The 57,671-nt window shown below is 63.6% G+C and carries 24 protein-coding genes (2 of these 24 only partly in view); 9 read left to right on the forward strand and 15 right to left on the reverse strand.

Going from position 1 to position 57,671, the window contains the following annotated elements; translation table 11 throughout:
• Together V1290_RS10075 and V1290_RS10080 are read right to left on the reverse strand one after the other, a co-directional pair.
• A protein-coding gene (locus V1290_RS10075; RefSeq protein WP_334364261.1) for a GNAT family N-acetyltransferase crosses the window boundary here: on the reverse strand, positions 1-936 show its 5' portion. 63 nt of this gene lie to the left of the window's left edge; 936 of the gene's 999 nt are visible here — the first part of the coding sequence; it begins with the start codon at positions 934-936; the stop codon falls past the left edge of the window.
• 293 nt (positions 937-1,229) lie between these two features.
• On the reverse strand, positions 1,230-2,933 hold the full coding sequence (locus tag V1290_RS10080) for a cyclic peptide export ABC transporter (protein WP_334364262.1): 1,704 nt from the start codon (positions 2,931-2,933) through the stop codon (positions 1,230-1,232).
• A gap of 327 nt (positions 2,934-3,260) precedes the next feature.
• On the opposite strand from V1290_RS10080, the gene V1290_RS10085 reads away from it, so the two are divergent.
• Both V1290_RS10085 and V1290_RS10090 read left to right on the forward strand, forming a co-directional pair.
• Positions 3,261-4,328, forward strand: a complete 1,068-nt coding sequence (locus V1290_RS10085; protein ID WP_334364263.1) for a siderophore-interacting protein — start codon at positions 3,261-3,263, stop codon at positions 4,326-4,328.
• Between the two features lie 70 nt (positions 4,329-4,398).
• On the forward strand, positions 4,399-5,223 hold the full coding sequence (locus V1290_RS10090) for an ATP-binding cassette domain-containing protein (protein ID WP_334364264.1): 825 nt from the start codon (positions 4,399-4,401) through the stop codon (positions 5,221-5,223).
• Between the two features lie 29 nt (positions 5,224-5,252).
• Here V1290_RS10090 and fhuB read toward each other — a convergent pair whose 3' ends face one another.
• From fhuB to V1290_RS10150, 12 genes are all read right to left on the reverse strand, one after another.
• Positions 5,253-7,259 carry a Fe(3+)-hydroxamate ABC transporter permease FhuB gene (gene fhuB / locus V1290_RS10095; RefSeq protein ID WP_334364265.1) on the reverse strand — a complete coding sequence of 669 codons (2,007 nt, stop codon included), beginning with the start codon at positions 7,257-7,259 and terminating at the stop codon, positions 5,253-5,255.
• Positions 7,246-8,181: an ABC transporter substrate-binding protein gene (locus V1290_RS10100; RefSeq protein ID WP_334364266.1), complete on the reverse strand. Its 936-nt coding sequence runs from the start codon at positions 8,179-8,181 to the stop codon at positions 7,246-7,248. The genes fhuB and V1290_RS10100 overlap by 14 nt, the downstream gene beginning before the upstream one ends.
• 76 nt (positions 8,182-8,257) lie before the next feature.
• On the reverse strand, positions 8,258-9,262 hold the full coding sequence (locus V1290_RS10105; RefSeq protein ID WP_334364267.1) for an alpha/beta hydrolase: 1,005 nt from the start codon (positions 9,260-9,262) through the stop codon (positions 8,258-8,260).
• An 8-nt stretch (positions 9,263-9,270) separates the two neighbouring features.
• Positions 9,271-25,716 carry a non-ribosomal peptide synthase/polyketide synthase gene (locus V1290_RS10110; RefSeq protein WP_334364268.1) on the reverse strand — a complete coding sequence of 5,482 codons (16,446 nt, stop codon included), beginning with the start codon at positions 25,714-25,716 and terminating at the stop codon, positions 9,271-9,273.
• Positions 25,709-32,290: an amino acid adenylation domain-containing protein gene (locus V1290_RS10115; protein WP_334364269.1), complete on the reverse strand. Its 6,582-nt coding sequence runs from the start codon at positions 32,288-32,290 to the stop codon at positions 25,709-25,711. The genes V1290_RS10110 and V1290_RS10115 overlap by 8 nt, the downstream gene beginning before the upstream one ends.
• 2 nt (positions 32,291-32,292) lie before the next feature.
• Positions 32,293-42,045, reverse strand: a complete 9,753-nt coding sequence (locus V1290_RS10120) for an amino acid adenylation domain-containing protein (protein WP_334364270.1) — start codon at positions 42,043-42,045, stop codon at positions 32,293-32,295.
• A gap of 54 nt (positions 42,046-42,099) precedes the next feature.
• Positions 42,100-43,068, reverse strand: coding sequence for a TauD/TfdA family dioxygenase (locus tag V1290_RS10125; protein ID WP_334364271.1), 969 nt, complete (start codon positions 43,066-43,068; stop codon positions 42,100-42,102).
• Positions 43,037-43,792, reverse strand: coding sequence for a thioesterase II family protein (locus V1290_RS10130; protein WP_334364272.1), 756 nt, complete (start codon positions 43,790-43,792; stop codon positions 43,037-43,039). The genes V1290_RS10125 and V1290_RS10130 overlap by 32 nt, the downstream gene beginning before the upstream one ends.
• A 22-nt stretch (positions 43,793-43,814) precedes the next feature.
• On the reverse strand, positions 43,815-44,042 hold the full coding sequence (locus tag V1290_RS10135) for an MbtH family protein (protein WP_334364273.1): 228 nt from the start codon (positions 44,040-44,042) through the stop codon (positions 43,815-43,817).
• Positions 44,043-44,425: 383 nt separating this feature from the next.
• Positions 44,426-46,744, reverse strand: coding sequence for a TonB-dependent receptor (locus tag V1290_RS10140; RefSeq protein WP_334364274.1), 2,319 nt, complete (start codon positions 46,742-46,744; stop codon positions 44,426-44,428).
• A gap of 273 nt (positions 46,745-47,017) precedes the next feature.
• Complete coding sequence (locus V1290_RS10145) at positions 47,018-48,163, reverse strand: amidohydrolase (protein WP_334364275.1); 1,146 nt, start codon at positions 48,161-48,163, stop codon at positions 47,018-47,020.
• A gap of 766 nt (positions 48,164-48,929) precedes the next feature.
• Positions 48,930-49,883, reverse strand: coding sequence for an IS110 family transposase (locus tag V1290_RS10150; protein ID WP_334364276.1), 954 nt, complete (start codon positions 49,881-49,883; stop codon positions 48,930-48,932).
• 495 nt (positions 49,884-50,378) lie between these two features.
• Between V1290_RS10150 and V1290_RS10155 the strand changes: the two genes are divergently transcribed.
• On the forward strand, positions 50,379-51,011 hold the full coding sequence (locus V1290_RS10155; protein WP_334364277.1) for a hypothetical protein: 633 nt from the start codon (positions 50,379-50,381) through the stop codon (positions 51,009-51,011).
• Positions 51,012-51,019: 8 nt separating this feature from the next.
• A complete protein-coding gene (locus V1290_RS10160; protein ID WP_334364278.1) occupies positions 51,020-51,250 on the forward strand; it encodes a nucleotidyl transferase AbiEii/AbiGii toxin family protein in 231 nt (76 codons plus the stop codon).
• A 272-nt stretch (positions 51,251-51,522) separates the two neighbouring features.
• On the opposite strand, the gene V1290_RS10165 is transcribed toward V1290_RS10160, so the two are convergent.
• Positions 51,523-52,419, reverse strand: coding sequence for a LysR family transcriptional regulator (locus V1290_RS10165; protein ID WP_334364279.1), 897 nt, complete (start codon positions 52,417-52,419; stop codon positions 51,523-51,525).
• Positions 52,420-52,513: 94 nt separating this feature from the next.
• Here V1290_RS10165 and V1290_RS10170 point away from each other — a divergent pair, with 94 nt between their 5' ends.
• From V1290_RS10170 to V1290_RS10190, 5 genes are all read left to right on the forward strand, one after another.
• Positions 52,514-53,230 (forward strand): HD domain-containing protein, encoded by a 717-nt coding sequence (locus tag V1290_RS10170; protein WP_334364280.1) that lies wholly within the window; start codon positions 52,514-52,516, stop codon positions 53,228-53,230.
• Positions 53,196-54,179, forward strand: coding sequence for a Bug family tripartite tricarboxylate transporter substrate binding protein (locus tag V1290_RS10175; RefSeq protein WP_334364281.1), 984 nt, complete (start codon positions 53,196-53,198; stop codon positions 54,177-54,179). The genes V1290_RS10170 and V1290_RS10175 overlap by 35 nt, the downstream gene beginning before the upstream one ends.
• A gap of 99 nt (positions 54,180-54,278) precedes the next feature.
• Positions 54,279-55,556, forward strand: coding sequence for a lipase family protein (locus V1290_RS10180; protein ID WP_334364282.1), 1,278 nt, complete (start codon positions 54,279-54,281; stop codon positions 55,554-55,556).
• Between the two features lie 22 nt (positions 55,557-55,578).
• Positions 55,579-56,568 carry a Bug family tripartite tricarboxylate transporter substrate binding protein gene (locus tag V1290_RS10185; RefSeq protein WP_334364283.1) on the forward strand — a complete coding sequence of 330 codons (990 nt, stop codon included), beginning with the start codon at positions 55,579-55,581 and terminating at the stop codon, positions 56,566-56,568.
• Between the two features lie 33 nt (positions 56,569-56,601).
• A protein-coding gene (locus tag V1290_RS10190; RefSeq protein WP_334364284.1) for a mandelate racemase/muconate lactonizing enzyme family protein crosses the window boundary here: on the forward strand, positions 56,602-57,671 show its 5' portion. Its footprint extends 76 nt past the window's final position; only the first 1,070 of its 1,146 coding nucleotides appear in the window; its start codon is at positions 56,602-56,604; its stop codon lies off the right edge, out of view.

The raw sequence follows: 57,671 nt of genomic DNA on the forward strand, positions 1-57,671 counted from the left end.
GCGCAACAGCATCACGAGCGTGGCCCGCTTGTGCGGAAAATCGAAGTTTTTGATCTTTGCGAATCCCGAGACTTCCAGATTGCGGAGTTGCTGCGCATGCGCCGCCGCCGGCTCGCCGACGATTCGCTGCGTTCGACAATCGTCCAAGAACATGTAGTGCATCAGCGATGGCAGCCAGGCGCTGATATAGCGACGCCCACGATAGGCGTCTTCGCCGACGACGACATGCCAGCCGCGATCGTAATCGTCGGCATCGTAGAACGGCGCGATACGATTCTCCTTGGCCCAGTAGAGCTCGAAATAGCCAAACGGCTCGTCGTCGAAGCAGCCGATGAGCGGCAGCATGTGCGGGTCCGCCAGGATGCCGGAGAGATAGCGCCGATGCTTTTCGAGATCGCCCGCTTCGTTCCAGAACGCGTCGACGCGGGGATCGTTCATCCACCGGTGCAGCAGATGCAGGTCACTGTCCGTGTTGGCGACGCGAAAGGAGATAACTTCGGCGAGCCAGGGTATGAAGCGGGCATAGACCTTCCCCACCGGCTTTGGCGAACGTCGCGGATGGCGCTTGCCGTCCGTCATGACGTGGAGTTGCGGCAATGGTGGCCGTTTGGCATTGACCAGCCAATTGTCCCGCCGCTGCATGATCAGTTCGGGAAGCAGCACGAGGTCTGCCCCCGCCATGAGAGCGAGACCGTGGTTCATCAGCTCGCGCGCAAGCTCCACGCTGGCTGAATCCAGCACAAGCCGGTCGAGACTCGGCCGCCATCCAAACGTGGCTTCAGCCGCCGCCGAAACCGCCGAGATCGCCAGTTGCGGATCGTCGGGAGCGGTCAAGATTTTCAGGTGATCGAGCCGTTCATCGAGACACAGGCGCATCACCGTCGTGATGCCTACGGCAACGCGGATATCTCCACCGCCGTCTTGTACGACGGTCATGGAAAAATCCGGCCCAATCGGGAATGCGCGAGGCCCAGTCGCGGAGCTCGAAGCTTTGTTCATCCGGCCCTCGCATCGCAAACGTGGTTGCTTGAAACAGCACGCGATCTTGACGCGCGCCTTGCGGTGTAAAGCACTCGCGTACAGGATGACAAGAAATGCAGGCACACGCAGTTTAGATTTCTTACAAATCTGACAAAACGGCGTCGCGAAAGACATCGCACGCGTTCCCCGGCGCACCTCTCGAAACAGCCTGAACTTCGACGCAAATCTTCCGGAAGAATAAAATAGCTCTAAAGAGAGGCGTCAGTTGGAACCGATGACGACTTGATGATGTCATGGGTCTTCGCATCGCCCGCGACAATCTTGCCGTGCCGCAGTCGCACCAGATGATCTGCCACGCCGAAATAACGGTCATCATGTGAGATCACGATGATCGTCTTGCCCATACGTTTCAGGTCCGGCAGCAGTTCCGTGTAAAAGATATGCCGGAAGGCAGGGTCCTGATCCGCGGCCCACTCGTCGAACACGAGTACCGGCCTCTCCTCGAGCCAGGCATTCATCAATGCCAGCCGCTTGCGTTGACCGGTCGACAGGTCCGTCGTCGTAAACACGCCGTTCTCGACCGAGACCTTGTGCGCGACCTCCAACCGCTCCAGATAGCGCTCCGCGACGTCAGGCACCATTCCCGCTCCCTGCAGAAGATCTTCGAACAGGTAATAGTCGGAAAAGATGGTCGTGAAGAGCTGCCGGTAATCATCCCGCGTTTCCGTCACGACGGGCATACCGTCGCGAAGCAGCGTACCGCTCTGTGGAGCGTAGAGACCCAGCAGCAATTTGATCAGCGTGGTTTTTCCGCTTCCGTTTTCACCGACAATGAAAACGATGTCCCCTTGCCGGACGTGCAGGTCAATCGGTCCGAGAACGAAGGGGTTGCTGCCGGGCACCGCGCGAAAGCCGTACGATACGCCACGGAGCTCGATCGATTCGATCCTGCCTGATCCATCCGGCGCGGCCGAGGGCGCGGCCAGCAAGCCCTGCTCGGGCGTCGCGAACTGCTCCGACAGCTCGGCGATCCGCTTCATCGCCACCTGCGCGCGGCCCAATGCCGGCAGGATGCCGATCACCTGATCGATGGGTCCCCGCATATAGAGCAGCACTAGGACAAAGCCGCTGGAGACCGCGGCCGGGCTGTCAGGCCAGAGGAACGGACGCAAGGTCAGCGCGACGCCGATCACGACGAAGAACAACATCGTACCCAACGCTCGCGCGGTCACAAAGAGGTTGATTGATTTGATCTGCACCGCGCTGATCCGATCGACGGTGCGCTGTAGCTGGTCGACATAGACGCGCTGACGGCGGGCGCGGTTCAGACGCAGCTCCTTCGCGCCCTCGGCGATCGCGCGGTAGTGCTTCTGCAATTGGTCTTCCGAATCGCGGGCGACGTTGAAGCCCTGAACGCCGCGCGTTCGCGCATAGGCATGCGCGAGCGAGCCGAGGATGATGACCAGCCCCGTGATCAGGAAAAGCGGCCACGATAGCACCGCCAGATAAACCATGCAGCCAAGCGTGATGACGACTGACACGAAGAAGGAGGAGAAAAAGAACGCGAAATCGCTGATGGTGTCGACGTCATGAGTGAGGACCGGAATCAATCGATGCGTCCGGTAGATTTCGAGCTGGTCGATCGGAGCGGCCAAAATTTTCGCGGCGAGCGACTTGCGCAGCTCGGCGATGATCCGCTGCCCAACATAGTTGGCGCTGATATCGGCACCGATCGAGCCGATCAGGATCAAGAGACACAGGCCCGCAAACGCGAACAGCAGCGTTGTGACGTCGTCTTGCGACGCGTAAAGTCCGCGATTGACGACCGCGAGCAGTCCCGCAACGCTGGCGCCACCGACAACGCCGAGAACGGTGCCGCCCAGCACGATCGGCCAGTAGGGCCGCAGGAGATGCAGAATCTGCGCCGTCAGGCCGCTTCGTGGATTCATCATGAGTGCCGCGCTGGAGTAGAGCTGAAGCGAACCTACACGGCCCGTCGTAATACGAATAGCCTTGCGGGAGTGATGCGAATACACGATGGCAGCATCGCTCTTCCAGAGCTTATTTTTCGGCCTCTTTCGATTGATTCTAATTTGTGATCGGCAACGCGTTTAATAAAATGCGAGTAGTAGAGCCTTTGCGTCGCAGCCGGCGAGCGAGTAGGACATCGATCAACCAGGGGACATGGATCTACTAGGGACGTGGATTCGATGTCGGGCTGCGATATCCGGAAATCGAAGCGTGCGCAGGCCAGCATCGGGCAGGCCCGACTGGAGAAAATGACTTTGGATTCGCTTGTTTCCGAAACCCGCATCCCGATTGCTGATGCCGCCGGCCTTGCTGCCCGAATGATCGATCATCTAGCCGAGCATGATATCGCCTTCGAGGACCAAGGCGGCCTGATGGTGGCGAAGCTGCCGTTTGGAACCAGTTCCCTCGCCGTCGAGGCCGAGGCGCTCAAGATTCGCGTCGAGGCCAATGACAAGGGTAATCTGGAGATGCTGCGCTCGGTCGTCGCTTCCCACGTCATCGAGTTTGCCGGCGATGAGCCGCCGACCATCGTCTGGTCCGGCCATGAATCCAACGGCGGCACGCTGGCCAATTTCCGCGAGGTGCGGCTGAAGGCAGCGATCGACCTGACGCCCCGCATGCGTCGGCTGACCTTCACCGGCAACGACATCGCCCGCTTCGTGAACGACGATGACCTGCACGTCCGCCTGTATTTTCCGCCGGAAGGCCTCGCCAAGCCTGAATGGCCGTGGCCCGCCCACGACGGGCGCATCCTGTGGCCGGAACCGGACCGCAGACCCGTCACCCGCTACTACACGATCCGCCGCATCGACCTGCATGCTTGCGAGATCGACATCGATTTCGTGGTCCACGATCATGCCGGACCGGGCTCGGCTTTCGCCCTCAATGCGCAAACCGGCGCCATTTGCGGCATGGCCGGTCCACTCGGACGTGGCATTCGGCCGGCGCGCTGGTTGCTGCTGGCGGGCGACGAGACCGCCCTTCCCGCCATTGCGCGAATTCTTGAGATGCTGCCAGCGACGGCAACCGGCGAAGTCTTCATCGAAGTCGCCGACTGGCTTGAGCAGGTTCCGTTGATCGCGCCAGCCGGCGTATCGATCCAATGGCTGCATCGCGGCGAGCGTCCGGCCGGGACCACGCAGCTATTGGTCGATGCCGTCAAGGCCGTGCGATGGCCGGATCATCGCGAGGTCTTTGCATGGATCGCGTGCGAAGCGCAGGCGTTGAAGGCGCTGCGAAACCATCTGCGTGACGAGCGGAAGCTCGCCCGCGAGCAGCATCTTGCGGTCGCGTATTGGAGCCTGCGGCAGCCATGACGTCCCCGCATCCGCAGGCCGACGGGACGACATTCACCTCGCACCGCATTACCCCCGCAGGCACTTTCTCATGCATGTAGTTCGGCCAACCGAAATCGCGCAAGCCGCGCCCGATGCGGCCGCGCCCTTGTTCGAACTGGACCAGGTGGAGTTCGCTGTGGCGGGGCGCGCGCTGCTCGAACCGCTCACCCTGTCGCTTCCCGCGCGCAGCGTCGTCGGCCTGATCGGGCACAACGGCTCCGGCAAATCGACTTTGCTGAAGTTGCTGGCGCGGCAGCAGCCGAGCTCATCCGGCACGATTCGGTTCGAAGGCCGCGCTTTACGCGAATGGAGCGATCGGGAGTACGCCCGCAAGGTCGCCTATCTGCCGCAGCAGACGCCGCCCGCCGCCGGCATGCTGGTGAAGGAGCTGGTCGCGCTCGGGCGCTATCCCTGGCATGGCGCGCTGGGCCGGTTCGGCGACACCGACCGCGACAAGGTTGCGGAAGCCATGGCGCTGACCCACATCGAGCCGTTTGCGGACCGGCTGGTCGATACATTGTCAGGCGGCGAGCGCCAGCGGGTCTGGATCGCCATGCTGGTTGCGCAGGATGCCGAATGCCTGCTGCTAGACGAGCCGACGTCGGCGCTCGACATTGCCCATCAGATCGAAGTGCTGTCGCTGGTGAAGCGGCTCGCGCGGGAGCGCAATCTCGGCGTGGTCGTCGTGCTCCATGACGTCAACATGGCAGCACGCTTCTGCAACGAGATCATCGCCCTACATTCGGGCAAGCTGATTTCGCGCGGCGCGCCGGACAAGATCATGACGCCTACCGAACTCGAAACCATCTACGGCATTCCGATGGCGGTGATGCCGTCTCCGGATCACAGCCATCTCATCAGCTTCGCACGGTGAGATCGCAAGTCATTCGGCGCTTCACCGTCTCATCCGCGCTGCGGGCGCAACAGCCAGAGCAGATAGGGCCCGGCGAGCATCATCGCGAAAATGCCGGCCGGCATCTGGAACGGAAATATCACCATTCGCCCGGCCCAGTCCGCAAACACCATCAGGATGGCTCCAATCAGCGCGGCCAGCGCCGTCTGATGAAGCGCGCGCTGCGCCCCCATCATCCGCGCCATATGCGGCGCGATGAAACCGACCAGGCTCAGCAACCCAACCATCAGCGTCGCGGTCGCCGTCAACAATGCGGTCAGCAGCATGATGATGATGCGGCTCCTCGCCATCGATATTCCAACCGAACGCGAGGCCGCCGAGCCGAGCGGCAGAATGTCGAGCCAGCGAGATAGCATCGGCACCATGATCAACAAAAGGGCCGCCGCGGCGGCAAGCACCGAGGCCTCGGCCGGACTGATCTGATAGAGCGAGCCGGTCAGCAACGACAGCAGCATGCCGATGCGCGGATCGCCGGTCGCCAGCGCCATGGCGACGATTGCGGCAAAAGCCGCGCTCATGGCGACACCGGCCAGCAGCACACGCTCCGGACTGAATTCGGACCGCCGGCTGAACAGTAGTACCAGCCCGAGCACGATGAAGGCTCCGATCCCGCCGCCCGCAATCTGCGCCACGCGGGTGTGGGAGGGAAGGAGATAGAGAAGAACGATCACGCCCATCGCGGCGCCGTAGCTGATCCCCATCACCTCCGGAGCCGCCATCGGATTTCCGGTCATGCGTTGCAGCAGCGTGCCCGCCACCGCCAGAGTGGCCCCCGCGGCCAACGCCGACACCACGCGCGGCCAGCGCCACGGCAGGAATTCCTGGATGCCGGCGAGACCACTCCAGCTCCAGCCCTCGGCGCCGACCCCAACCGCGAGCGCGACCCAGACCACGAGCAACAGCAAGGCCAGACCAAACAGGATCACCCGCCAGGGATGCTCAAGACGTGGCGGAACGGATGGTGTGAGGTTTCCCACTGGGGCTGCGGACCGTAGCCGCGGCAGCAGCACCAGCAACATGGGCGCGCCGATCAATGCCGTGGCTGCGCCGGCCGGCATCTCGCGATAGCCCGGCGGAATCAGCAGCACAAGCTCGTCTGCCAGCCACAGCAAGCCAGCGCCGCAGAGCGGCGCCCAAATCAGCCGATCGCGGAAACGCCGCGCACCGGCAAGCATGGCGAGAGCCGGCCCGGTCAAACCGACAAAGCCCAATACGCCGACCACGCTGACGACCGAAGCGCTGAGAGCGATCGCAATGCCAAGCGCGCAGACCCGCGCGCCCGTCAATCCGAGGCCGAGGTTGCGCGCGGTCTCGTCGTCGAAACCGAGCAAGGTCAGCGGGCGGACCATCGCCGCGATCAGCACGAACGAAATCAGAAACCGCGGCGCCAGGAACGCCGCATTGCTCCAGTCCTGCTGATTGAGATAGCCCGCGCCCCAGATGAACAGGCCGATCAGGTAGTCATGGTTGAGCAACACCAGGGCCTGGGTCGTCACGGCGCAGTAGTAGCCCACGATCAACCCGGCCAGCACCAGCACGACCGGCGATAGCGCACGTTTCCAGGTGAGGCCGAACACGCACAGGAACGCAGCGAACCCGCCGACCAGCGCAATCCACTCGCGGCCCAAAGCAAGCAGCGACGGCGCCCACAACGTCGTCACCGCCAGCGCAAGATAGGCGCCGTTCGAGACACCGAGCGTGGTCGGTTCGGCCAGCGGATTGCGCAGCACCTGCTGACAAACAGCGCCGGCAAGGCCCAATGCTGCGCCGGCCAATAGCGCCACCGCAATTCGCGGAAAGAAGGTATAATGCACGAGCATCTGCTGCGGATCGTTGATTTCAGGACGCCACAGCACCGGCAACCACGCGTTGACAGGCAGATATCCCGACAGATGCCGAACGGTCAGCGCAGCGGCCGCCGCAAACAATAAGCCGATCAGTATCGCAGGATGCATCTCGATCCCGGATCGGGCGGGCAGCGCGTCAACCTTGCTCATTGTTTTCCTGCGGCAAACGTTCGGCGAGAAGGCGTGCGAAGCGTTCAGCCGCCGGCACGCCGCCATAGAAGAATTGATTTCCCAGCACCGTCAGCCGCCCCGAGCGGAGGAACGGCAAGGTCCGCAGCACCGGGCTTGCGTTGAGCAAGGCTTCGATATCGGCAACCCGCGAACTCATCAGAACCAGCCGCGCATCCGGAACCGCCGCGAGCACTTCAAGGCCAACGCTGGTATGTCCCCACGGACCGCTCTGGCCGGTCCAGGCATTCTTCAACCCGAATTGACTGAGGACTTCCTGGTAAAGGCTGTTCGGCCCGAACACGAGTGCACGGTTACGCGCGATTTCGCTGACGAGGTACAGCGGCTTGTCGTTGCGGCCGCGAAGCTGATCGCGGTAGCCGGTCATGGCGGCATCGAAGCGCGCCAGATAGGCCTCGCATGCGGCCTGCACGCCGAGACGCTGCGCCAGCTCCATCGTCGAACTGCGCGCTGTTTCAAGCGGATGGCGGCCGGGCTTGAAAATCGTAAAGACCTCGACCGGGGCAATCAGCTTGAGCCGGGGTATTGCGGCCGTGATGCTGGGATCGATGATGATAATATCAGGCGCAAAACTCTGCAGCAGTTCGAGATTTGGCTCCGAACGCAGGCCGATCTCCTGAACGCTTGACGGGACAGCCGGCTCGACGACGAGCCGGCTGTAACGCTCGATTTCCGGAATAACCAGCGGAACGACGCCGAGCGCCAGTATCGTCTGCGCGCAGGCCCAGCCGAGCGCGGCGATGCGGGGGCCTCCTTGCGGTGCGGCGGCTTGAGCAAGCGTCATCGGCCAGCCGCCTGCAAGCACCCCGCCGCCGATGCCCGCGCCCGCTGCGAGAAGCGCGCGGCGAGACAGCTTGTAGTCGGAGAGTGAATTCTTGCTCATGGGGTGCGGCTCGGGAACGGCTTGCGGCGAGGCTGCGAGAGACGGGAGTTATGACATACCTTCATATGCCATAGCTTCATATGCTCTGTCTTTCCATGCCCGGCCGCTGCCTTTCGCCTGCGGCTCGAAAGGCGCTGGCCAGCGCCTGCCCGATCGCCGCCCACGCCTGCAGAGCATCGGCCACGACATTGCCCATGCGCAGGAACTCGTGGATCATGCCCGGATAGATCTGCAGATCGACGGGAACGCCGGCGGCGCGGAGCCTTGCCGCGTAGTCGCGCCCTTCGTCCACCAGTGGATCGTATTCGGCAAGCACGATGAGCGCCGGGGGCAGCCCTGAGAGATCTTCCGCGGCCAACGGCGCAAACCGCCAGTCGTCACGGTCTGAATCGTCGCGGAGATACTGCCCGAAGAACCAGTCGACGGTGCTTCGTTCCAGGAGATAGCCGGAGCCGTATCGTTCGTAGGAATTAGACGTTTGCCGGGAGCTCAGGCCGGGATAGGCGAGCACCTGGAGGACGGGCTGCGGCAGGTTTCGGTTCGCCCTTGCTTCGATGGCGAGCGCCGCGGCGAGCGTTCCGCCAGCGCTATCGCCGCCAACGGCGACGCGGCCGGCATCTAGTCCCGCAGCAGGTCCCTCGCGGCCGATCCAGGCCAGCGCATCGAGCGCATCCTCGAACGCGGTCGGAAACTTGTGCTCCGGCGCAAGCCGATAGCCGACCGACAGCACAGCCGCGCCGCTGTCTTCGGCGAGACCGCGGCACAATGGCTGATGTGAGTCCAGGCTTCCGACGACAAAACCGCCGCCGTGCATATAGAGCAGGACCGGTGTTGGATTGCGACGGCTCGGCTCCTGCTTCGCGTAGAGCCGCGCGTCGATCGTGGCTCCATCGCGCGTCGGCAGCGCGAGGTGGCGCTCATACGCAAGCGCCGGCGGATCGACGTCGAGCAACGGCGAGGATGCTTCGAAATCAGCCCGTGCCTGGACGGCCGTCAATTGCGGAAACGGAATGCGTGATCCGCTTTCGGTGCCGGCCTGCACCATCTCGAGCAGTGCGGCGATATCGGGATCAAGGCTCATGCGAATATTCACTCCGCAGGTTCCGGCACCGTGTCCTGCGACGCCGCCGATGCCGTCTCCGGCACGAGCAGGCCGCAGATCTCATCGAGCAAGCCGGCATCTTTGAGGATCGTGAAGTGGTTGTCTCTGACAACGCCGCGGTCAATGGCGTCAGGCAGTTGCGTCTCCAGCCGATCGCGCTGCGTCAGGCGGCCCGACGTCCACCAGCACAATGGCTTGACCGCAAGACGGCGCGGCGGCGCGGCATTCTGCGTCAGGGACTTGAGGTGCCGGCCGACTGCGAAGGCTGCTGACAGGTCGTCGACACCAAGCAGTGTGTCGTCCGTCGATGCTTCCTCCCCCAATATCTGTGCGACCAGACGCCGGACGCTCTCGGATGTCTCCGGCATGCCTGCGGCCTCCGCTTCCTCTACATGCGAGCTGATACGAACGGCCGCGGCGTGCGGAAGAACGGCCGACAGCAATCCCGCGAGATCATCGGTCCAGTGGGCTGCCGTTTCTTGCCGATCTGATCCGCCGTGCTGCCGCAGCACAAAGCTGTCAACCATCAGGAGACAATCGACGCGTTCACCGCACCGTTCGAGCTCGGCTGCAACAAGCGTGACGAGAAGGCCTCCGAGCGACCAGCCGATCAAACTATAGGGACCGTTTGGCTGAACCTGCCTGATCTCGCTCGCATAGTCCGCCGCCATCGCTTCGAGCGACCGATCGCTCCACGAACTGTCGACCAGCATCCTGGACTGCAGCCCGATCACCTGCCGGCGTCCTTCGAGGCGGCGCGCCAGCGGCCCATAATCGAAAACAGTGCCGAAGCCGCCGTGTACAGAGAATACCGGATGCGCGCCATCAACCGCGGCATTCAGCGGCAGCAGCGCTGTCGGCGGCGGCGCAGCGGCGGGCTCCGGGGAAGCGTTATCCGCGAGCAGCGCGCGGATCGTCGGCTTCTGCAGGAGATCGCGCAGCTTGATCTCGATGCCAAACGTCTTGTCCTGCCGCAGCCGGGCCACGACCTTCAGGCTGAGAATCGAATTGCCGCCGAGCTCGAAGAAATTATCTGTCACGCCGACCTGCGGCAGCTTGAGGATGTCGGCCCACAGCCGCGCCATCGCGGTTTCGGCCGGCCCTTGCGGAGCCACGAAGCTTCGCCCAGCCGAGTCGGGGGCCGGCAGCGCGCGCCGGTCAACCTTGCCGCTCGACAACACCGGCAGCCGCTCAAGCACCATGATCCGTGCCGGCACCATATAAACAGGCAAGGTCTGCTTCAGGAACGAGGTCAATCTCTCGACCAGAGCCTCGGCATCATCTCCCGCTGCGTTCTTTGCCGCCTTCGGCGCGACATAGGCAACGAGTTGGTTTCCGGCTGCGCCCGCTAGCGCCACTACGGCGGCCTGTTCTATCTCCTCGTGACGAAGCAGGGAAGTCTGGATCTCGCCAAGCTCGATCCGGAAGCCGTTGACCTTGACCTGATCGTCGCTGCGGCCGAGATATTCGACGGTACCGTCCTCGCGCCAGCGCGCGAGGTCACCGGTCCGGTATAGCCGCGCCCCCGGCACCGCGGAGAATGGATCGGGCACGAAACGCTCGGCGGTCATGCCGGCCTTGCCGTAATAGCCCCGCGCTAGTCCGAAGCCGCCCAGATAGAGCTCGCCGGCGACACCGGCGGGAATGATATTGAGCGAACTATCGAGGATATACCCGCGGCGGTCGCCGACCGGCACCCCTATCGGCGCATACGGCGTCTCGCATTCGGATGCGCCATCGACCTTCCAGACCAGTGGCGTAACGACGGTCTCGGTCGGGCCGTAGCCATTAATCAGAATCCGCGGCTTCAGAACGCGCCTGACCTTGTCGAAGCCAGCTTTCGGCATCGCCTCGCCACCGAATGAGTAGAGCTTGACCGGCGGCGGATTGCCCGCCTGCTCGACCGCCTCCGCGATCTGCTGCAGATAGGCCGGCGGCAATCCGATATGGCTGACACGATGCGCGTGCAGGTTCTCAACCGTCTGCTCCGGCGTCCACAATTCGGCGTCCCGCATCAAGAGACGCGCGCCATGCGACAAGACCGTCAGCCAGCGTTCGTGGGCACCATCGAAGGCAAGCGACAGGAAGTGCAACTCGCACGAGCTCTCGTCGATCTCGTAAAGCCGGCCCGTGACATGACAGTGCATCGCGAGCGGCCCATGGGCGACGGCGACGCCTTTTGGCGTTCCCGTCGAACCGGACGTGTAGATCAGATAAGCGAGATTCTCGGGATGCAGCTCCGGTTGCGGCGCATGCTCCGGGCCGGCATCGAAATCGAACGTCGCAAGGGAGACTCTCTCGACACCATCCACGCCTTCCCGGACATCGAGCTGTCCCGTTAGCAAGAACGAGATCCCGGCATCGCGCATGACAAAGGCGCGCCGCTCGGATGGAATCTCCGGATCGAGTGGAACGTAGGCCCCGCCCGCCTTCAGGACGGCCAGCAGCGCGACCATCGTAGCCTCGGTTCGCTCGACCACGACGCCAACGCGCTGCTCGGGCTTCAGCCCCCGGCCGATCAGGTGATGGGCAAGACGATTGGCCCTGGCGTCGAGCGCACCGAACGAGAGCGTTTTGCCGCCGACGGTAAGCGCCGTCCGTTCCGGATGACGCCGCGCATGGGCGCTGATCGACTCGTGAACCAGCGGCAATGATGCCGTCGACGTCGCGTGGCGATTGCAGTTTTCGGCGAGCGCGGCGTCGACCGCCGTGACCGGATCGATACTGCCAAGCAAGGCCGACGCGTCGCACGTCAGCACTTCAAGCAGACGCTCGAACTGCGCCTTGATCTGCCCCGCCTGTGCCGCGGTGAAATGGCTCGGCATATAGGTGTACTCGACCTGAAGCGTGTCCTCGACGAGCACCGACAGGTCCATCGGATAGTTCGTCACGTCGACATTCCTGAGGCCGCCGAACTGCAGCGAGCCGTCGCCCCGGTGCATGCTGCGCTCGATCGGATAGTTTTCGAACACGATGATGCTGTCGAACATGGCCTGACCGGCGCGGCCGGCCCAGCTCTGGATATCGTAGAGCGGCGTATGCTCGTAATCCCGGATCGCCGAATTGCGATCCTGAAGAGCGCGTAGCCATTCTCCTACCGTGCTGGCGGACGGCGGCGTTTCGATCACGGGCAGCGTGTTGATGAAGAGCCCGAGCATCTGCTGCGATCCGTCAAGACTGGCCGGCCGGCCGGCAACCGTAACGCCGAACGTCACGGTCTGCTGGCCGGTGTAGCGTTGCAGCAGCAACGCCCAGATGCCTTGAACGACGGTATTGAGCGTGATCCGCTCACGCCGCGCGAACGCTTTCAGCTCCGCGGTCGCCGTCTCTCCAAGCCGCGTGTAGCAGCGCTCGTGACCGGATGCATCATGGCGGCGCGAGCCGAAGGCATCGGCCAGTTGCGTCGGCTCTTCGAAGGATTTGAGTTGCTCACGCCAGAAAGCTTCGGCAGCCTTGGCGTCCTGCGCCAGCAGCCAGGCAATGTAGTCGCGGTAACGCGTCGGGTTCGCCGCAGGCGCGCCGCCATAATAGCATTCCAGGACTTCCCCGACGAACCTTGCCGAACTCCACCCATCCATCAGGATGTGATGATAGGTCCAGATCAGCCGATAGAGATCGTCCTCAAGGCGCAACAGCCGCACGCGCTGCAGCGGCGGCATCGATAAATCGAACTCGGCGGCGCGTTCGCCGGCAAGCGCCGCCGCAATCCGGTCCTCATTGATGGTTTGCCCGCGCCAGTCCTCCTGTTCGAACGGCGCGACGGCGTCGCGATAGACGGCTTGCAACGGAGATCCGGCAAGCTCGCGCCACAGGAATCCGGTCCGGAGCATCTGATGGCGTGTGGTCACCTCGCGGCATGCTGTGTCGAGACGCTCCGCATCAAGTCCGCGGATTTCAACGCTGACCTGGTTGACGTAGACGCCGCTGCCGGCATCGCGCAGGCTGTGGAACAGCATGCCCTGCTGCATCGGCGACAGCGGGTAGATGTCCTCGATGCGGCTCCGGTCGAGATCGAGCCGATCGAGCTGTTCGCTGGTCAAACCCGAAAGTGAGCCGCGCGCCGATGCCGGAGTGTCATTGTTCGGGCTGACGTCGCGGGACAACGCGGCCAATGCTTCGATCGTCTGGTGCCGAAAGACATCGCGCGGCTCGATCGATACGCCTTCGCGGCGCGCGCGGCTCACCATCTGCAGCGAGATGATCGAGTCCCCGCCGAGCTCGAAGAAGTTGTCGGTGACGCCGACATTGGGCTGGCGCAGCAGATCGGCCCAGATCGCGGCGAGCGCCACTTCGGCCGGCGTACGCGGTGCGACCCGCTCGGTTGATGTCGCGAGCTGGTCCGGCGCGGGCAGCGCCTTGCGGTCGATCTTGCCGTTCGGCGTCAGCGGCAGCCGGTCCAGCACCACGATCCGTGCCGGCACCATGTAGTCCGGCAGCAGCGACGACAGCGCGGCCTTGAGAGCTGTCCCGTCCAGCGATGTTTCACCGCTGACATAGCCAACGAGCTGGCGGGCAGCGCCGACCTCGCGCGCCACCACCACTGCCGAGCGCACGCCAGCCTGCGCCAACAGCCGCGCCTCGATCTCGCCGAGCTCGATCCGAAAGCCGCGGATCTTCACCTGGTGGTCGGCGCGGCCGATATATTCGATCACGCCGTCGGCGCGCCACCGCGCCACGTCGCCGGTGCGGTAGAGCCGCGCGCCTGATGCGCCGAACGGATCGGGGATGAAGCGCTCCGCCGTCAGCGCACCGCGTCGCCAGTAGCCGCGCGCCAGTCCTACACCGCCGATATAGAGTTCGCCCGCAACGCCAACCGGCGCCAGGTTGAGGTCGTTGTCGAGGATATGCAACGTGGTGTTGCCGATCGGGCCGCCCAGAAACGGACGATCGTCCCTGGCATCGAGGCGGTGGCGGGCCGACCACACCGTGGTCTCGGTCGGGCCATACAGGTTCCAGACCTCGCCGGCCTGCGCCATCAGCCGCCGCGCCAGATCCGGCGGCAAGGCCTCGCCGCCGCACAGCACGCGGCAGCTTGCGGGCAGTGATGGGCCGTCATGGTCAAGCAGCATCCGCCAGGTCGAGGGCGTCGCCTGGATCAGGGTGACGCCGTGCTTCACCACTATCGACTTGAGGCGCGACGGATCATGCGCGGCGGCGCGGTCCGCCAGCACCACGCATGCCCCGAGCGTCAGTGGCAGCCACAGTTCCAGCGCCGCGATGTCGAACGACAGCGAGGTCAGGCCGAGCACGCGATCCTGGGCCGTCACGCCCGGCTGCTCCGCCATGGTCGCCAGAAAGTTTGTCACCGCATCATGGCGGACCATCACGCCCTTGGGCAGGCCGGTCGAGCCGGAAGTGTAGATCACGTAGGCGAGGCTTTCGGGGTGAACGACGACATCAAGATTGCCGCCGTCACCGCCCCCGCCGCTGTCATTCGCATCGAGCAGCCACGCCTCGGCGCCAGTCTCCTTCAGCGCGGGCGCAAACTGCTCCAGCAGCATCCGCTGCGTCAGCACCAGCGCGGCGCCGCTGTCGCGCAGCATGTGCGCCAGCCGCTCCGCCGGGTAATCCGGATCGAGCGGCAGATAAGCCCCGCCCGCCTTCAATACCGCAAGCAGCGCGACCATCATCTCGACGCCGCGGTCGAGCGCTAGCCCCACCACCGCGTCGGTTCCGACGCCGCGATCACGCAGCCGCTGCGCCAGCCGATTGGCGCGCACGTTCAACGCGCGATAACTCAGCTCCTTATCGCCAAACACCAGCGCAACAGCGTCCGGAGATTGATCGACCTGCGCCTCGAACTGTTCGACAATTCCCCGGCGCGGCTCATCGCGGCGCGTGTCGTTCGCCCGGGAGAGCAGCGCATCATCGGCCGGATCGCTGGCCGCGATCATGCCGACGGGCCGGTCGGCATCGATACTCAGCGTCTCCATCAACCGCACAAAGGCGCGCTGCAGCCGCGCGATCTGCGCCTCATCAAAATGCCTGCGCTGATAGTTGAAGACCAGCCGCAACCGGTCATCGAGGCCGATGCTGGCGAACAGCGGATAATTGCTGGTCTCGACGATCCTGGTCTCGCCGACACGGATCTGTCCATCTTTCCCCATCAGCGCGTGGTCGACCGGGTAATTCTCAAACACCAGGATGCTGTCGAACAGCGGCCGCCCGGGACGTCCCGCCAGGCGCTGGATCTCGTAGAGCGGTGTCCAGCCGTATTCGCGCAAGGTCAGATTGCGATCCTGTAAGTGACGCAGCCATGCGCCGACTTTCTGCTGCGGACCGACATCGTCGATAACAGGCAAGGTGTTGATGAACAGGCCCACCATATCCTCTGCGCCGGCCAGTTCCGGCGGCCTGCCTGATACGGTGACGCCGAAGCAAACCGTTCCCTGCCCCGTATATTGCCGTAGCAATTGCGCCCAAGCCGCCTGCACCAGCGTGTTCAGCGTCACACGCTCGCGCGCAGCAAATTGCTGCAGACGTTCAGTCGCCGCAACATCCAGCTCCAGCGCGAGCATGCCGTGACCGGGGCCGGGCGACTCCGCGTCGGCATGTTCGGTCGAACCGCCTGCCAGAAAGCTCGGTTCTTCCAGCTTTGCCATGGCATTGCGCCAGAACACCGCCGATGCATCGCCGTCCCGGCTCTGCAGCCAACCGATGTAGTCGCGATAGCGACGCTGCAATGCAGGCAGCCGGCCGTCGCCATTGTGCTGCATCACCTCGGCGATCAGCCGCGCCGAGCTCCATCCGTCGAGAAGGATGTGATGGTGCGTCCAGATCAGCCAATGACGATTTTCTCCGAGCCGGATCAACCGCACCCGCTGCAGGGGCGGCTTCGACAGGTCGAACCCTTCGACCCGTTCACGCAGCGAAACTTCGCCCAGCGCAGCCTCCAACTGGGACGGCTCGGACGCCGCGGCTCGCGCGCGCCAGTCCTCCTCGACGAACGGCACCTCAGCCCGACGATAGACGATCTGTTGCGGCGAGCCTGCCAGGTCGCGCCAGACGAAGCCCGTTCTCAGCACCGCATGGCGATCGCTGACCGCCTGCCAGGCGCGATGGAGCTTTCCGGCATCGAGGCCGCGCACTTCCGCAGCGACCTGATTGACGTAAAGCCCACTCTCGCCGTCGTGCATGGCATGGAACAGCATGCCCTGCTGCATCGGCGACAACGGATAGATGTCCTCGATCTCTCGCCAATCCAACTCCAGCCTGTCGAGATCGGCCTGGCCAAGTCCTGACAGTGCCACGTCCGACGGCGTCACGCCGCAGGCGCCGCTGGTGCAGTGATCGACCAGTTCGCGCAGCGCCGCTTCGTACAGCCCAGCCAGTCGCTCGATCGTCTCGCGCCGATAGCGCTTGCGACCGAAGCCGAACGAAAGCCGCAACTGGCCTTCGCGCACGGTGCCGTTCACGCTGAGCCAGCGCCGCAACGGGCTCGATGCGTCACGCGAGGGGCCCGCGCTCTCCGATGCCATGGCGAACAATGCCGCGTCTTCAACGCCGCCGTCGATCTGGCCGAGATAGTTGAAGGCAAGCTTCGGCTCGGCAATGTCAGCCAGCGCCGCGCGCTGCTCTTCGGAGCCGAGATAGCGCAATACGCCATAACCGAGTCCCCGGCCGGGAATGCCGCGAAGTTCCTCCTTCACGGTCTTGATGAGTGACGAGGGGTCCTGTGACCCGCCAGCCAGCCGCACGGGAAACGCGGTGGTGAACCAGCCGACGGTGCGCGAGATATCGAGATCGCCGAACAGGTCCTCGCGGCCGTGGCCTTCCAGCTCGACCAGTACATCGTCCTGTCCGCTCCATTGCCGGACAGCACGTGCAAGGCCTGCGAGAAGAAGATCGTTGATCCGCGTACGATAGGCGGACGGCGTGTCCGTCAGCAGGCGCTGCGTCAATTCCCGCTCGAACGTGAGCAAGACTTCATCGGCATCGGCGACATAGTCGGTGCCGCCATGGTCGTCATCGCAGAGAATATCCGCATCCGCACGGCGATCGATCCAATAGGACAGTTCAGTCGCCAGTTCGGGCGATGCTGCATGATCCTGCAGCCGCTTGCCCCACACGGCATAGGCGTGGCTCTTCGCCGGAAGCGCAACCACCGCGCCGACGTTCACCAGCTGGGCATAGGCGGCGGCGACGTCTTCCAGCAGAATCCGCCACGACACGCCGTCGACCACCAGATGATGGATCACGATCAGCAGACGCTGAGTGCCATCGGCGACGTCGATCCCGACCGCCCGCAGCAGCGGTCCCCTCGATATCGAAAGACTTGCCTGCGCCGAGGATGCCAACGCCGTCACGGCTTCCCCGTCGGCTGCGCTTCGTATCCAAAGTAAATCGCCGGCGGCGGGTGCGGCACCATGCGCCGCGCGCCACGTTCCTTCGGCTTCCTCGAAGCGAAGCCGCAGCGCGTCGTGATGATCGATCACGGCCGCCATCGCGCGCCGCATCATTTCCCAATCCAGACGATCCCTCGGCCGCAACAGCACCGCCTGGTTCCAGTGATCGCGCTTTCCTGCGTCCTCTGCAAAGAACCGCGCCTGGATCGGCAGCAATGTGTGCGGGCCAATGACCTGCCCCTGATCGGCGAGCGCCTCGCTGCGCTGCTCGGCACGTGCGGCGAGCGCCAGCGCTTCGAGCGTCTGATGCTGAAACACATCGCGCGGTTCGATCAGGTAACCGGCGCGGCGGGCCCGGCTCACCATCTGCAGCGAGATGATCGAATCGCCGCCGAGCTCGAAGAAATTGTCGGCAAGGCCCACAGCAGGACGGCCGAGCAGTTCGGCCCAGATCGCCGCGAGCGCCAGTTCGGCCGGCGTGCGCGGCGCCTCGTACTGCGCACCCGTGGACTCAACGTCGGGCGCCGGGAGCGCCTGGCGGTCGATCTTGCCGTTCGGCGCCAGCGGCAGCCGCTCCAGCACCACAATCCGCGATGGCACCATGTAATCAGGCAGAACGGCCGACAGCGCCGTCCGCAAAACCTGTTCCTCCAGCTCACTCGCGCCACTGACGTATCCGACGAGCTGGCGGCCTAATCCGACCTCGCGCGCCACCACCACCGCGGCGCGGACACCAGGCTGCTCGAGCAGCCGTGCCTCGATCTCACCAAGCTCGATGCGGAATCCGCGGATCTTGATCTGGTGATCGGACCGCCCGATATACTCGATCGCGCCGTCGGCGCGCCAACGCGCCAAATCACCTGTTCGATATAGCCGCGCGCCAGGGCGGCCGAAGGGATCGGGAAGGAAGTGTTCCGCCGTCAGCGCCTGGCGTCGCCAGTAGCCCCGCGCCAGCCCTGCTCCACCAATGAACAATTCACCGGTCACGCCGGCCGGCACCATGTTCAGGTCGGTATCGAGGATACGAATGACCGTACCCGGGATCGGCCGTCCGATCGGCACCCGCGCCGCGCCATCGTCACGACAGTTCCAGAACGTGGCATTGATCAAGGCTTCGGTCGGACCGTAGCGATTATCGAAACGCAAATTGGGGAAGGCTGCGAGCACACGCGCCTTCAACTCTGACGACAAGGCTTCGCCGCCGGCAAACAGCCGCCTCAGGGTGACGCAGCGTTTCGCTTCGGGCTCGGCAACAAAATGCTCGAGCATCTGCGGCACGAAATGCAACGTCGTCACGTCGTGAGCGACGATGGCATCGACCAGCAGCCGCGGCTCCCGATGCGCTCCCGGCGCTGCGATCGCAAGCCGTGCGCCGGTCGCGAGCGGCCACAGGATCTCCCAGACCGAGACGTCGAAGCTGAACGGCGTCTTCTGCAGCAACGTCTCGCCGGCATCGAGGCGATACTCCGCCTGCATCCAGCCAAGCCGCGCGGCCAGCGCACCGTGCGAGCACGCGACGCCCTTGGGGATGCCGGTCGATCCCGACGTGTACATCACATAGGCCAGGCTGTCGGCATGGACCGCTACGTCGAGATTGCGGACCGGCTCTCCGATCGGCCCCCCCGTCTCTTCATTGATAAGCCAGGCCTCGACGGCAGCGTCCGCGATCACCGGCGCAAGGCGCTCCGCTAACCGGCCTTGCGTCAGCACCAGCGCAGCTCCGCTGTCGCGCAGCATATGCAGAAGACGGTCCGGCGGATAATCGGGATCGAGCGGCAGATAGGCTCCGCCGGCTTTCAGCACGGCGAGAACACCGACGATCAGCTCGACGCTGCGCACCAGTGCGAGCCCGACCAACCGGTCGCGGCTGATGCCATGGGCTTGCAACCGTCGCGCCAGGCGATTGGCGCGAGCGTTCAGATCCTCATAGCTGACCTGCTGGTCGCCAAATACCAACGCAACAGCGGATGGCGAAGCTGCCGCACGAGCCTCGATCTGAGCGACGATACTGTCGCCAACATTCGGAACCCTGGCAAAGCCACCGCTCCAGCCAAGCACCTTCAGCGTCTCATCGGCATCGAGCCCGCTGAGCTCACCCAGCGGTCGGGAAGCATCCGCGACGATCTCGGCAAGGAGCCGCGACAGCGTGAGCTGCAGATATCTGACCTGGCCTTCATCGAATCGGGCTCGGTCGTAGCGGAAGCCGAGATTGATGCCGTCGGTCTTGGCGAATACCGCCACCGTGAGCGCATAGTTGGTAATCGAGACCTGCTCGACCCGCCCGAAGCGGCGACCGCTTTCGTTCTCGCCGCGCAAGGCCTGGTCGATCGGATAGTTCTCGAACACCAGGATATTGTCGAACAATGGCCGACCGGATCGTCCGGCGAGGCGCTGGATCTCGTAGAGCGGCATCCAGCCGTGATCGCGCAAATCGATGTTGCGTTCCTGCAGATCCCGCAGCCACGTACCCAAATCAGTTTGCGGCTTTGCCCGATCCACAACCGGCAGGGTGTTGATGAACAGGCCCACCATGTCCTCGGACCCGCCGATCTCTGCCGGCCTGCCCGATACCGTCGCACCGAAGCAGACCACGCGCTGGCCGGTATGACGGCGCAACAATTGCGCCCATGCGCCCTGCAACAGGGTGTTCAGCGTAACGCGCTCGCGCTTTGAAAATGCGTGCAGCTTTGCCGTCAGATCGGCAGTGAGAAGCAGGTCGAGCGAACCATGGCCGGACGCGCCAGTGGATGCAGGTCCTCCCAGCGTATCCGCCAGGAAACCCGGCTCATCCAGTTCCGCCAATGCCGTGCGCCAGAACGTCCCGGACGCGTCGCGGTCCTGCCGTTGCAGCCAGGCGATGTAGTCGCGGTAGCGGCCCTGCACGGCAGGTAAACGATCGCCGCGTTCATGTTGCAGTATCTCGGCCACCAGCCGCGCCGAACTCCAGCCGTCCAGCAGGATATGATGATGCGTCCAGATCAGCCAGTGACGGCTTTCGTCAAGCCGGATCAGGCGCACGCGCTGCAACGGCGCCTGCGACAGGTCGAATCCCCTAGCGCGCTCGGCCTGCGACGCCTTCGCCAGCGCCGCATCGAGTTCGCCGCAGTCCATGGCTGCGGCCTGCTCGCGCCAGTCTTCTTCCACGAATGGCAGCGTCACATGGCGATATACCACCTGCTGTGCCGCGCCTGACAGCTCGCGCCAGGCAAAGCCGGTTCGCAGCACCGCATGACGCGCGCCCACCTCGTGCCAGGCTGCACGCAACCTGCCGGCATCGAGACCTCGCACCTCGAGACCTACCTGGTTGACGTAATTGCCACTTTCTCCGTCGCGCAGCGCATGGAAAAGCATGCCCTGCTGCATCGGCGACAGCGGATAGACGTCTTCGATATCGCGGCAATCGATCGTCGCGCCCAGGAGATCGAGATCGGCTTGGCTCAAATTCGACAATGCGAAGTCCGATGGCGTGATGCCGTGGGCGCCACTTGTGCAATGGTCGACGAGTTCTCTCAGCGCCGCGGCATAATGCTCCGCGAGGCGTTCGATCGTGGCTCGCCCGTAACGCCTGCGGCCGTAGCTGAACGACAGCCGTAGCTGGCCTTCCCGCACCTGGCCGTTGATGCTCAGCCAGCGGCCAAGCGGCGCGCTGTCGCTGCGCGACGGCCCGGCGCTCTCAGGAGCGATCCTGAACGGTGTGCCCTCACCCACGCTGGAATCGAACTGGCCGAGATAGTTGAAAACGATGCGCGGCTCGGGCAGCGCGGCAAGCGCATGGCGCTGCGCCTCGGTGCCGAGATAGCGCAATACGCCGAAGCCTAACCCGCGGGCGGGAATCGCCCGAAGCTCCTCTTTGACGGATTTGATCAGGGAGGCATCATCGCCGGAGCCGCCCGGCAAGCGCACCGGGAAAGCGGTCGTGAACCAGCCGACTGTGCGGGAAATATCCACCCCGGAGAAGATGTCCTCGCGGCCGTGCCCTTCGAGCTCGACGGCAACGTCCTCAATTCCACTCCAGCGCGATACCGCCCGCGCCAGTGTCGCCAGCAGCAGATCGTTGACCTGAGTCCGGTAGGCGGACGGCGCTTCCTTGAGCAGCCGCGTCGTCAACCCGGCATCGAATGCCAGCAGGATTTCCTCGCCCTCGGCAACCCGGTCGACACCATCATGATCGTCGTCGCACGGCAGATCGGCGCGCGATCCCCGTTCGAGCCAATAGGGCAACTCGGCAGACAGCTCATCTGTGCCGCTATGTGCCTGCAAGCGCACGCCCCAGGATGCATAGGACTGGCTCCTCGCCAGCGCGATCGACGCTGCGCCTTGCTGAAACTGCCCGTAAGCCGCAGCAAAGTCTTCGAGCAGCACGCGCCATGATACGCCGTCGATGACGAGATGGTGCACGACGATGAGAAGCCGCTGGCTACCGTCGGCGAGATCGATGCCGACCACGCGCAACAGCGGTCCTGCCAGCGACAGGCTCACCTGGGCGGCAGAAGCGACGGCCGTCACCTCGGCTGCATCGCGGATGCCGCTCCGAATCCACAACAACTCCGACGCTGCCGGCGCGGCGCCGTGGGTTGCGCGCCAGACACCGTCGATCTCCGCAAAACGAAGACGCAACGCATCGTGATGCGCGACAACGGCGGCGACCGCGCGCTCAACGCTCGTCCAATCCAGCCGCGCCTTCGGCATCAACAGGACGGCCTGATTCCAGTGATGACGCTCGCCGGCATCCTCGCTGAAGAATCGCACCTGGATCGGCAACAGCAGATGTTCGCTGCCCTCGAGGTCTCTCTCGGGAGCCGCCGCTTCCACCGACCGTTCAATGCGCGCGGCCCGCGCCAGCTCCTGCAAGGTCTGGTGCCGGAAAACGTCACGCGGTTCGATCACGAGGCCCGCCTGCCGGGCGCGGCCGACCAGTTGCAGCGAGATGATGGAATCGCCGCCGAGCTCGAAGAAATTGTCGTCAACCCCAATGAGCGGCTGGCCGAGCAGCTCGGCCCAGATCGCGGCAAGTGTCGCCTCGGTCGCGGTGCGCGGCGCGACATGTGCGGCCGTTGCAGAGGGCATCTCGGGCGCCGGCAGCGCTTCGCGGTCCACCTTGCCGTGCGCGGTGAGCGGCAGCCGCTCAAGCTTCACGATACGGGCCGGCACCATGTAATCGGGTAGTTCGTCCGAAAGGGCCGCGCGCATTGCTGCTTCGTCGAACGCGCCCTCGCCGGCGACATAGCCGACCAGTTGGCTGGTTACGCCGGCTTCGCGCGCGACGACCACCGCCGATCGCACGCCCGGCTGGCGCATCAGCCACGCCTCGATCTCGCCGAGCTCGATCCGGAACCCGCGGATTTTCACCTGGTGATCGGAGCGCCCGACATACTCGATCACGCCATCGGGGCGCCATCTCGCCAAATCGCCGGTGCGATACAGCCGCGCGCCGGACGCATCAAAGGGATCGGGGACGAATCTCTCGGCCGTCAATCCGGCGCGCCGCCAATAACCTCGCGCCAGTCCCTCGCCGCCGATGAACAATTCGCCGGTTACGCCAACCGGCACGATGTTCAGGTCCCCATCCAGAATATAAGCCGAGCGGCGTCCCACGGGACGGCCGATGGGCGCATAGTTGCCCTCGATCTCTTCGCTGGCATCGACCTTCCAGACCAGCGGCGTCACGACGGTTTCAGTCGGGCCGTAGCCGTTGATCAATGTCCGCGGCTTGAGCGCGCGCTTGACCTTGTCGAAGCCTGCCTTCGGCATGGCCTCGCCGCCGAACGAGTAAAGCCCGACCGGCGGCGGATCGCCGCGCCACGCCGCAAAGTCGGCGAGCTGCTGCAAATAGGCCGGCGGAAAGCCCGCATTGGTAACGCGCTGCTCGCGCAGAACGTCGAGCGTCTGTTCGGTCGACCACAGATTCTCGTCGCGCATCACGAGCGCCGCGCCGCAAGTCAGCGCGGTCCAGAGCCGCTCATGGGCGCCGTCGAACGTAAAGGACAGGAAGTGCAGTTCGCGCGAGTGCCGGTCCATGTCGTAGAGCCCGGCGGTCACCTCGCAATGCATCGCAAACGGCCCATGCTCGACGGCTACTCCCTTCGGGATGCCGGTGGAGCCCGAGGTGTAGATGACATAGGCAAGGCTTGTTGCTTCGACGGCAATGCTAGGATCGTTCTCCGGCTCCCGGCCGAGATCGCTTGCGTCGAGCGGGACAGCCGCGATCCCTGATGGAAGCGCAGCGAGTGCCGAACCTTCGGCGTCAACCAGCACGAAGCGCACGCCGGCGTCGTGCATGGTTCCGACCTGTCGCTTTGCCGGATGCTCGGGATCGAGCGGCAGATAGGCCGCGCCGATCTTCAATATAGCCAGCAAGGCTGCAACAAGCGACGGCGACCGCCGTGCCGAGATGCCGACCAGATCGGCAGGACTGACGCCCAGGCGGATCAGGCGATGCGCGAGCCGATTGGCGCGACGGTTGAGCTCAGCATAAGAGATCACGTCGTCGCCAAAGATGAGCGCCGGCGCGTCGGGCGTTTCCGCGGCCAGCCGCGCGACCGTTTGATGCACCGGCGTAAACGGCGCGTCCATCCCGGCTCCCGCGCCGTTCCACTTGCGCAGCGTGGCCAGTTCCTGCGCGGAAAGCAGCGCCATGCCGGCGACCGACTGCGCGCCGTCCTGAACCATCGTGTTCAGGATCGTGATCCAATACGACGCAAGGCGTTCGATCGTCGCCGGCTCGAATAGCGCGGTCGCATAGGTAAAGATCGCGCGGATCTCCCCTGCCGGTCCCTCTTCGCTGTCGAGCGCCAGGTCGAACTTGACCGTGTCGACTTCGGCGTCGATCTTCTCGATCTGCAGACCGGTGCGGTCGGGCGGATTGTCCGACACGCGCCGACGCTGATGATTGTAGAGCACCTGAAAGAGTGGGTTCTGGCTCAGGCTGCGCTTGGGTTGCAGGATTTCCAGCAACCGCTCGAACGGAAGGTCCTGGTTCTCCTGGGCTTCGATCGTGGCCGAATGAACGGATGCGATGAAGTCAGCGATCGTCGCGCGACCATCGAGCTGCGTGCGTAGCACCTGGGTGTTGACGAACAGCCCGATCACGCCATGCGTCTCGTCGCGGTGGCGATTGGCGACCGGCACGCCGACGCTGATGTCGGACTGGCCGGTGTAGCGATAGAGCAGCAGTTTGAAGCTCGCCAGCAGGACGACGAACAGCGTGGTCTGATGCCGGCGCGCCACCGCGCGCAAGCCCTCGGCGAGCGCCGGATCGAGCGCCATGCGGAGCGCGGCGCCGGCGAGATCGGGAACCGCCGGCCGCGCCCGATCGATTGGAAGCTGCAGCACCGCCGGATCCTTTAAGCGCGCCGTCCAGTAATTGACCTGGCGCTCGCCATCGACGGCGCTCATCCAGAGCCGCTGCCAACAGGCATAGTCGACATATTCAATATCAGGCTCCGGCAAAGCCGGCGCCTCGCCGCCTGCGAATGCCGCGTACAAGCGCCAGAACTCGTCGACCAGCACGCCCATCGACCAGCCATCGGCCACGATGTGATGCAGGCTGACGACAAGGAGATGGTCGTCTTGTTCCAGCCTCAGCAGCGCGGCGCGCATCAGCGGGCCGGCTTCGAGATCGAACGGCAGCGATCCTTCCTGCCGCGCCAGCAGATACGCCTGTTGCTCGCTGTCATCGCCATCGAGCGATACATGCCGCAACGCGAACGGTTGCGGGTCGAGCACGACCTGCTCGGCTTCCTTGCCCTGCTGCCGGAACACCGTACGAAGCGCGCTGTGACGGGCGACCAGCGCATCGAAGGCCTGCTGCAGGGCCTGCCGCTGGAGCTGCCCTCGCACCCGTACCGTCGCCGATATGTTGTAGGCGGCACTATCCGGATCCATCCGCCACAAGAACCAGAGGCGCGACTGCGCAAAGGAAAGCGGTGCCCGCGTTTGCTCCTGGCGCGCAATCGGCAGCATGGCGAGATTGACGCCCTTCGCCGCGAGCTGCGTCAGGAACGCTTGTTGCTTGCTGGCATCAAGGCGCATCAAGCGTCGTGAGATGTCACGAAGCTGCTGCTTCTGCGTGGCGGCGATATCACTCATCGGAAAGTTCGACTTCCTTCAACATGTCGAGCATCGCGGCGATGTCGTCGCTGCGCTTGTCGACCTGAATCTCCGGGGCAAGCGCAGCAGCCATCGTCTCGATGGTCGTCATTTCAAACAGGCGGTTCAGCGGCAGGTCGTGACCGAGATCGCGCTTGATGCGGCTGACGAGCTGGACGGCGGTGAGAGAGTCGCCGCCGAGCTCGAAGAAATTGTCGGTGACGCCGACATTGGGCTGGCGCAGCAGATCGGCCCAGATCGCGGCGAGCGCCACTTCGGCCGGCGTGCGCGGTGCCACGCGCTCGGTTGATGTCGCGAGCTGGTCCGGGGCGGGCAGCGCCTTGCGGTCGATCTTGCCGTTCGGCGTCAGCGGCAGCCGGTCCAGCACCACGATCCGCGCCGGCACCATGTAGTCCGGCAGCAGCGACGACAGCGCGGTCTTGAGAGCTGTCCCGTCCAGCGACATTTCACCGCTGACATAGCCAACGAGCTGGCGGGCAGCGCCGACCTCGCGCGCCACCACCACCGCCGACCGCACGCCAGCCTGCGCCAACAGCCGCGCCTCGATCTCGCCGAGCTCGATCCGAAAACCGCGGATCTTCACCTGGTGGTCGGCGCGGCCGATATATTCGATCACGCCGTCGGCGCGCCACCGCGCCACGTCGCCGGTGCGGTAGAGCCGCGCGCCTGGCGGGCCGAACGGATCGGGGATGAAGCGCTCCGCGGTCAGCGCGCCGCGCTGCCAGTAGCCGCGCGCCAGGCCCGCGCCGCCGATATAGAGCTCGCCCGCAACGCCAACCGGCGCCAGGTTGAGGTCGTTGTCGAGGATATGCAACGTGGTGTTGCCGATCGGGCCGCCCAGCACCGGACGATCGTCCTTGGCATCGAGGCGGTGGCGGGCCGACCACACCGTGGTCTCGGTCGGGCCGTACAGGTTCCAGACCTCGCCGGCCTGCGCCACCAGCCGCCGCGCCAGATCCGGCGGCAAGGCCTCGCCGCCGCACAGCACGCGGCAGCTTGCAGGTAATGATGGGCCGTCATGATCAAGCAGCATCCGCCAGGTCGACGGCGTCGCCTGGATCATCGTGACGCCGTGCTTCGCCACTATCGCCTTGAGGCGCGAGGGATCATGCGCGGCGGCGCGATCGGCCAGCACCACGCATGCCCCGCGCGTCAGCGGTAGCCACAGTTCCAGCACCGCGATGTCGAACGACAGCGAGGTCAGGCCAAGCACGCGATCCTCGCGCGTAAGGCCCGGCCGCTCCGCCATGGTCGCCAGAAAGTTTGTCACGGCGTCGTGGCAGGCCATCACGCCCTTGGGCAGGCCGGTCGAGCCGGAGGTGTAGATCACATAAGCCAGGCTTTCGGGGTGGACCACGACATCAAGATTGCCGCCGTCACCGCCCCCGCCGCTGTCATTCGCATCGAGCAGCCACGCCTCGGCGCCGGTCTCCCTCAGCACGAGCGCAAACTGTTCCAGCAGCGCCCGCTGCGTCAGCACCAGCGCCGCGCCGCTGTCGCGCAGCATGTGCGCCAGCCGCTCCGCCGGGTAATCCGGATCGAGCGGCAGATAGGCCCCGCCCGCCTTCAATACCGCGAGCAGCGCGACCATGATCTCGACGCCGCGCTCCAGTGCCAGCCCCACCACCGCGTCGGTTCCGACGCCGCGATCGCGCAGCCGCCGCGCCAGCCGATTGGCGCGCACGTTCAACGCGCGATAACTCAGCTCCTTATCGCCAAACACCAGGGCCACCGCATCAGGAGATTGATCGACCTGCGCCTCGAACTGTTCGATAAACGAGCGGTCCCGTGGATATTGTGCCTGCGTCCGATTCCACGTCTCCAGCAAAAGCTGACGCTCTTCGTCAGGCAGAACATCCAGTTGCCGCACCGGAGAGCGAGGCGCGCGCTCCAGCACCTCCGCCATCTGATCGAGCGCCTGCTGCATCAAGGCGCAGATGCGATCGGCCGAGAGCGGATGGACGACTTGAGCGGTCAAGCCGAGCGCATGACCATAATCCTCGACCGCCATCATCAAGGGATAGTTCGTACGCTCTTCGCCGCCGAGCCACTCGATGCCCTTCAGGCCTGCGCCGCCCTGCCCCGTGGACGAAGCCTCCGGGATGGCGTTGTGCCGGTAATTCAGGATCGAACTGAACAGGGGCGCGGGCGCGGCGACACCGCTGCATCGCTGCGCGAGCGCCAGCGAGGCATGTTCATGTGCCATCAGCTCGGCCAACCTTGCGTGAGCATGACGAACGCTGTCTTCAACCGCGGTGTTATCGAGATCAAGCCGCAGCGGCAATGTATTGATGAACAGCCCCATGGTGCGGTCGCCGCCGGCGCCCGCATGCATTCGGCCGAACAGAACCGTGCCGAACACGACGTGCTCACGCGCGCTGCTTCGCGCCACTACCTGACCCCATGCGAGATGGCAGAGGCTGGCAAGGCTAACCCCCAGCCGCCGTGCCAGAGCGCGGAGCCGTGCATTGAGCTGCTCCGGAAGCGTTCGCCGCGCTTCCGCCACGCCGCCACCGTCGCCATGCACGCGATCCAGTCCAAACGGCGTGGTCGGCTCATCGATATCAGACAGCATGCTTCGGAAGAAGCGCGCGTGCTCCGCAATAGCTGCCAATCCACGCGACTGCGCCACCAGATTCCGGAACGGATAGGGAGCCGGAAGCTCATGACCGCGTCCGGACAATATTTGCTGCACTTCCTCGTGCATCACTTCCAGAGTGGAGTGATCGCCGATCATATGATGCAGCAACACCAAAAGCAGCCAGCGCTCCTCGCCGGGATCGCGCGCGACCGCAAATCGCAGCAGCGGCGCCTTGCCAAGATCGATCCGATGGCGGCGCGGATCGAAACGCCGCGCAAGCTGCTCATGCGCCGGGCTCTCGCGGTCCAGCACGACCTCGGTGATGACTACAGAAGCTCGCCGCCAAACCACCTGCGCCGGAGCTGATAGCCCCTCCCATGCAATGGACGTGCGGAGAATATCGTGCCGGTCGATGACCTGCTGAACGGCGGCGAGATAACGGTCGATCAGGTCGCGGCTTGCGAACGCCATCTGGCCGACCAGCAGATACGGGTCGCCCTGCTTCGACAGCAGATGGTGAAACAGGATGCCATCCTGTAGCGGTGACAGGCCGTAGATGTCCTGGATGTTGGCGATGCCGCCGGGCACGTTGGCCACGATGCTGTCGATGTCGGATTGCTTCAACGCGATCAACGGCAGCAGCTCAGGCGTAATCGCCGTCGTCTGCGGCGTGATCAGATTGGCCGGAACAGCCGCGCCGACGCCGCCACTGAGGCTGGCGGCGAAATCGGCGAGCACGGGATTGGCGAACAGCACGCGCACATCGGCGCTCAGCGAATGCCGCTGCAAGCGTTCCAGCATGCGGACCGCGAGCAGCGAGTGGCCTCCCAGCTCAAAGAAGTGATCGTTGCGTCCGATCCGATCGACGCCGAGCAGCTCGGTCCAGATCCTTGCGACGACCTCCTCGATCTCCCCCTGCGGCGGCTCGAAACTGCGCCTTGCAAAGGCATCATCCTCCGGCGCGGGCAGCGCCTTGCGGTCGACCTTGCCGTTCGGCGTGAGCGGCAGTGCATCCAGGCGTACGAACGCCGACGGCACCATGTAGTCCGGCAGGCACGCGCGGAGGTGATTGCGCATCACAGCCGCAAATTCACCGGCATCGAGCTTCAGGCCATCGTCCTTCGCGGCCACATAGGCGACCAGGCGCGGATCACCGCTGTGATCCTGACGGACCAGCACCACCGCGTCGGTCACGCCGGTGTGCTCATTAAGGCGAAACTCGATCTCGCCCAATTCAATGCGGAAGCCGCGGATTTTTACCTGATGATCGTTGCGGCCGAGGAACGCGATGTTGCCATCCGGCAGGTAACGTCCGAGATCGCCGCTGCGATACATCCGCGCGCCAGTATCGCTACTGAAGGGATCGCGCACAAAGCGCTCCGCCGTCAGATCGGCGCGACTGAGATAGCCGCGAGCGACCCCTGCCCCACCGATGTAGATTTCGCCGGTCGCCCCGAGCGGAACGGGCGCAGCGAACCTGTCCAGCAGATAGATTCGCGTATTGGGAAGCGGGCGACCGATCGGGACGACGTCGCCATCGAAGCCCGCCGGGCGCAACCAACTGGTAGCGCAGACCGTTGTTTCCGTCGGCCCGTAGCCATTGAAGACGGCGACGCCAGGCGGCACACCCCTGATCAATTCCGCCTTGGGCATTTCGCCGGCGAGGACGAGCACCCGCAGCGACGCCAGCCTGCCGAGATCATCGCGCCCCTGCAGCATGGCCGGCGGCAAGGTCGCGTGCGTAATGGCGTTGTCCGAGAGAAAATCGAGCAGTTCCGACGTATTGCGGTGCTGCCGCGGACCGACGAGAAACAGCTCGGCCCCCGAGCACAGCGCCATGACAATTTCCCAGGTGCTGGCGTCGAAGCTGAACGAGGCAAACTGCACGATGCGGCTGCGCCGGGAAACGTCAAACAGCGCTCGCTGCGCCAGCGCCAGATTTACCAGGCCGCGATGCTCGACCATCACCCCCTTTGGCCGCCCGGTCGAGCCGGACGTGTAGATGATGTAGGCGAGATGCCGTGACGTAAGTCCCGTGACACGGTCGCCTGGATCTGATGCCGCCAGACTGGCGACGGCCGATGCGCTCGCCTCCAGATCGACAACCTTGCAGGCCGCATCCGCGAAGATTGCGCGTCCGGCATCGTCAACGATCAACAATCCCGGGCTTGCATCCTCGACGATCTGCCGCAGCCGCTCCGCCGGATAGGCCGGATCCAGCGGCAGATAGGCGCCGCCCGCCTTCAGCACGGCCAGCAGGCTGACGACCATGGCGATGCCGCGCTCCAGGCAGATCGCGACCGGCTGATCTGGACCGACGCCCAAAGCGATCAGGTGCCGCGCGAGCCGATTGGTCTTCGCATCAAGTTCGCCATAGCTCAGACGAACGTCCTCGTGAACCAGCGCTGTGGCTTCGGGGGCGGTTCGGACTTGCTCTGCGAACAGTTCGTGGATGCAGCGCTCCGATGGGAACGGCGCAGCCGTTTCGTTCCATGTATCCAGAACGAGCTTGCGTTCCTCTTGGCCGACAACATCGATTTGATCGACGATTTGATCCGCGTCGATGACCATGACCCGCAGCAAGACGAGCAGATAGTCTCGGTAACGCTTGATCGTCGCTTCGTCGAACAGTGCCGTTGCATAGTTCAAGGCGCCGACGATTCGGCCATCCGCCTCCCCCAGATTGAGCTCGAGATCAAACTTGACCTGCTGCAGCGGAATATCGGCTATCTCGGCCTTGAGGCCTGGTAGCTCAACGATTGCCGCCTCGTTGTTCTGCCAGGCGAACACGACCTGAAAGACCGGCGTATGCTCTAGCCGCCGCGGCGGTTGAATGATCTCGACGAGTTGCTCGAACGGCAGATCCTGATGATCCTGAGCTTCGAGCGCCGCAGCGCGCACGCGGCTGAGCAACTCCGCCACATCAGGCTCTCCCGATAAATCGACGCGGAGCGCCAGCATGTTGACGAAGAAGCCGACCAGGCCCTCGATTTCGCGCCTGTTGCGGTTTGCCGTCGGCGTGCCGATCACGAGATCGGTCTGCCCGGAAAGTTTTGACAACACCGCCGCCCAGGCCGCCAGCACCGTCATGAATGCCGTCGCGCGGTGCGACTGGCTGAATATCCTGATGCGATGCGCAAGCTCGGCGTCGATCTCGATCGGCAATGACGCGCCGGCGAGAGACCTGACCGGCGGGCGGGGCCGGTCTGTCGGCAATTCGAGCACCGCGGCAGCGCCCGCGAGCGCCTGCCGCCAATAGTCGACCTGCCGCTGCAATCGCTCGCCCGTCAGCCACTGCCGTTGCCAGGCAGCGTAGTCCGGATACTGAATTGCCAGCGGCGGCAACGGATCATTTTGGCCTGCCGTGAAGGCTCGGTAAAGCGCGCCCAGTTCGCGCACGAGCACGCCCATCGACCAGCCGTCAGATATGATGTGATGCTGGGTGAGCAGGAACAGATACTTCTTCTCCGCTGTCCGTATCAGGCGTCCGCGGATCAATGGTCCTGCGGCGAGATCAAACGGCGTATCGACCTCCTCGCGGCACAAGCGCGCGAGTTCCTGTTCGGCATTCAGGCTTTGCCGCAAATCATGTTCGAGCACCGGCAGGTGCGCATCGGCCGGCAGCGATTCAACGCAAGGCTTTCCTTCGACCACGCGGAAGACACTGCGCAGCGCTTCGTGACGCGCAAACAACCGGTCAAGGCTGCGACGCCATGCATCGACGTCGAGATCACCCGCGAGGCGCAAAGCGCCGCGAATGTGATAGTTGGCGTTGGCGCCATCGACCTGCGCCAGCAACCAAAGCCGCTGCTGTGCAAAAGACAATTCCAGCGGCCGGCCGCGCGGCACCGCCGGAATCGAGGAGATTGCATTCTTGCCGGCAGTTCGACCGCGGTCTCTCGCCAGCGACAGGAGCTTTTTCACCTGTGCGGAATCCAGATCACGCAAATCTGGCATTGATGGTTCAGCCATGTTCACTGCCCCGCCGCGATCAGATCCTGGAGCTCATCGGCATCGAACTCCTGCTCGATCAGCCTGATCGACACGACGCGCGCGAATGACGCGAGGTCGGGATGAACGAACAGATCTGAAACCGGGATCGACACGCCGATCTCCTGCGACACCCGGCTAAGCACCCGCACCGCCAGCAATGAGTGTCCCCCGAGCTCGAAGAAGTGATCGTTGCGTCCGATCTGCTCTACGCCGAGCAGTTCGGTCCAGATCCTCGCCAGCGCGATCTCGATTTCGTCCTCGGGCGCCTCATAGCCGCGGGGCGGCTGGGGATCCTCGTGCGGCGACGGCAATGCGCGGCGGTCGATCTTGCCATTGGGGGTCAGCGGCAATTGCTCGAGCACCATGATCGCCGATGGCACCATGTAGTCGGGCAGAATGGCCGACAGCGCATCGCGCAAGGCGCGGCCGTCAAGCGTCGGCTCGCCGCTGGCATAGGCGATCAACTGACGGCCGGTCCTGCTCTCGCGCGCCACCACGGCGGCGGCGCGCACGCCGCGCTGCTCGAGCAGGCGCGCCTCGATCTCTCCCAATTCGATTCGGAAGCCGCGGATCTTCACTTGCTGGTCCGCGCGGCCGACATAGTCGATCACGCCGTCCACCCGCCAACGCGCAAGATCGCCGGTCCGGTAGAGGCGCGCGCCGCTACCGCCGAACGGATCCGGGATAAACCGCTCCGCCGTCAGCGCGCCCCGGTTCAGATAGCCTCGCGCCAATCCAATACCGCCGATGAACAGCTCGCCGGTAACGCCAACGGGCACGATGTTGAGATCGGCATCGAGAATGTAGGCGGACCTGATGCCAACGGGCCGTCCGATCGGCGCCGGCAGGCCCGGCGTCATCGCAACGTCGTCGACGAGCCACGCCGTCGGCGCGATCACCGTTTCGGTCGGGCCGTAGGCGTTGACCAGAAGGTCGACATCGGCGGCCTGGCGAAGCGCTTTGATTCCGGTATCCGACCAGGCCTCGCCGCCGACAATGCAGGCCCTGATCGAAAGCCGGCGCCCACTCTGCCGCAACGCTGCGCTCAATTGATCCGCATAGGCCGGCGGCAGAAAGATCGACGTTACCGAGTTTCTCGCAATCTCATCGACGAGGTCGTCGATCAATAGACCTGGCCTGGACGGCAGCACGAGCGAGCCACCTGTCATCAGCGGCACCAGCCAGCGCTCGTGCGCAATGTCGAAATTGATCGAGGCCGACTGGAATTCCCGGTCGCGCGAAGTCATGCGGTACAACCGGCCGATCGCTTCGCAATGCATGGCCAGCGGCCCATGCGTTACCGCCACGCCCTTCGGCGTCCCGGTCGAACCCGACGTGTAGATCACGTAGGCCAGACTATCCGGATGAATCTCGACATTCAGATTGGCTGTATCTTCGCTGACGGGCCGCTGCGGCTCGTCGACGCACCAGGCCTCGACCCCGGTCTCGCGCAGCACCGGCGCGAGAGGTTCGAGCAGCGCGCTTTGCGTCAATACCAGTGTCGCCGCGCTGTCGCGCAGCATGTAGGCGAGCCGCTCGGCCGGATAATCCGGATCGAGCGGAAGATAGGCGCCGCCTGCTTTCAGGACGGCCAGCAGCGCGACCATCATTTCAGGGCTGCGCGTCAAAGCGATGCCGGTCAGGCGATCCGGACCGGCCTCGAAATGGCGAAGCCGCCGCGCAAGCTGGTTGGCCCGGGCATTCAACTCGCCATAGCTCAGGCGCTGGCCGCCCCATACAATCGCAACGGCAGAAGGCGCCCGCGCGGCTTGCGCCTCCATATGCGCAACGACGCCGACATAGGAAGCACCTGTCGCCAAATGGCCAGCACCGCTGCATTGCAGAATTCGCCCGGCCTCATCACCGGCGGATAATCCGAGATTGCCGATCGGCCGCTCCGCATTGGCAGCGATCCGCTCCAGCAATCCATGCAGGATGTCCCGGAGGCGCCGGATGGCAAGCTCGTCAAAGCGAGCGCGGTCATAATTGAACTCGAGATCGAGCCGTTCGCTTCCGGCAAACACGGCAACCGCCAGCGCATAATTTGTCGGCGTCACATGTTGCACCCGTCCCAGGCGCGGGCCGCTCTCCCCCGTTCCGCGCAGCGCCTCATCGATCGGATAGTTTTCGAACACCAGAATGCTGTCGAACAGCGCCTGCCCGGCCTGGCCGGCGAGGCGCTGGATTTCGTAGAGCGGCGTCCAGCCATGCTCGCGCAAGGCCAGGTTCTGCTCCTGCAACTGACGCAGCCACTCGCCAGTTCGCGCTTGCGGGCTCGGCGCGTCGACAATCGGCAACGTATTGATGAAGAGGCCCACCATCTCCTCGGAGCCCGGCAGGTCTGCCGGACGGCCCGACACGGTCACCCCGAAACAGACGGCGGCCTGCCCCGAATGCCGCCGCAACAACTGCGCCCACGCCGCCTGAACGAGCGTATTGAGCGTCACGCGCTCGCGCTTCGCAAATGCCTTCAGCCGTTCGGCCAATTCCGGATTCATCGAAAGCGCAATGCTGGCGTGTCCCTCCTCCGATGTTTTGTTGTTCGTAGCCGGCGCATTCGCCAGCAGGGTCGGCGCTTCGAGCCCTGCCAAAGCGTCGCGCCAGAATTTTTCGGCGCCTGCATGATCGCGGCCCTGCAGCCATGCGATGTAGTCGCGATAGCTGCCCTGCACGGCCGGCAGTGTGCCCCCGCTCACATGCCGAAACACCTCCGCAACCAGCCGCGCCGAGCTCCAGCCGTCGACAAAGATGTGATGATGGGTCCAGATCAGCCAGTGGCGCTTGTCGTCGAGCCGGATCAACCGCACCCGCTGCAACGGCGGCTGAGAGACGTCAAAGCCGCTCTCGCGCTCCCGCCGCGACGCGTCCGCCAGCACGGCATCCAGTTCAGCGCGCCCGCCATTGCGTTCCAGCGCTGCCGTCCGGTTGCGCCAATCCTCTTCGACGAATGGCACCGTCACATGACGGTGCACAACCTGCTGGGCCGCGCCTGACATGTGTTGCCAGACAAAGCCGGTCCGCAAGGCGGCGTGCCGGTCACTCACCGCTTGCCACGCGGCTCGAAGCTTGTCGGCCTCGAAGCCGAACAGCTCGAACCCGACCTGGTTGACATAGGCATCCTTGTCACGATCCCGGACCGCGTGGAACAGCATGCCCTGCTGCATCGGCGAAAGCGGATAAATGTCCTCGATGCTGCGGAGATCGAAAGTCGTCGCCAACCGATCGAGATCGGCCTGGTCGAGCCCGGACAACGCAACGTCCGAAGGCGTGAGACCAGATGCTCCGCTGCAGCAATGCGCCACCAGCTCGCGCAGGGCCGTTTCGTAAAGTTTCGCCAGCCGCTCGACCGTCTCTCGCCGATAGCGCTTACGTCCATATCCGAAGGACAGATGCAGACGTCCCTCGCGCACCAGACCGGTGATGTTCAGCCATCCCCGCAAGGGAGCAGTGGCGCTGCGCGACGCACCCGCGCTCTCAGGCGCGAATCCGAACAGCGAGGAAGCCCCCACGCTGCCGTCGAAGCGGCCGAGATAGTTGAAGACGATCTGCGGCTCCGCCAGTTGCGCCAGCGCCTTGCGCTGGTCCTCGGAGCCGAGATAGCGCAACACGCCGTAGCCAAGCCCACGGTTCGGAAGCGCGCGAAGCTTCTCCTTCACCGTCTTGATCAGGGAGGCATGGTCGTCCGACCCGCCTTGCAGCCGCACCGGGAAGGCCGTCGTGAGCCAGCCGACCGTCCGGGAAACATCCGCGCCGGGGAATATGTCCTCGCGGCCGTGGCCCTCGAGCTCGACCGTCACATCGTTGCGCTGGCTCCAGCGCGATACGGCACGCGCCAGGCTCGCCAGCATCAGATCGTTGACCTGGGTCCGATAGGCCGACGGCGCCTCCTGCAGCAGGCTTGACGTCACTTCGGTATCGAACACCAGCGACACCTCTTCGCCGTCACCGACGCGATCGACGCCGCCATGATCATCGTCGCACGGCAGGCTTGGACCCGCCGCACAATCGAGCCAGAACGGCAGTTCGCCAGCAAGCTCCCTGGTCGTCGCATGGGAATGCAACCGCTCGCCCCAGGACGCATAGGACTCGCTCTTCGGCGGCAGCGTCACGACGGCGCCTCTCTTCAACTGGTCGTACGCCAAGGCCATGTCTTCGAGCAGGACCCGCCAGGATACGCCGTCGACAACTAGATGATGGATCACGATCAGCAGCCGCTGGCTGCCGTCCGCCAAGTCCATCGCTACCGCGCGCAGCAAGGGGCCCGAAGACAGCGACAGGCTTTCCTGCGCGGCCGATGCAAGCGCGGTGACCTGCGTCGCATCTCCGACATCGGTATGGATCCACAGCAATTCCGAGGGCGATGGCGGCGTGCCCTGCGTCGCGCGCCACGCGCCGTCGACCTGCGCGAACTGCAGGCGCAACGCATCGTGATGATCGACGATCGTCGCCAGCGCACGCCGCAACGTCTCCCAGTCCATCCGCGTTTGCGGCTCCAGCAGCACCGCCTGGTTCCAATGGTTCCTGTTGCCGATGTCTTCGCTGAAAAAACGCGCCTGAATGGGCAGCAAATGACGCATGCCGGTTGCCGCATCGGTCGAAACCTTTGCGGCCGAACTCTCCTTGCTTGCCGCAGGTGCCGCCGCGACGGCGGCAACGGTTGCCAACCCCGCCACGGTCTGCTGGCCGAAGACCTGCTTCGGCGTCAGGCGAATGCCGCGCTTGCGCAAGCGTGCGATGATCTGCAGGCTGAGAATGGAATCGCCGCCAAGCTCAAAAAAATTGTCGTTGCGGCCGATGCGTTCGCGACCGAGTACCTCACGCCAAACCGCCGCAATCTGTTCCTCAGTGTCTCCCAGCGGCGCGGAATAGTTCGCGGCCACCACATCTCCCGCCGGCTCGGGCAGCGCCTTGCGGTCGACCTTGCCGTTTGGCGTGAGCGGCAGCCGCTGCAGAACAATGATGTCCGACGGCACCATGTACTCCGGGACGACCGCGGCCAATTGCTGCTTGATCACATCCGGCTTCGGCGTGGCGCCCATCGCGGGCACACAATAAGCAACGAGCTCCTGGCGTTCGGCGCTGTCGCCGATTGCGCGTGCGACAACCACCGCATCGTCGATCCCTTGCAGCGCCTTGATCGCGCGCCCGACTTCGCCAAGCTCGATGCGATAGCCGCGGAGCTTGATCTGATCATCGCCTCGGCCGAGGAATATCAGGCGGCCTGCCCGATCGCAGCGAACGCGATCGCCGGTGCGATACAGCCGCGCTCCGGCAGGCCCAAACGGATCCGGAACAAAGCGTTCGGCGGTCAAGCCAGCCTCGCCACGATAGCCCCGCGCAACGCCGGCGCCGCCAATATAGAGTTCGCCGGCTACGCCGATCGGCACCTCGTTCAGCGCATCATCCAGAACGTGCGCGCGCAGATTGGCAAGCGGCAAGCCAATCGGAACCGAACCCGTCCCGCCTTCAGCTTCACATTCGTGCGTGACCGCGCCAACTGTCGTTTCCGTCGGCCCGTAGTGATTCAGAATTCGGCATTGCGGCCGCAACGGCCGGATCTCGTTCAACAGCGCAGAATCACTGGCTTCCCCACCGAGGATCAGCGCATCGCTCGGCAGGAGATCGGCCGAGCGTGACGCCTTCAGCAGCCCTCGCAGATGGCTGGGCACGATCTTGAGAACGCCGACTTCGCCGTCCCGCATGACTTTCGCGAACGCATCCGCATCGAACACCACTTCGGGCGGCAGCAGATGCAGCGTCGCGCCGGAGGCAAGCGCACCGAACAGGACGGTGTGGCCGAGATCCGCCGCCACGGTCGAGACCATCGCCATGTTCGCCAAGTGCTGCGGCTGCAGGCGTTGCAGCAGGGCCTGCACATAATTGGCCAACGCGCCGTGCGAGACGGCGACGCCCTTCGGCGTCCCGGTCGATCCGGAGGTATAGATGACGTAAGCGGTCTGCGCCGGGTGGATCACATTGTCGGGCGGTACGCTCGATGTATCCCCGCGCGCCGCTTCGGCTTCCGCATCGAGCACGAGGCAATCGAGTGCACGCGCTTCCGCCAGCTTATCGCCGGCAGCCAGCACGATTTCGATGCCTCCGTCCTTCAGGATGCGCCTGATGCGCCCCAGCGGCCATTTCGGATCTAGCGGCACATAGGCGCCGCCTGCTTTCAGCACGCCAAGCAGCGCGGCAACAAAGGCCGGCGAGCGCTCGATCCACAGCGCCACCGGCACCTCGCGCGTCACGCTCTTGCTTGCAAGCATATGAGCGATGCGGTTCGATTTCCGCTCCAGCTCGGCGAACGTCAGCGTCTCGCTGCCGCACCGGATGGCAACCGCGGCCTGGCGATCGGCGGTCGACGCGCGATGAAGATTGACCACATCGGTGAATCCGAACACGGCTGCCTCGCTCGGCACGACCTGCCGGTTCGCATCGTCGATGACGAAGTCCGATATCCGCCGCTCCGCATTTTCCGCGATCTGCCGCAGCAATGAACCGAATTGTGCGGCCAGCCGCGCGATCGTCGGGGAATCGAACAGATCGGTGGCGTAGTTGAATGTCGCCTTCATGCCCCCGGCGCCGTCGACGACATCAAGCGCGAGATCGAAATGTGAACCCGCGAGGTCCATGATGTCGATCTCGGCGGTGAGCCCTGCGATGCCGTCGAACCCGCGCGGCGCCGTCATGTAGTTGAACTTGGCCTGGAACAGCGGATTGTGCCCACTGCTTCGTTCAGGGCGCAGCCCGTCGACCAGCATTTCGAAGGGCAGGTCCTGATGGGACAGCGCCTCGATCACCGCGTCCTTGACCTCTCGGAGCAGGTTCGGGAAGGTTGCTTCATCGGCAATCTCGGCGCGCAGCACCAGCGTGTTGACGAAGCAGCCAATCAGCCGCTCGAGCTGGGCGTGACGACGCCCCGCGACCGGCACGCCGACGCGCAAATCGCTCTGCCCCGTGTAGCGATACAGCAGCGCCTGATATGCACCGAGCAGCAGCATGAAGACGCTCACGCGATATTTTGCGGCGATCTCCCGCAAGCGGGCGGCCAGCGCGCTGTCGATGGCAAGGGCGATCGTATCGCCGGCATGGCTTTGCGTTGCGATACGCGGACGGTCATGGGGCAGCGCCAGCATGGGGTGCGCGTCACTCAGCTTTGCGCGCCAATAGGCGAGCTGCCGATCTCCCTCGCCACAAGCGAGCCAGTTTCGTTGCCAGACTGCGAAATCGGCATATTGCATCATCGGCACCGGCGGCCGGCCTGCGTCCTGCCCGGTGCCGTTGCGGTAGAGTCCCGCCAGCTCTTCGAGCATCACGTCGAGCGACCATCCATCGACGACGATGTGGTGAGCAAGCAGCAGCAATTCGTGCGCATCATCTGCGAACTGAAGCAACAGCGCCCGCAATAGCGGCCCATTGACAAGGTCGAACGGCTTTCCGAGTTCGGACCGTCTGACTTCCGCCGCATGCTCGGCGGCAAGCCCCCGGAGATCCTGGTGCCAGATATCGACGCCGAGGGCGTCGTGAATAACCTGCCTTGCGCGACCGTGTGTTGCGACGAATGTGGTGCGCAGCACCTCGTGACGCTGAACGATGTCCGTGATCGCCTGCGACAAGGCGGTATGGTCGAGCTTTCCCTTGAGCCGGATCGTGCTCGCGACCGTATAGGCCGTACCATTGGGGTCCAGATTCCAGAGAAACCACAGCCGCTCCTGCGCATGGGACAAGGTCACGCGGTCGGCCGGCGCTGCCCGCTGGATCGGAGGAAGCGCCCTCTTCGCGCCCTCGCGCAACAGCGCGTCGATATGATCAGCGAATGCGGCAAGCTTCGGCGCGTCGAAAAAGCTGCGCAATTCCAGCTCGACGCCGAAGCGTTCGCGCAGCGCGGCCGCGATCTGGCCCGCCGCGATCGAGTTTCCGCCCAGCACGAAGAAATCGTCCTCGCGATGCGCTGTCTGCACGCCCAGCGCCTCGCACCAGATCGATGCCAGCGCGCGCTCGGTGTCGGTTACGGGCGCCGTCAGCGTCGCGCCATCACGGCGTCGCCCTCGCTCAAATACCATAAAGCTGTCGAGCGTGTTGTTGGCCCAGCCGGCAGCACAGGCGGAACGCTGCAGTTTTCCGCTCGTCGTCAGCGGCATCGCTTGCGGATTCAACAGCACGATCACGGCCGGATATTCCTGCGCCTGCCGCAGCACCGCCTCGCCGATTCCCTGGGCGAGAGCCTCGGGACGCTCGCGCTTGAGAACGGTACGGCTGAACTCTGCCGCGACACCAATGCTTTCCCGTCCATCGATCTCGACCGCAAACGCGGCAACCCGTCCGCTGCGGACGGTTTCGACCTCGGCCTCGACCGCCTGCTCGACGTCAGTCGGATATACATTCTGGCCACGAACGATCAGCAGGTCCTTGAGCCGGCCCGTCACGATCAGCGTGCCGTCCTTGACGAAACCGTGATCTCCGGTACGCAGCCAGCGCATGCCATCGCGCGCGACGAAGGCTTTTTGCGTGGCCTCGGGATTGTTCCAGTATCCGAGCGCGACGCTCGGGCCGGCGACCCAGATCTCGCCGACTTCGTCGGCCGGTGCCGCAGCCGACCCATCGATGCGCATGATGCGCGTGACGTGGCCCGCGACCGTCCGGCCGCACGCCACGAGATCGGTGCCTTGGTCGGCTGTTGCGACGCGGCCCGCCGCAAGCGCCGCCGTATCGAGGGTATAGCTGACAGTTTGGGTCGAGAGGTCACCTGCCGTCACCAGCAGCGTCGCCTCGGCCAGGCCGTAGCAGGCGGTCAACGCGCATCGATTGAACCCCGCCCGCTCGAACCTCTCCCCGAACCTGCGCAGCGTGGTCTGGCGCACAAATTCCGAGCCTGAGAATGCGAACTTCCAGCGGCTAAGGTCGAGCCGGTCGATCGTTTCGTCGGAAATGCGATCGGCACACAGCGCGAAGGCAAAGTCGGGTCCACCACTGATCGTGCCGCCGTGACGATCGATGGCCTCAAGCCAGCGTCGCGGCCGCTCGAGAAAATTGCGCGGCGACATCAGGACGGCGGTAAAGCCGGTAAACAGCGGATTCAGCAGCCCGCCGATCAATCCCATGTCGTGATAGAGCGGCAGCCAGCTTACGAAGACGTCGTCGAGCGCCCCTCGGGCCACGGCCTCGATGGCCTTCTCGTTGGCCGTCAGGTTGGCGTGCGAGACGCAAACGCCTTTCGGCTGCGAGGTCGATCCGGACGTATACTGCAGGAAGGCGACCGCATCTGCCTCCGGCCTCGTCTCGCGCCACTCCGCAGCAAGCGCCGCCGGTATCGCATCTACCGCAACGATCTCTATGTTCGCCCGCTCGGGAAGTGCCGCCTCCACCGCACCAACCAGCGCGGCTTCCGTCAGGATGAAGCGAGGCGTCGCATCGCGCAGAATGCCGTTGAGACGCCCCGCATAGCGTTCGGCGCCGCCCTCCGGCGGATAGGCTGGGACGGCGATCACGCAGGAATACAGGCACGCATAGAACGCCACGGCATAGTCGAGGCCGCTGGGCAGCAGGATAACCGCGCGCTCGCCCGCGCCGCCCAACTGCTGCAGGTAGGCTGCGACGGATCGAATCCGGGCGTCGAGACCGGCAAACGTCAGCTCTTCGGCGACGCTGTCTCCCTCCAGGAAGCGCAACGCGATCCGATCGGAGCGTAACGCGGCGTGGCACCGTAGTCGTTCGACGAGGTTGTCTTTGTACATCTTCTCGAATCCAGTCCGCGCGCGACGACGATTCTCGCCGCCCGAAAATGCCGATCAGCCCTGCCGATGCGCTTCCGCCATCGCGACGATCACCTTGCGCGGCCCCTTGAACGGCGCGCGCGCATGCGCGGTGAGCATGTTGTCAAGCATCACCACATCGCCGGCCTGCCAGGGAAAGCTGATCTTGTGCGTTTCGAGAACGTTGCGGACGGTGGCGAGCGTCTCGTCATCGATCGGCGAACCGTCGCCGTAGAAGACGTTACGCGGCAGTTCAGTCTCGTCGCCGACCACGTCGAGCAGACTCTCGCGAACTTCCGGCTCGAGATTGGAGACGTGAAACAAATGGGCCTGATTGAACCAGACCCACTCTCCCGTCGCCGGATGCCGCGCCGTCCCCTGACAGATCTGGCGCGTGCGAAGCTCGCCGTCGTCCTTCCATTCGCATTCGATATCGTGCCCGGCGCAGTAGGCCTCGACCTCCGCCCTGGACTCCGTGCCGAACACCTGCTGCCAGTCGACGTCGAGCCCGTTGCCGTAGTTCCGCACATACATCACGCCCTTCTCGGCGAAACGCTCCCGAATGGCCGGCGGCATATCGCGATAGATGGCGCGGCTGTCGGCGATCGGCGTTTCGCCGCCCTCCTGCGCCGGCTGCATGCAATAGAACCAGATCTTCATCGGCCAATCGCGCGTATAGGCCTGCTCGTTGTGCAGCGGGATATGCTGGTGCGGCGGGTACTCCGTGGAGGTGTAGACGCCGGAGGTAACCTGCGAGCGCGGCGTCGATCCAAACTCGTAGGTGAGCAGCGGATGACCGAAATCGGCCGCGAACGCCCGGAAGGCATCAGGGCCGTCGAGAGAGAAATCGCGAAACACGATGCCGCCGCAATCGGTCAAATGCCGGTCGATGGTGTCGCGCAGCATGGGAAGCGCCGCGCCGAGCGGCTGCCCGATCTTATCGGCCTTCAGCAACAGCGGAAGGCTTTTGCCTTCAATGAGTGGCTGGACGGAGAATACGCTCATGATCCTCGCTCCGATGCGAACCGATCGATCGCCCCGACCGTCGGGCCAGGGCCGATCCGATCAGGCCGAGCAGTTCGGTTTGCTGCGTGTGAATGAAGAAGTGATGGCCCGGCAGCGTGTGAAGCGTGAATTCCGCCGAGGTCTCCTGTTGCCAAGCTTGTAGCGATTCGCGGCTGGTCTCGTCGTCGGCCCCGCCGAAGACGTGCACGGGACACGACAACGGACGCCGCCGCCGATAGACATAGGCGCCGCACATCAAAAAATCGGCGCGAAGCACCGGCAATGCCGATCGCATCAGCTCCGCATTCGACAACGCCTCGTCCGGCGTGCCCTGCAGATCGCGGAGCTCCTTCAGCAACGCCTCGTCGCTCAATGGCAGGCGCCATTTGCTGCCGTCTCGAACGGCCGGCGCCTCGGCGCCGGAGGCAAAGAGAATAGCCGGCGCGGGCGCGCCGCGATCACGCAGGAAATGCGCGAGTTCGAACGCAATCAGCGCGCCGAGGCTATGTCCAAACAGCGCATAGGGCGCATCGAGCTGCGCGTGAAGTTCTGCAGCGAGCTGCGATGCAAGCGCGTGCGGGTCGGTCGCCAGCGGCTCGTCCATGCGCGCGCCGCGCCCGGGCCACTCCACCGGGTAGACATCGATCCATGACGGCAAAAGCCTGCGCCACCGCGCATAGAACATGGCGCTGCCGCCGGAGTAAGGCAGACAAAGAAGCCGCATCGGAAGACAAGGCTCCGTTGGCTTAAGCTGACTTCTGCGGGACCGTCTCGTCCATGAATTTGCGCAACGTCAGCGGGCGCATGTCGGTCCACACCTGCTCGATGTGTTCAAGGCATTCCTTCTTGCTGCCCGTCTTTCCCACTGCTTTCCAGCCGTTCGGAATTTCCTTGAACGTCGGCCAGATGGAGTATTGCTCTTCGTGATTGATGACGACGGTGAAGGTGACGTCGTCTCTGTCGAACACCATCATGGTTCGGTCCCTTCTTCAGAAAACAAAAGCAATGGCGTGTTGACTAGGTCAGAAGCAAATCATGGTCAAAGCAATATCGACGGCGAAGTTTTTAATAGCTCCAAGTTGGCGATAGCGTGACACGATGCAACCTCCGCGCTTGCGCGGCCGAGCTCATGACCAAGTGACTGATGGGCAATGCGATGCGCAGTTTCTTGCAATTCTAACTCGCCAGGCGGGAACCTTTTCGATTTTCGAAATCGCACATCCAGCGTGCGACGATTTTCATCGCATTGTCATCAATTTCGATGAGTCAGTTCTGCGACACCACCAGATCAAAGAAATGCCGCCGCGGATGAGATCCGCGGCGGCACGAATTGCAGGTGATTGGATTGACGCGGCGTTCAGAAGTTGAACGTCGTCGACAAGAGATAGGTGCGCGGGGCAGCAAGCGTGATAACGCCGCTGTAGGCCGAGGCCCAATAGGCTTCGTTGAAGACGTTCTCGATGTTAGCGCGGACCACGATCGGCTTGCCGTTCCAGGGCGATGTGAAGGTATACCGCGCTCCAATGTCGACCCGCGTCCACTCCGGCAGCGAGAGCGTGTTGGTAATATTGACATATTGCGAACTGGTATAAATGACCCTAGCCGAGAGCGTCAGGTCACGCATGAACGGCGTATCCCACTCCGCTCCGATATTGGCGGTGATTGCCGGAACGCCTACCGCCGTCCTGCCGTCAGTGGCACCATTGGGCGTCTTGATCTGTTTGCCATCTATCAACGCGACACCGCCGAGCAACCGAATCGCAGGCGTGACTTCGCCGAACACATTGAGTTCGACGCCCCGATTGCGCTGCCTTCCGTTAAGCTGCTGGGACGGAGGGATCCCCGTCGCCACCGTGATGATGCTCGGCTGTTCGATATCAAACACGCTCATAGTCGTCGTCAGACGGCCCGCATCGATCTTCACGCCCGCTTCAGCCTGCTGGGTCTGCCCCGGCGGGAATACAGTCCCGGGATTGGAAAACCCCGGACCCACGACATGCGGCGTCTGGAGTCCTTCGATATAATTTGCGTATAGCGAAATGTTCTCGACCGGCTTGACGACAAGGGCGTAAGCCGGGGTCCACACGGTTTCATCTTGAAAAGGATGGCTTAAACTGGGCGCAAGGATATTCGTCACCTCGCTTCCGGCCGTCTGACGACGAACACCGACCGTCAACTGAATGCGGTTATTCAGCATCGACATGGTATCGGAAAAGCCGATGCTTTGGAGATTTACGTTGGTATTTTGTCTTAGAGTCGGGACATTCAAGTTCGGACGGGGGACATTCGTCGGCGGGGTGTAGAGATTCCAGGCAATTAGCCCTGCTGAACTCAGGACACTCTGATCATAGGTCCGGTCATTGATCGAATAGTTCATGTTCAGAGCATGATTTATCGGGCCGGTGTCGATCGACGCGCGCACGCCCGTTTCTCCCGCAAAGGTCTCGAACGTCTCATGCCCAAGTCCCGGACGCCCTACCAAAGAGCCGTTGGCGTTGATAATGCTGGGAGAGGGATAAGTATAGTCGATCTTGCTGTCATGATAGCCAAACGACGCATACGCGGTCATCCAGTCAGTCACGTCCACTTCACCTTTTACGGTGGTGAAGAAGTCCTTCGGCTTATAGTAGGCCCACGGCACCTGGAAGTTCGTCCCGGCCTTCGGCGGCGCAGGAATGGATGTGAGGCCCGGGCCAATTCCAAAGAAGCGTAGCGGAGGAGTCAAATTGTCGGCTTGATAACCGACATCGACTGCCATGCGCGCGTTCTCGCCCCGGTAGTCGAGGCCGAGGACGACGTTGCCGAATTCGTCGGTCTGACGGTCCCACGGTGTATTGCCGTTCGAATAGGTGCTGTTCACCCGAACGCCCCACTCCTTGTGCTCGCCATAGCGCCGGCTGACGTCGATATTGCCGCCAAACTGCGATTTGGAAACGTAGGTGCTCGTCAACCGTGTAATGTCAATGTCGAGAGCGTGTTTGGTAATGAGATTGATGCTGCCGCCGACCGCACCGCCGCTCGCAACACCGGTACCGCCAGTGGTCATGCCGTTAAGCACGGCGCTCGGGCCTTTCAGAACCTCAACCCGCTCGATGAAATTTGCCCCGATGGAGTAGTATGGCGCGATTCCGTACAGGCCGTTCAGCCCGAAATCGCCGCTGTCATAGTAGAAGCCGCGGACGAACAGACTGTCCGCGCCGCCGCCTGCTGCCTGGATGACCCGCACGGACGGATCATTCGCCAGGACGTCACGGATGGTTCGAGCCTGTTGATTCGCGATCAACTCCGCCGTGTAGCTGGTCTGGTTGAACGGCGTATCCATCACGCTGCGGTTGCCGAGAAGTCCGAGGCTCCCGCCCGTCGCCACCTGTCCGCCGGCATATGCAGGCGGCACTGTGCCAACTGTGCCCCTTGAAGGCACCACATACGGCACCGGCTCCACCCGACGCGGCGCCGGCGCAGCGACGCGCCGCTGCACACGCGACGTCGACGTTTGCGTTCTCCGTGCTGCTGCAGGCCGCGCGCGTTGCTGGCTCGGAGCATCGACGGTGACGGGCGGCAAATTCTGCGCGAAGGCGCTCGAGCCGCCGGCAAAATCCAGAGAGAGCGCAAGATAGCTCACCGCTCCCAGCGAAACAGCGCGCACAACATTTCTGGCAGCGACTTGATACGTCATACTTCCACCCCAAAAGCCCACAAGCAGGTTCCGGCTCGTTCTAACTTCTGAGGTGCAAACGGCGAGTAGAAGCCATCTAAGGTAACGAAGCGTGCACATAACGGATTGCGTTAGTGGCGATGAGGCAACACCTCACGCTTTTCGATTCGTTCTAAACCGTATGAAGTTTTTAAGCGTTCTAATTTGTGAGGTGAACGCGAAGTCGAATGCAGCGGTCGGCCGAGTCGTGATGCTTTGTTGTGCAGCGATATCAGGAAATTGATTCGCGCCACATCAACCCAACAGATTGCGCAACGCGCGAATGAAGCCCCGCGAGCCGACTCCGATCAGCTCGTCCGGAAAATCATAGTCCGGCGCGTGCAGGCCGGCATGATCAACACCTGCGCCCAGGAAAAACATCGCAGACTTCGCTTTTCGGTTGAACAGACCGAAATCCTCGGAGCCGCGCAGCGGTAGCCCCCGCGCGGAGTGCGTGATGCCTTCGGCATCGAGCGCGTTCTTCAGATGAAAGACGGCTTCCGGCGCGTTCATGCAGTGAGCGAATACGTCGCGATAGGCGATCTCCACTTTCAGCCGCTCGTCTTCAACGCGTCGAACCAGATTCTCAGCCTGCAAGCGGATGCTTTCCATCTTTGCATCCGTCAGCGTTCTGAGCGTCAACCAAAGCTCGGCATGACCCGGCGAGATGCCAAACGCCGGCTCGCCCAGCCGGGCGTGGGTGATCGTGACCATCGAGAATTCGCTAGCGAGCTCGCCGCCCTGTCCAAGCGCAGGGATTTCGTTCAGCAGCCGGACCATGGCTCGTTGCGGCGAAACGCCGAGCTCCCGATTCGACGCGTGCGCCGTTCGGCCGAACAATGCGATCTGCATGCCGCGCGAGGCGCAATTGACCAGGCCATCTGCGATGGCGACTTCGCCCAGCGGAAGGCCCGGCAGGTTGTGCAAGGAAAACACGAAATCCGGCTGGATCTGCTGAAATTTGTTGTCGGCAAGCACGGAAGCCGCGCCCGACCCGTCCTCTTCAGCGGGTTGGAACAGCAACACGGCCCGTCCGCAGCGCGGACGCGTTCGGCAGAGATCGCGCGCCACGGCCGCGAGGATCGTCATATGACCGTCATGGCCGCAGAGATGCGCTTTTCCCGGCACCTCGGACCGATGCGGAATCGCGGACGTCTCTTGAATCGGCAGTCCATCCAGTTCGGCCCGAAGCATGATCGTCGGGCCCGGCGTACTCCCGTCATAGATCCCGGCCACGCCATGCCCGCCTAATTCCGAAATGATCTTGTCGGCCCCGGCCGCCCTGAGAAACGCCTGTACGGTTCGCGCCGTCTCCTTCTCCTGCCCCGACAATTCCGGCCTGCGATGCAATTCGCGGCGCCAGGCCACCAATTCGGCGAGGTCCTGTTCGCGCAAGAACATGAGCTATCCCAGGTTCGTGACCATCGAGACCATCTGGCGGACGTTGAAAAATTCATCGATCGTACGCAATCTGATTCAACCTCTCCTTCGAGATGTTCCAAACGACCTCGATCCGCCTGCGCGCGAGCTCGAGCAGCCTCGATCCGGCGCCGTCCGAAATGATCGAAGAGGCAACGGTCATCCGCTGTTCGGCGCAGTCATTGAACCCGCTCCATCGCGCCGGAAAGGCGGTTGCGCCAAATCTAATTTCTTGAGCAGATTCAAATTGATTTGGGTCGTCCAGTTCGCGCGGCAAAAATAATTTGCTTCCACCTCACCCCAAATCAGTGGCTATTTCCCGCCGTCCCGTCTCGACAAGAGGGGCGTATCGCGATCGTCACGAACGCGAGGCGGGATGTGGTGGACGCAGGCAGCGTCGGCGCACAAGGTGGCCGCAGGGTGAGTTGAACCTCATGAGCGACCAACGGTGCGCAAGATGAACGGCGCTGAGGCGTACGGCAAAACCGTGTGGTCCTGACACCCGTGGCTGGTGCCAAGCTGCCGGTGGCGAATTCGATCCAACCGGATCGAGGAGCCATCAAGCCGGCGGCGATGGAGGCAAAAGGAATTCGTCTCCGGGAAGCAACTGTGTTTTCGTAGACCTGTGATCGGCCGGGCTCAAGGCTGGCGCTGCACGCCACCGCCGCTGGCGGCTGACGGCCTTGACCCCGCCCGCTCCCAGATCTTCAGGCTGGGCATGCGCTCGGCAGAGGCCGAGCGGGGTCGCTCACTTGGTAGCGGGTAGCGTCCATTTCTGGCGCCGCGCGATCATGGTGTTAAGGATGCAGATGAGCTTGCGCATGCAGGCGGTAAGCGCAACCTTCGGCTCCTTCCCTTTGGCGATCAGGCGATCATAGAAGGCCTTGAGCACGGGGTTGTGCCGTGTCGCAGCCCCGAGACAGGCCATGTAGAAGAGGTTGCGGACCTTGCGGCGCCCGCCCTTGATGTGGCGGTCGCCCCGCCGTTGGCCGCTGTCGTCATCGTCGGGAGCGACGCCGCCCAACAGCGCGGCAGCGACCTCGTTGCTCACCTGGCCGAGTTCCGGCATCGCTGCGATCAGGCCGGCGGACGTGGTCTTGCCAAGCCCCGGCACGCTCTCGATGATCTCGGCGAGCTCGGTAAAATGCGCCTTGACCATGGCTGCGATCGCAACCTCGAGCTTGGCAACTTCGCTGGCGATCTTCTTCAAGAGCCGCGCCTGCATTTTCTGCACGACGTCCGGCGTCGCATGCTCACTTCTGTTGTGCAGGCTGGTCTGCAGGTCGAGCAGACCCTGACGCGCATTCACGATCTGCATGAGCTTCTCGCGTGCCGCATCGCTGGCCTGGCCCGGCGCCTCGACAAAGGTCTCGGCGAACCAGGCGATCATCTGCGCATCGATCGGATCGTTCTTGGCGAGCCGCCCGGCCGATCGGGCGAAGCTGCGCACCCGCTTCGGGTCGACGACTCGGACCTCGAGGCCGGCCTCGCGCAGCGCCTTGGCCCAGTCCCGCTCGTAGCCGCCGGAAGCCTCCATGGTTGCCTTGCCGACCTTCTGCTTGCGAAGCCAGCGGATCAGCGCGCACCGTCCCTCTGCGGTGCTCGGGAACGTGTGCCGTTGCGACAACGCGCGAATGCATGCATCCACCTTGTCCTTGGCGACGTCGATCCCAGCGACAACCAGACCGTTTTGTGCCATCATCCATTCCCTTCCTTGCTCGGTCCGGGCTCGAAGCCCATGCAACTGTTCGGGTTGAGGAAGACACCGGATCAGTCCCTCGCTCCCCGACAGGCTCTCAGGGCCTTTGAGCGCGAACGGGCTCAGATCCAGCAACGGGCGGTTGGTCAGAACCGCCCGTTCGCACATTCTGGCAGATTTTTGCAGACACAAGAGCTCGGCATAAGCCGTCAAACCACTGCGCAGGGAATGCCGGAATGCTCTGGCTGTACCTGTATGCTCGTGTGCGCATCTCTTTGCGCTTATTGCACACGAGACCGCAGGTGCGAGCCGGCACCCGGCATTCCCTGCACCTTCGCTTTTCGAGGGTGAGACTGGCAAGCCCCGGACGCCATGCGCCGCGGGAACGCAGATACGTGATCGGATTTCAATGTCCCGTCGCAAGCCATTTTGCATGATTTTGCATGATTTTTCAATGAAATTTCTTGCATTCAACGAGTTTGAACCTATATTGTGGACATGACGAAGCTCGAAGAACTCAAGCGCCATCTGAAACCGGGCCACGCCTATCGGCGCGCGGACTTGGCCCGCTGGTCGACGTCTGTCGATCGGCATATCAAGCAGTTGGTTGAGAGCGGGGTTCTAAAAAAGCTGTCAGGCGGCCTCTATGCCTATCCGAAGGAAACCGCGTTCGGTCCGGCGCCGGCCGCCGACAAGGATGTCGTTAGCGCATTCTTGAAGGATGACCGGTTTCTGCTGACCTCACCAAACGCCTACAATAGCTTGGGCGTGGGAACGACTCAGCTCTACGACAAGACGGTCGTTTACAATCACAAGCGACACGGTGATTTTCAGCTTGGCAGCCGCAAGTTCGCCTTCCGTGTGAAGCCGCGTTTTCCCAAGTCGCTAACACGAGAATTCCTGCTCGTGGATCTCGCCAACAATCTCGATCAGCTTGCCGAGGCGAAAGATGGAGTTCTGAAGCATCTGATGGAACGCGTTGCTGCGTCGGATACCCCGCGCTTACGTCGCGTCTTGCGTGAATACGGAAACGAACGGACAAAGAAGCTGTTCAAGCGCGCGTTGCACCCTTGCCGAGCTGCGACATGCCGCGTGATTACCTCCATAGCCATCCGCAATTCGCAGACCTGATCCGGATCGTGGCGGAAGAAAAGGGCATCGATCCCGCGCTCGTCGAAAAAGACTACTGGATCATGCATTGCCTCTATGGGCTCCGGCAGTTCGGCTACACATTTCAATTGAAAGGCGGCACATCCCTTTCCAAGGGACATCAGATCATTAATCGTTTTTCGGAGGATATCGATATTCTGATCGAGCCTCCGCCTGACCGGATGATGTTCCAAACTATGGAGGTGCAGGCATCAGGCTGAACTATGACAGCGTGACCGAAGCGCTGGATGGCCTCCGGGAAGGCGTTCTGCTTGAAATCGGCTTCGACACAGTGGCTCCCAACGAGCCGAGGCGACATCAGCTCGTGGATGTACGATTATGCCGCCGGCAAGGTCGAAAGGTTGGAGAATTTAGCTTCGGTTCGCAGTCGTTGTAGCCTCGCTGGCGCGCCACTCAGAGCAAGACTGCGAAAGCTTCTGTGATTGAGATTGCGATGCAATCACTTCCGTCAACCAGATAGGATTCTGCTTCGTTACAAGCCGCTCTCGGCTGTCACCTTCTGAACGACGCTGGCAAACTCCTCCACCAGACGTGAAGCCGGCCGCTTTGTGCCTTTCAGCAGGCGCGCGACGCTTTGCAGGCTCGGTGCGAATGGACGCGTGATGAGATCATGGGCTCGCGCACTGAGCAAGCCGAGGCCGTCCAGGATCGCGATCCCGGCGCCGGCACGCACCAATTCGCAGGCGATATTCGACTGCGAGGCCTCAATGGCGATGCGCAAGCGAAAATTGGCCTCGGCAAAGGCAATCACAATCGCGGCTCCGATCGACAGATGCGGGCCCGGACAGATCACCGGCTCGTCGGCCAGATCGAGCGCGCTCAGGGCAGCCTTGGCCGCAAGCCGGTGACCGGCTGGCAGCACGCAGCCGAGTTCGGTCGTGCAGAGAATGGTGCTGTCGAGGGACGGATGCCCGATCGGGCCGACCGTCAGGCCAAGATCGGCGCGCCCCTGGGCGACACGGGTAACGACCTCCGGCCCCGTCAGTGTTTGAATGATAACAGAGACGTCCGGCCGCTCGGCGCGGAAGCGCTGGACCGCTTGCGGCACAATGGTGTGACCGAACCCGGTCACGGTCGCGACCGTCAGGAGCCCCGCCTGGCCATCGCGAAGCTCGACCGCCAGCCGCTGGGTGTGCTCGATCGCTGCGAACACGTTCACGACTTCCGCGAAAAGCGTCTGCGCCTCGGTCGTCGGCTTCAGCCGTTTCTTCTCGCGCTCGAACAACCTGAATCCGAGACGTTCCTCCGCCTGCTGCAGCATGCGGCTGACCGCCGGTTGGGAAATGTTCAGGGCGGCGGCCGCGTTCGTCACCGAGCCCGACTGCATCACGCATCGGAACACGTCCATCTCCCGCACGCTGATCGGCATATATAACCCCAGAGCATGAACTATGACCAAATTGGCATTTGAAACTATGTTTCGGGCGACGGCAACATCCGGGTGAGACGAATGATGATTGCCCATGTATTTCCTTGACCGACGCCGACCCCGCCCCGTCACCGACGCGCTGCGCGCAACGGTGCTCGAGGATCTCCCGGAACTTGCGCAGATTCGTAGCGACGAACTGCGCCGCAAGGCGATCGAAGCCTGGGCCTATGCGCTGGCGGAAACGGATTTTCCGCGCGTCACCGCCATTCCGGGAGAGGCGACGCCCGGCGTCTTCGCGCTGAAGCGCGGCAGCCAGGCGGTACATCTGCGCAGCGTGGCCCGGATCGCGATAGCGATCGCCGACGAGTTTGCGCAGGAATTCCCTGAAGCCAGGGTCGACCGCGACATCGTGCTGGCAGGTGCGTTGCTGCACGATGTCGGCAAGGCCTGGGAACTCGATCCCACGAACCGCAGGCGATGGGAAGCGGACAAATCGCAGGCCGGTTCGCCCGCGCTGCGCCATCCAGTCTACGGCGCCCACGTTTGCATCGCAGTCGGGCTGCCCGAGGAGATCGCGCACATCGCGCTCGGCCATTCCTACGAGGGCGACCTGATGCAGCGCAGCCTCGAGTGCGTGATCGTCCATCGTGCCGACCACATGTGGTGGTCGATTGCGGGCGGTTTCGGCCTGCTAAGGGCGGAAACGGCGGGCATGCTCGAAAGCCGAAAAATAACGCCGCGCGGCTTGCGAACGGCGAAGAACAGGGAGGGACAGGATGACAACGGCGAAAGGGCTGACGCGGCGAGCTAGCCTTGGCCTGCTCGGCGCACTCGCAACCCCGTGGCTGGCCCGCGCACAGAGCGATTACCCCAACCGCATCATCAAGCTGATCGTGCCCTATGCAGCCGGCGGGAGCAGCGACGTTGTCGCGCGCTTCATCGCGGAGCGCATGCGCGACCGGCTGGGGCAGCCGATCGTCATCGAGAACCGGCCGGGCGCGGGCGCGATTGTTGGATCGCAATTCGTCGCGAAGTCGGCATCCGACGGCTACACGCTGCTGCTCGGCGGCGTATCCACCCATGCGGTGAACCCGCATCTGCGCAAGCTCGCGCCCTATGACGGGATCAACGAGTTCACTTCGCTGGGGCTGATCGGCACCGGACCTCTGGTGGTCTCGGTCAATCCGGGCGTCCCGGTCAACAACCTGCAGGAACTCATCGCCTACGGCAAGGCGAACCCGACCAAGCTCGCCTACGGTTCGGCAACGGGCGTCATTCTGCATCTCGCCGGCGAGCTGTTGAAGAACATGGCGGGCTTCGAGATGCTGCACGTTCCCTATAGCGGCAACGGACCGGCGCTGACCGATGTGCTCGGCGGACGGCTGCAGGTGATGGTCGACGCCGTCAGCAACTCGGCACCCTACATCGCCGACGGAAAATTGCGGCCCCTCGTCGTCCCGTCGCGGCAGCGTACGCCGCTGCTGCCGGACGTGCCGAGTTCGGCCGAGGCAGGCTTGCCCAACTATCAGGTCGAGACGTGGTTCGCGCTCTACGGCCCGGCAGCCATGCCGGACGGCGTCGTCGCCAAGATCAACGCCGCACTCAATGCCGTGCTGCAGGAGCCCGACGCGGTCGGCCAGTTCACCAAAGTCGGCCTCGACCCGCGTCCGACGAGCCCGGCTCAAGCCGCTGCGCTGCTCAAGACGGAATCGGACAAGTGGGGAGATGTCGTCCGCCGGATCGGACTACAGGTGGAGTAGCTCCCAATCGACAGCGGTGTTTGGCGCCGCAGCGAGCAACGCGACGGCGCACAAAAGGAGTGCAGCCTCACGAGCTGCGCCAAAAGGAGAAAGCAGGCAATGAAAGCACTCGCAAGAATCGGCGTCATAGCACTCGTTCTCTGCGCCTCGCCTCATCCGGGCGCGTTGTACGCCACAGCCGGCTCACTTCCCCAGGGGCCTATCGTTGGTGACCAGGACTTGTCGCCGTTCTACCGCTGGACCGGCACTTTGCCCGAGAAGCCGGGTCTCATGCTGCGCGAAGAGCCGATACCCGATCAGCCTGAGATCGTTGCGGCCGCGACGGCCAGAAGAATCCTCTACACTTCGACGGATGCAAGATGGCGGTCCGGCATCATTCCGGTCAGCGGCACGCTCTATCTTCCGAAGCGAACCGCGCCCCAAGGTGGATGGCCGCTCGTCGCCTGGGCGCACGGCACGCTCGGCGTCTCGGACAGGTGCGCCCCATCCTGGAGCAGGCATCGGCCCCGCGACGGCGCCTACATCAACAACTGGCTGGAACAAGGCTTTGCTGTCGTTGCAACCGACTACCAGGGTCTCGGCGGCCCCGGTCCGCATCCCTATCTCAATTGGGAAGCAGAAGGACGCTCGGTGCTCGATGCGGCAAGAGCGGCGCTCGACCATTCGAAAGGGCAGATCGCCAACGCCATTATCATCACTGGTCAGTCGCAAGGCTCCGGCGCCTCGCTCGGCGCAACACGTCTCGCGCCTTCCTATGCGCCCGACCTCAATCTCAAGGCATCGATCGCAACCGGCATTGTTTCCCGCTTTCCTGACAGTGCCAACAAGCCTTCAAGCGAACCGACTTTGGCGCGTTCATCTCCTCCGCAATACACCATTCTCATGATGATCGCCGGCGCTCTCGGGGACGACGCAATAAAGCCGGACGACCTCGTTACTGAGATGGGGAAGCCACTGCTGCAAGCCGCCCGAGAGGGATGTACCGCCGAGCTTGGGCAAATCGTTCGCAGCAACGGTCTGACCATAGCGAACAGCCTGAAAGATCCAGAGATCGCGGATCGTCTAGGCGCTGTCATAGAAATGAGTCCGGTTCGCATGCCGGTGCCGGTCTTTCTCGCTACAGGTCTGGCCGACAAGCTGATCCCGCCGCAACGCCAATATGCTGCGGTTGCAGCACTCTGCGCCGCCAACAGCAATGTGGTTTGGAACACCTATGCCGGCGTGACCCACAACGGAACGGTCCATGCAGCCTACTCCGACGAACTTGCATTCGTTCAGGCCGCCCTGGCTGGAAGCCCGATCCAGTCCAATTGCGATTCGATTTCCGATCCGGGATCGCCGGGAGAGTCCCTACCCGGTTTCAAATTCAACGACTGATGGCCGGCCACGGAGAAGAACAATGCGCTCATTGACGCGAAGAACCATCGTCGGCTCAGGACTGGCGGCTGCGCTCTCTGTTTCGCCGTTGCTGCGGCGAGCCGAAGCACAAAGTTACCCGCAACGGCCCGTAAAGATCATCGTTCCCTATGCTGCGGGAGGCGCCTCCGACATCATTGCGCGCCTGATTGCACCGGAACTCGAGCGTGCCTTGGGCCAGCCCTTCATCGTCGATAATCGTGGCGGTGGCGCGAGCATGGTGGGCACGCAGGCGATCGCGGCCGCCTCTGCCGAGGGCGAGACCATCGGTGTTGTCGATAGCGCGTTCGTCATCAATCCCGGCCTGTTTCGCACCAAGCTTCCCTACAACACCAAAAAGGACTTTGCGCCGATCTCGCTCCTGGCGACCTCCCCTCTCGTTCTCGTCGTGCATCCTTCTGTGGCCGCGAATAGCCTGAAAGAATTTGTCGCGCTCGCCAAGACTCAACCGGGCAAGATCAACTTCGCCTCGGCCGGACTCGGAACCGCGATTCATCTGGCCGGAGAACAACTGCGACAAGCCACCGAGATCGACATTCTTCATGTGCCGTATCGCGGAGGCGGTCCGGCCATCACCGATCTGATTGGTGGCCAAGTACAAATGACGTTCGCCACCGTCGCAGCGATTGCACAGCAGGTGCGTCAGGGCCTGGTTCGCGCGCTGGCAGTTACGGGAGGCGACCGCGTCGCACAGTTGCCCGACGTACCCACAATGGCAGAGGCCGGTTTGCCGGCCGTCGACGCCATGCCGATCTTTGGCATGGTCGGTCCGGCGGCGCTGCCGCCCCCCATCATCGATAAACTTGGCGAGGTCGCCGGCAAGGCCTTCAGGGGCGAGCCACTCCGGTCCAAAGTGACGGAACTTGGTTTTGTTTCTGTTGGCAGTTCGCCGTCGGAGTTTGCGGCGCGCATCGATGACGAAGTCGCAAAATGGGCCCGTATCGTCGAGAAGGGAAATATTCAGCCGGGCTGACCTCTGCCCCTCACATGCCCCCAGTGAGCTGTCATGAAAATTACCGAAATCCGCGGCTTCAATCTTAGCTTCCCGCTAGCCGAGCCGATGGGAAACGCCCTCAACCTGTTTCGGAAGCGGGACGCGTTGCTTGTCCAGATACGCACCGATAGCGGCCTCTTCGGCTGGGGCGAGGCAGGCAATTCCCCGCACGCCGCCGGCGCCTTTATCCGCGCCCGGCTGGCCGGACTCATCCTGGGGAAATCGCCCGCCGAGTATGGCCGCCACTTTCAATCGATGTGCGCTTCCGTGGGGTACGATCGGCGTGGCGCAGCGATGATGGCGATATCGGCGATCGACATCGCCTTGCACGACCTTGTCGCGCAAATGCATGGAATCAGTGTTGCGGCGCTGTTGGGCGGCGCGATACGCAACGAGGTGTTTGCTTATGCAAGCGGACCATTTGTGCGAACGCAGCCCGATCCCTACCGGGAATATCAGCGCGAGGTCGACCAGTATCTTGCTCTGAATTTCAAAGCCATCAAACCCCGGGGCGGCGTTGAGCCGAGAGCCGATGGCATCATGGCAAACGCGCTTCGCAGGCAGGTGGGTCCCGACATCGGCATCATGGTCGATATCAACCAGGGCTATACGGCAGCCGCCGCCATCCGCGCGGCAAAGTTCATGGAGGATGCCGACCTGCTCTGGATTGAAGAGCCGGTTCAGCCGGAAGACATCCCGGGCTATCAATCCTTTGCGCGCGCCACTGCGGTCGCAACGGCTGGAGGAGAAGCGCTCGGAAGCGTGCGTGCCTTTCGCGATTTTCTCGCTGCAGGCACCTTCGATATTCTTCAACCCGACCTTTCGATATGCGGAGGCTACAGCGGCTTTCGCCAAATTTGGGCGCTCGCGCAAGCCTATGACCTGCCCATCATGCCCCACGTGTTCGGCACGACTGTGAACTTCCACGCCTCGCTTCAAATGTCGGCGGTGCTTGAACCGCGCCGCGGCGGAGCTTGCGCCGCGTATCCATTTGTGGAGTGCGACATGATGGACAACCCGCTTCTGCGCCTTGCCGGCACACCGTCCGTCAGCCGGCATGGGATGCTCGCGATACCGGAAGG

It is taken from the genome of Bradyrhizobium sp. AZCC 1578 (assembly GCF_036924675.1).
GTDB lineage: Bacteria > Pseudomonadota > Alphaproteobacteria > Rhizobiales > Xanthobacteraceae > Bradyrhizobium.

What these genes read in the sequence shown, in the direction of transcription:
- V1290_RS10130 (WP_334364272.1), bottom strand. Translation starts at nt 43,792, where the DNA reads ATGCGGCTTCTTTGTCTGCCTTACTCCGGCGGCAGCGCCATGTTCTAT.
- V1290_RS10105 (WP_334364267.1), bottom strand. Translation starts at nt 9,262, where the DNA reads ATGAGCCTTGATCCCGATATCGCCGCACTGCTCGAGATGGTGCAGGCC.
- V1290_RS10080 (WP_334364262.1), bottom strand. Translation starts at nt 2,933, where the DNA reads ATGATGAATCCACGAAGCGGCCTGACGGCGCAGATTCTGCATCTCCTG.
- V1290_RS10165 (WP_334364279.1), bottom strand. Translation starts at nt 52,419, where the DNA reads ATGCCGATCAGCGTGCGGGAGATGGACGTGTTCCGATGCGTGATGCAG.
- V1290_RS10115 (WP_334364269.1), bottom strand. Translation starts at nt 32,290, where the DNA reads ATGGCTGAACCATCAATGCCAGATTTGCGTGATCTGGATTCCGCACAG.
- V1290_RS10100 (WP_334364266.1), bottom strand. Translation starts at nt 8,181, where the DNA reads ATGAGCAAGAATTCACTCTCCGACTACAAGCTGTCTCGCCGCGCGCTT.
- V1290_RS10150 (WP_334364276.1), bottom strand. Translation starts at nt 49,883, where the DNA reads ATGATGGCACAAAACGGTCTGGTTGTCGCTGGGATCGACGTCGCCAAG.
- V1290_RS10120 (WP_334364270.1), bottom strand. Translation starts at nt 42,045, where the DNA reads ATGTACAAAGACAACCTCGTCGAACGACTACGGTGCCACGCCGCGTTA.
- V1290_RS10145 (WP_334364275.1), bottom strand. Translation starts at nt 48,163, where the DNA reads ATGTTCTTGCGCGAACAGGACCTCGCCGAATTGGTGGCCTGGCGCCGC.
- V1290_RS10140 (WP_334364274.1), bottom strand. Translation starts at nt 46,744, where the DNA reads ATGACGTATCAAGTCGCTGCCAGAAATGTTGTGCGCGCTGTTTCGCTG.
- V1290_RS10085 (WP_334364263.1), top strand. Translation starts at nt 3,261, where the DNA reads ATGACTTTGGATTCGCTTGTTTCCGAAACCCGCATCCCGATTGCTGAT.
- fhuB (WP_334364265.1), bottom strand. Translation starts at nt 7,259, where the DNA reads ATGAGCAAGGTTGACGCGCTGCCCGCCCGATCCGGGATCGAGATGCAT.
- V1290_RS10155 (WP_334364277.1), top strand. Translation starts at nt 50,379, where the DNA reads ATGACGAAGCTCGAAGAACTCAAGCGCCATCTGAAACCGGGCCACGCC.
- V1290_RS10110 (WP_334364268.1), bottom strand. Translation starts at nt 25,716, where the DNA reads ATGAGTGATATCGCCGCCACGCAGAAGCAGCAGCTTCGTGACATCTCA.
- V1290_RS10180 (WP_334364282.1), top strand. Translation starts at nt 54,279, where the DNA reads ATGAAAGCACTCGCAAGAATCGGCGTCATAGCACTCGTTCTCTGCGCC.
- V1290_RS10125 (WP_334364271.1), bottom strand. Translation starts at nt 43,068, where the DNA reads ATGAGCGTATTCTCCGTCCAGCCACTCATTGAAGGCAAAAGCCTTCCG.
- V1290_RS10135 (WP_334364273.1), bottom strand. Translation starts at nt 44,042, where the DNA reads ATGATGGTGTTCGACAGAGACGACGTCACCTTCACCGTCGTCATCAAT.
- V1290_RS10090 (WP_334364264.1), top strand. Translation starts at nt 4,399, where the DNA reads ATGCATGTAGTTCGGCCAACCGAAATCGCGCAAGCCGCGCCCGATGCG.
- V1290_RS10170 (WP_334364280.1), top strand. Translation starts at nt 52,514, where the DNA reads ATGTATTTCCTTGACCGACGCCGACCCCGCCCCGTCACCGACGCGCTG.
- V1290_RS10185 (WP_334364283.1), top strand. Translation starts at nt 55,579, where the DNA reads ATGCGCTCATTGACGCGAAGAACCATCGTCGGCTCAGGACTGGCGGCT.
- V1290_RS10175 (WP_334364281.1), top strand. Translation starts at nt 53,196, where the DNA reads ATGACAACGGCGAAAGGGCTGACGCGGCGAGCTAGCCTTGGCCTGCTC.